The organism is Comamonas odontotermitis (assembly GCF_014207855.1).
Taxonomy (GTDB): domain Bacteria; phylum Pseudomonadota; class Gammaproteobacteria; order Burkholderiales; family Burkholderiaceae_C; genus Comamonas; species Comamonas odontotermitis_A.
Genome location: NZ_JACHKZ010000013.1, coordinates 57,672 through 112,341, shown reverse-complemented (window position 1 = coordinate 112,341; position 54,670 = coordinate 57,672). Strand labels below are relative to the sequence as shown.

The window sequence follows — 54,670 nt, the reverse complement described above, 5'->3', positions numbered from 1 at the left end:
CACCGAGCTGGGCACGCCCCAAACGGTGGCCGTGGCATAACTACGTCTGGGGTTTGGGGAGACTCAGTCTCAAACCGATTTATGCAACAAAGCCGCGCCGTACCGGAATTGCTTTGGTGATCCTTGGAGGGAGCTGGCTTGGCGCCCAGGCGGCAACCATCCAAGTCCAGCCAAACTCGAATTATTTTTCTGGCTGGCAATTCAATACTTCAACCTCTGCCGGAACAGGTTGTGGCTCAGAAAACACCCCTGCAACCACGACATTTGCAGGCACACTCGGCACTGGATCATTTCAGCTCACGGCAGATGCGTCGCCCACGCCCGAACAGTGGCAGAACTGCCCGAGCTGGACATTCGGCGGCGGAATGCCAACCGGCATCAGCGCCCCCGCGAGCGTGAGTGCGGTCAATATCCGCAGAGGGAATACCCAATACACATTTGCCCAACCGCTTCCCGTCGGCACTACATTTTTTGTGCAGGACGTCGACTCTCAGGAAACCGTCAATATTTCGTTCCTGAGTTGTTCCAATCAGGTGATCGATGCCAGCAGCTTCGATCTGCTGCGTGTATCCAACTCATCTGCAACCACGCCGCCTGTCACGCCTGGTGCTAGCTGGGTCGCAACGACTGCCAGTGTGAACGTGAACTCTCCCAATGAGCTATTTGGGATCACCATCCGCGACAGCAACGTATGTTCCGTTCGCCTCATCAGCACGGCCAACAGCAACAGCGGTGGCGAGCTTTTCTTTTTTGGCCTGCCTGCGCCAACCGTGACAGCCGTTGACGATACCGGAACAACCACCCAAGCGGCCCCAATCACCGTGGATCTGCGCGCCAACGATTCCACAAGCCAGCCTGGGTATGTGAACTTGAACACGCCCTCCATCACTGCACAGCCAACGAATGGCACTGTGTCTATCGACGGGTCGGGCCAAGCTGTGTACACGCCAAATGCCAGTTTCACAGGCACGGACACGTTCAAGTACCAGGTTTGCACCCAAACTGCAGTTCCACAATGCGCAGAGGCCACGGCCACCATCACCGTGAATGGTGTTCCGCCTGCGCCGCCCGTCATCAATGACGCAAGCTACACCACCCCCATGAACACGCCAGTCTCTGGAAATGCGGGTACCGGTGGCCAGGCACCAGCGGGGTCTGTGTTCCAGGCAGTGACACCACCGGCAAATGGTCAGTTGAGCATCGATCCAGCCACCGGTGCATTTACCTACACGCCAAACGCCGGTTACACAGGCAGCGATACCACGACCGTCAGAGTGTGCTTGCCCGCCCCCAACAGCACGCTGTGCGATGACGCCGTACTTACCTTCAACATGCAAAACAACGGCACTGGATCGTCCACAACACCAGTACCTACCCTTGGTGAATGGGGCTTGATTGGTTTGACCTCCCTGGTCGCAATGCTGGGAGTAAGCCGCCTTCGCAGGCGTCAAAGCTAAGAAAAAGCCACTTCGAGGTGGCTTTCCATTAGCAGCAATTCACCCACCGCGCCTGCAATTCAAAAGAGCCTTCCCCAATGCGTCATGCACTGGGGAAGGCTCTTTTCTTTCCCTCAAGCTTTTTTGGGCCTCGGGTGTCCAAAGTTGTACCAAAACCTTCACCGCCACTTTATCGTTGGCGTGCCACACGCCTCTAGGGCCGCTGAGAGCGGCTGGCCCGCCTAGCAAACCCGTAGTTCGGCAACAGAGGCCAGACGCCGGGACGCGCCGGTCAAGTCGCAAGAAGTCCCGTATCAAGTGAGACTTACAGGTCAAAATCAAAGAGGACAGCTTCTTGCTTCATCAGCCCATCTTCTGATTGCAACCAACTGCGCCTTAATCTCCGGGAGGAAGGGAAAGACAGGCTCCTTTACATCTTCCTCTAGAGGCTCGGATTCAAGCGCCTCCTCTGTGGATGATTGCTCATCTTGCATGGATCGACTCCAATCTACAAACATATAAATAGATTAGAGATTTATAAAAATAATCATTTGATGAGCATCAACTGACCCAGGGACAGAGCCCTGACAGAAGAGCTTTGTGCGCCATTCATACGAATCCGAACCGCCTCATCGCTCATGTGCTGGTGAATAGCCCCTTTGCTCCCCTGGCACGAGCTATCCTTGCCTATCGCAAGTCGTGTGCAATTGTTCTGCCACCCTCTGGAATACAGCAAAAGGAGTGCCTCTCTCTTGCGATCTTACATTTGTTTAAAAAACGATCTTCATAATTTCATTTACCTAATCTATGATCACACCAACTCAAAGAGGGAGCCCGAGGAAGCACATCAACACGAAACTAGGCTTGAGCCCGCACCCTGCGGGCTTTTTTTTTCTTCCAAATGGTGGCGCCAAGGCGACAAACGAATATTCAAATTCAATAGTTACAAGCTACTATTAGCACAGAGATTTGTGCCGAAGTCGTGCTCTCCTCCCTCCCCCTCTTAATTTGCATGACATCCTTGGCTATTCAAGGTCGGCTTTTTTTGGTGAATCTTTGCCACCCCACAGAGGTGGCATTTTTTTGTCTGAACCGCCGTTCGTCGGCCAGTCAACGTCTTGCGTTCTGCAGCGACTATTAAAATCTACATGGCGATTGCATGATCTGAAGTAGACAGCCATACCTACTGAAGAATCAGAATCAAATGATCAAAGCGGGCGCCCCCTTACCAACACCACTGCCTGAGAGGCTGTCCAACCGGACGCTCAACACGCTCGCCCGCAATGGCATCACCACTGCAGAGCAGGTGGCTGATGCGTATCCCATACGTCTGCTGAAAATTCCCGGGTTCGGATTAACGGCACTCAGGGAAGTAGAAATGGCACTCTTTCCTTGGCAGCAATACACACCGACCCGAAGAAAAAGGGGCAGGCAACCCAAACACAGCACCGGCCGTGCGCCTGACGGCGGCCAGCAAACATCCAGCTGAAGTTGCCGCCCTCCTCAAACTCAGCAATCCGCCCCCTCGCCTCACCTGCCGGTGAGCGCCACGCGCACAAACGTCCATGCCGTGGAAACTACGCAAGACGGGCGCCAGTCCACAAATCGCCATTGCGACCAGGGTAGCGCCCAACCACACATTCCGCGATCAACAAGCGCTTGGTTTCTGGAACGCTAGAACCGAAATCCCCCTCACGGCGTTGAAGCTGGCAGTGATCATGCCAACGGCATGCAGGCAGCGGTTGCAAAGGCACCGCAGCTGACATAACAACTCACACCAAATTAGGTATGGGCAATTCCCTTCATTTGATAATGATAATCATTCTTATTAATATTAATAAATCAATCGACACCGATGGCTGAAGCGTTCGGATCGCCGACCTTCGGCGTCGCGCAAGGCATCGCCTGGATTGATGGAGAGGAATACTGTGCTCTATCCCGAGGACGACATTGATCATGTGATGCAAGAGCATGGCGCGCTTTTGCGCTATTACGCCCAGGTTCAACAGCGCTGCTCGGCGCAGATACAGAACCAATTCAATGAAATCCAGCAATTGCAAGGCCAGATCTTGCGTATGCGCGCGCAGCTCGTCGTCCTTCAGAGTGCTCTGACCTGGGAGTGTCCACGGCCTCCGGCCTTGCATGCGTACACCGCCCAAAACCCGGCCAACCAGTCTGCGGTAGCCCATGCCGAGTTGGAATCCATTGAGAATGCGCCCGCTGGCTCCGAGCTTGAACGGCTGGGGCACAGCCTGCGCGAGGCCGACCTCGTGATCTGCCAGACCGGTTGCATCAGCCACGGAGCCTTCTGGCGCTTGGCCAACCATTGCAAACGCACTGGCAAGACCTGCGTACTGGCAGACCAGCCCGATGCATTGCGCATCGTGCGCATCCAGCCTGCCGACCTGGACAGTCCCCAGCCTGCGGAAGAGTTCCCAGCCGAGGATCTTTCATGACTTGCGTCGCCCCAGCCTGCAGCGCTGACGACGCAACGACCCGGTCACTGCTCGACGAGTGGAAGCGCCTGACCGTCGCCGGACTTCAGGCCAGTCAGGCACATTGCGCCGCACATGCGCTGACCTGGCATGTACAGGCGTTGCGCGTGGCTAACCAGCTGCTGCAGCCGTGCCATGGCGGGGCAGACGATGACCGACTGGCGGCTCTCATCGTCGCGCATCTGAACATCGCCGACTGCTATACAGACTTGGGCCAGCCCGAGGAGGCCATGCAATGCGTGAGCTGCGCACACCACAAGCTGCTCGGGCTTGTGCACGGCGAAGCCACACCAGTTCCGTTACGGCAGGCCGCCTACCGGCATCTGCACCAGACCTTTGCCGCACTGATTGAACACGGAGGCGCCTGGGCCGGCACGGCCCCCCCTTCATATCCACCGCCCCCGCCAGCATCGCGATCCCTGTTGCATTGACTGCCCCCGCCCCCTGTTTACCACTCCAAGGAACCTATCCATGCCCTACACCCTCCCCCCACTGCGCTATGCCTACGATGCACTGGAGCCCCATATTGACGCGCAGACCATGGAGATCCACTACACCCGCCATCATCAGACCTATGTAAACAACCTCAACGCCGCACTGGAAGGAACGCAGTACGCCGAGTTGCCGCTTGAAAGCTTAATCACCCAGCTTGATGCCCTTCCAGAAAAACTACGCTCGCCCGTGCGCAACAACGGCGGAGGCCACGCCAACCACAGCCTGTTCTGGCAAGTCATGTCACCCGAAGGTGGCAGAGCGCCCAGCGGCGATCTGGCACGCGCCATCGACACCGATCTTGGCGGATTTGACGCATTCAAAGCCGCATTCACCCAGGCCGCGCTCAGCCGTTTTGGCAGCGGCTGGGCCTGGCTATCGGTAAGCCCGCAGGGCAAATTGGAAGTCGAAAGCACCGCAAACCAGGACAACCCATGCATGCCGGGTATTGGTTCGGGCAACACGGCCATCCTGGGACTCGACGTCTGGGAGCATGCGTACTACCTCAAGTACCAGAACAAGCGCCCCGACTACATCGCTGCTTTTTACAACGTCGTCGCGTGGCAAGAGGTCGCGCGCCGTTACGCCGCAGCACTGGGCCGCTGATCCGCCTAACGCTCCAATACAAACCCCATGCCCAGCGAAAATCCTTCTGTACTCACCTCGCAGCTGCCACGCCTGCGGATCTGGATCGGATTGACCATATGTGCGATCGGCCTGCTGGCATTGTGCGGACAAATGTGGGCAGCGCTGCAGAGTCAACCATCCGCACAGGCTGCCCTGCTTGGAGGCAGCATTGCGGCACTGGCCACCGCCCTGGGCACGCTACCGGTTCTTCTGGCACAACGCCCATCAGGGCGGGTGCAGGACACGCTGTTCGGCTTTGGAGCAGGCGTAATGCTCGCAGCCTGCGCATTTTCGCTGGTCATACCAGGGCTCAACGCAGCGCGCTCCGCCCACCTCTTCGGAGGCAGCAATTGGGCAGCTGGTGCGATCGTGGGGATTGCCATCTTGATGGGCGGTCTGGCTTTGCTGGCGATGGACCATCTGCTGCCCCATGAGCATTTCATCAAAGGCCGAGAAGGCAGCGACGCAAAGCAGTTGAGGCGCACATGGCTGTTCGTTTTCGCCATCGTGCTGCACAACCTACCAGAAGGATTGGCCATTGGTGTTGGCTACGCAGGCAACGAAGGCTTGCGCGCCAATGCCCTGGCCATTGGCATTGCGATACAAGATGTGCCGGAGGGGTTTGTGGTTGCCGCAGCATTGATCGCCGCCGGATATGGGCGACGCCTGGCCATTGCCCTTGGCATGGCATCTGGGCTGGTCGAGCCACTTGGGGCTGTGATAGGCGCCACCGTCGTCGGCCACTCGGCCATGCTTCTGCCCTGGGGCCTGGGTTTTGCAGCAGGCGCCATGCTGTTTGTGATCAGCCATGAAATCATTCCCGAATCCCACCGCAAAGGGCATGAGGCATTCGCCACTGCTGGTTTGATGACAGGGTTCGTGCTGATGATGGTGCTGGATACGGCGCTGGCGTAAAGCCGTGTGCCTGCATTCGAGAGCCGCAGTTGCACAGGCCCCATGTCCAGGGCGCGTTCTCTCGAAAAGCACTGAAGTCGCGCAGTGCGCATCGCCCCTAAATGCGCCGCGCCGCTTCATCAATCGCAGCAATCAATCGTGCAGTCAAGCGATCTGTGGCAGCTTGCGCTCGGTGAATGTGATCGGGCTGCAGATCGCCTTCTCCTTCGTATTCGTCATCCCAATCCGCATGAATCACACCCTCCTCCATCGCCACATCCCGCATGACCCGATGGAACTCGTCCAGATTGGCGTCCTGGGCAGGGCCATAGTAGCCGTGTGGAATCTGCACCAAACCAGTAAATACGGGAACCGCGCCAGCCTCACGGATCACTGCCAGCGCCGCCAACAACTGCTGTCGGTAATCATCCGCAGACAGCAACCCATAAGAATCGTTCAAACCCAGGCCAATCACCATCACTTGCGAAGCATGTGGTGCCTCCTTGAACGCCTGCTGCGGCCCGGCTGGAAACATATCGGATGGCGCACCAGGAAACGGCTCCTGGTAACCCACCATGAAATCTGCCATGCGCAATCCACAGGCGTTCCGGTCGGTGATCGTCCATTTGGGCCTTTCGACCCTCATCTGCATGGCAGGCGTACTCTCGCAGGCCCATCCGAACAGAATGCTGTCTCCATTCAACTCCACGGATAGAGGACAGCACCGCACACAGAATTTGCGCAGCACTTTGCAGATCAGTTCTCGGATAGCCACTCCACCGCTCCTTTCAGCTCCCTGGGGACAGCCAGGCCACAGTCAGACACCAAGACAAAGTCTTCTTCAAGCAAGACAAAACCCCGGCAGGCCCTGAGAACGTGTTTACGATCTCCTCGCGCCGCGACAGTGGCTTTGCGGGGCTCCCGGCTAGGGATGGGATGCGAGGGGTGCGCCTAGCGGCGCAATACCGCAGCAATAGCCCCGCTATTGCGAGGATTTGCAACGACGCAGACCGCCCCTAGCCGGGCGCCCCTGACCGGGCGCCCGCAAACCCACTGTCCCTCCGGGTTGGAGTGAAATCGGGCGATTTCTGCGCGCTGACCCTTGCTTGCACCCCGGTGCAAGCTGCGGCCCAGCACTTCGAACTCATACCGATTGCACTCCAACGCGGCTGCGTAGAGATCGTAAACACACTCTAAGACCATCCACCCGTCAGACACGGCCGCTTCAAAGCAGGCTTCACCAAGCCCAGGAGTACAGCCTTTGCGGCTCGGAGATGTGGATTAAATTTCGACGTTTTTAAAGTTCAGGCAAAAAAGCGGTGCTAGAATAGCGGCTTCCCGGAGAGGTGGATGAGCGGTTTAAGTCGCACGCCTGGAAAGCGTGTGTAGGTTAATAGCCTACCGCGGGTTCGAATCCCGCCCTCTCCGCCAGATACAACCCTAATTGATTGATTCAATTAGGGTTTTTTCTTTGGTGGTTTACCTTCCCGCCCAAAGTCAACCCGGTAGGGCCTGCACTTGATTGCAGCGGGTTCGGGAGGGCTTCAGGGTGTTGCACTTGGCACGAATCCATAGTCGGGATCGCGTGAAAAGGCGAAACTAGACCGAATGGCCTTGCCCTTTGTCGAATGTAGGGTCACCGTCACACGTAGGCGCTTGCGGCCATCGTGAACATCCATGTCCATGGGTTCGGGCAATGTCACGTCTAGCCACAGCTCCTTGCTTACGCCTGCTGAGAGTGTCCCGGCAACGTCGATAGCTCCAATGTTTGCCTTCACGGTGGAACCGTCAACCGTGGCATGCACTTCCGTGCGGGCAATGTCTGCTACCGCGTTTCCGTGATTGGTAACGGTGGCGATGAAAAGATTTTCGCCTTCGCCAATGGACATGTACTTGAGGGCTACCCCATCAATCCGTGCATCGGGCTTTGGGGTCTGTCTCCACGCTGCCCAATAGGTGACGCCCGCCCCCAAAACCGCACCTACCACGCCAGCGGCTGCAATAGCCATGTTTGCGTAATCACAGTTCATCGTCTTCCCTCCGTTGCCGTAAGTCTAGGGTGCTTGCAATCAATTGCAGACAGCAAGAAACCGCGTAGCAGCGACTTACGTCTAGGGGACAATGAAGGGGTTGGATAACGACTTTGCCCTATACGCCGATGCGGCGTTCTACGCGCGACGATCCGACGCTAGAAGATCCGTCATACACGACTGTGACAACCTTGCGTCGTATTGGCAGGTCTTGCAGCAGGTTGCCCAGCAACCTGAGTCTGTCCTTCCAAATACAATTGGACATTGTTTTCTTATAAGAGGGGGTCTCAATGGGAGTTGCAAGAGATTACGGAAAATGCACGGTTTGTGAATTCAAATTTATTATCCGCATTGGTGTAGGCGTTGAGTCAAAATGCACTCACACCTTTGACTGCCCTAATTGTTTCACGCCAATTTCAGTCGATCTGGTGACGGGCAAACCGGGACAGGCTTGGGTTGAAGCATTAGAGAACATTGAAATAATAGATCAAGACCTAGAAATCGATACGTTTATAAACCTTCATCCTGCATTTGCCTTTCGTGCAGATGAATACCACTCTCGCTTCGCTTTTGCGTCAATGCACCATACCAAACTGACGTTTGGGAAGATGCGAATGGTACCCGGCAAGTTTCAGGATTTCGCAACTCAATTTGAAATCCCAGAGACCGCAAAATTATGGCAAACAGTCCGAAACGTAATTTCATTAGCAACAAAAAGCGATCCTGCGAATGTTTTGCAGAAGCAAATTTCCGCATACGAATCTGCTCGAAAAAAATACAACCCGCAATTTACCTGCACCACTACATTTAAATGTATTGCCTCATTTTTTGACGACATATTTTATCCAGCAATCGGCAATCTTAGGCAACCACTAAGGAGCTTCGTCCGTAGCGAGAGAGAAGCACATCCTGCGGAGATAGAAAAATTTTCCGAATATTATCGCAATGAAATTCAGGCAACTGCGCTGGACCGGTACCTTGCAATTTTTAGCGACTATTTCCGCCTCTTCGACCAATTTCGACAAGTGTTAACACATGTGCGAGTTGGCAGCGAGGACGTTGATGATTTAATAGTTGGATCGAAACGCTTTGACGAAATCAAGCTCTACTATGGTCAGGCGTATGAAACTTTGACATCAAGTTACACAACCCTAGCTTGCCTAAATAATATATCGGCGGGCCGTTCATTTGATCAATTCAAATCCATGAGTCTGACAAAATACATAAAGGATATCGAGAAAGCAAAAAAATCCAACCCTTTCTCAGATGTGCCAACCTTATTCTCTTTTGCGGCATTTGACAATAGCAGCCTTCGCAACGGATCTCACCATGCATCAATCTGGCGCGAAGGAGATTTAATTAAATTTCGAAGCGGCGGCACAGGCGCAGAAAACGACATCTCATATAGTCGATATCTGCATATATGCAACGGCATAACCATATCAATTGCTGCATTGTTTCTGGTAGAGCTTGAGATTTTCAGTACAATTGCGCTTTAACCCGATGCCATCGGGTACGTCGGCCGAATTGAAAGATTATTTTCCTATGGCACAAAAATGAGTTGGCAACCATGGCAAGCAAAGCCAGTTTTTGAAGGTCGGTTTGTATGGGGCTTCAGTACTGGAAAGCTGCCGCCATTGCAGGTCTTCCAGCGGGGATAGCTTCACCTTGTGGACAAGGCCAGCAATGGCAGTGCCGAAGCCGGGGCAAGCGTTGTTGATGATGGCGTAGGGGTCAAGCCCCGCGAGTAGGTTTGCCGTTTGCCTGCGAAGCCCCTATAGCAGTGCTACGGCTTCCCCCCATGCAATTGATTGCAGGATGCTATCCGGCAACGTGTGCAGGGTTTCGGGGTTGGCTTTGTGCGCTGCTTTCGCGCCTTCCCATAGCTGCTGATCGGCCCATGTTGCAAGCTGGCTTGCCCGCATGTGTGGCGCATTGGCAGCGATAAGCCATGCCATGGCGGCGCGTGTAGCTGGGCTATGGCCCTTGCAATCGCCCATCATGCGTGCCTGCTGCGCCTTCAGTGCGTCCAAGTTTTCTCGCCGCATGGATGCGGGCAACGATGGATGACGGGTAATGCTGGTGCCGGTGCTGGCTTCAATGGTGGTGCTTTGGCTGGCTTACATGGGTCAATCCTTGTCCGAAGTGCTTCATGAATTCTTCATAGCTTGAAGTGGCATCCTGCGCGGGTGGCGTGGCCTTGTTGATCTCGGAAATCAACCGGATGGCCTGTAGCTTGGTTGCTGGTGGTGCGGTTTCTAGGAGGCTTGCCAGCACTTCCGCTGCCCGCTGGTGAAGCCCTTGCAGGGCTGTTTGCACGCCCTCATGGGCGGGCTGTAGCAGGCCTGCACATGCCTTTGAAAGTCTTCTTTCTTTGCCCACGCGGTAAGCGTTTGGGATGACACGCCCACGGACTCCGCTGCCTGCCGCTGGGTCTTACCCGATGTAATGAGGGCGGCGGCTTCCTGCTGTTTGGGCTTTAGGTCTGCCATGTTCAAAACTCTTCAAGAAACTTCAAGGCGGGGGAATCGTCGCCCCCTGCTGGTGTTGCCTGCAATCAATTGCAGGACGCCCGTTTATCGACGGCCAAATGCAACATCAAGGGCGCTACTGCCCACGGGCTGACCTTCCCCTTTGCGGGTGGCGCTGTTCAATACGGACGCTGCCAGCTTGCCTCCGAGGTTACGCAGACCCCATGCGTTGCCGCTGCCCAGCAGTTTGCAATTGATTGCAGCGGGGCCTAAAGCTACCCGCCCAAACACCCGCCCAAAATTTTACGCCAGAGGGTAGATTTCTGTAAACTTATGGATATATGTTTTTGGCATTTTTTCCTTTATTGTCAGTAACTTACCGCAACGACAAGAGATGACAGGAAACCTTCAAAAATTCGATTCCGGCGGACACCCTCTTCGCCAAGATGTGATATAAATCAACATCTTGCAGAACACCACAGCACTATACCCTTATTGGTGCTTTCATAAGAAATAGAGAAAATAAAGGCTCGCAACTGCGAGCCTTTATTCATTTCTCGCCCACAACGCACAAAACTTTACGCCTCCGCAACTGCATATTCATTAACGAATACTGTATGCATACACAGCAAGAACCAGAGCGAGGCACCCCCTTGCCGGTGATAGCCTTCCTGCTATCGCTCATTAAAGTATCTTGAATGGGGCCCTGCTGCGCAGTTTGTTTCTTGAAGCACACGCTCGTGCCTAATCTCATCTGCAGATGTGCAGCTTGTTCCTCGTTTTACGCCCTTTGCGCATCTTGGCAGACATGCTTATTTATTAAGCAGACCAATCAGTACTTGCGTTTATGAGAGTCCCTGTCATGCGACAACGCCACCCAGATGCACTCCCACATCAGCAGCTTCTATCCAAAATATGCGCCAGGCCCCAGAGTGATTTGAAGGCCTGACGAGCCTTCATTCAATAACGTCTCCTGGCCCGCCTCATGCCTCTGCTTTGTCAATCAATGCGGACTTTGCGGGGCCGTAAAAGAGCGGAACCAGCTGGATGAGCTCCTCTGCGGCATCCCAGAACTGTTTGTCCAGCTCATCGATGCGGCCGGAGAGCTCGTCGGGAATACCGGCGTACAAATCGTCCATCGTAGTAACTTCATCGGACTCGGCAATGGGGCCGACAAGGCGCCAAAACTCAGACACTGTCCCGAAGGTATTCATCGCCTTCACCTCGATGAGAGCCTCCAGCGCTACGTTTACCTCCGCTATGCCCCAGTTACCCAGAAACTGCAGCAGACCGCCGTTGTAGCCGTCTGCGATCAGCCGCCAGAGGGCGACCAATGCACGGGCACGGGGATCGAGTCGGCCCGCGTTCCAACCGGCGTCCTTGAGCTCCGCCAGCGCCGCCTCAAACAAAGCATCCTGCTCCAGGCTCCAGACATTGATGGTCCCCTCTTCAGAGACTTGACCTGCACTTGGCCAGTTCACACCTCGTCGGTCCGCCGTATGCACCCATTTCGAGCGCTCCGATGCACTCATTGCGGCGACCCTGGGCCCAGCCCAAGTCAGCGGGGCTGCAAGCGTTCGTCCGTCCTCCAGAATAACGAGGATGCGCTCGTTCTCGAAGATCACATCGACAATGGCAGACCCAACAACCGGAGACACGTCCACTTTCATTTCACTCCCCTCTAAGACTGGCCTTGATGGAAGCAACGGTGCTTTCGCAATTACCTGCGCACAACCGCGTGCTTCCGATCCCCCTCAAAAATGCAGACCCGATTGCGGCCCTCTGCCTTGGCTGCATACAAAGCCTTGTCCGCACAGGTAAGCAGATGGTGGATGGCGCCCGTCTTTCTGACCGTGGTGGCCACACCAATGCTCACCGTCGCCGAAATGGATCCACCGCCATCCAGTTCAATCCGATGGGCTTGCACAAAGCTGCGAATGCGCTCTGCCACCTTGATGGCCTCGTTTCTTGAACATCCAGGCAGAAGGACTGCAAACTCCTCACCTCCCAAGCGCCCCACCAGATCCGGTATTCTCACCGCCGCCTGAATCTGCCCGGCCGACGCAGCCAGCACCATGTCTCCAACCGCGTGACCGTAGGTATCATTGACTGCTTTGAAGTGGTCTATATCGAGCATCAGAAGACTCAGATGCGACCGGCTACCCGGCGCCGCCTGGGCCGCCTGAATCACCTTGTCTGACTGAGCAAAAAAGGCGCGGCGTGTCAGCACGCCGGTCAGCTGGTCTTCTGCCGCAATGCGCTCAAGCTCCTGCGCCAGCCGCTCCCGCTCCTCGGTGGCCTTATAAGCCTCATGAATGTCGGTGCTGGTGCCGAACCAGCGCACGATCTTCCCGTCTTCATCCCGGATCGGCAGAGCCATTACGCGCAGCCATCGGTATTCCCCCGAAAAATGTCGGAAGCGATAGTCGATGTCATAGGCACCGCCGGTATGCAAGGCGTTCTGCCAGGTCGTCCACACGCGATTCCAGTGCTCGGGGAAAACAAGTGCCTTCCAGGTATGTTCATCGGCATCTTGCGGGTTGATGCCGGTAAATTCACTCCACCGTCGAGAGAAATAATCATGCTGCCCGGTTTCATTGCAACTCCAGACAATCTGCGGCAGGGCTTCGGTCAGCGTCTCGAAATGAAACCGGCTTGCTGCCAGCGCCGAAGCTGTTTCCATTTGCTCCGTCACTTCCACGACGACTCCCAGAAACTGGGTGACCTCGCCATCCTCTTCCCTGCCTGGGTTGCCCGAAGAAACCACCCAGCGAATCTGCCCCGCAGGGCCGGCCACCCGGTAGAGGCAACGGTATGCCTTTCGGGTTTGCACAGACTGCAGAATTGCTGTCGCCACCCTCTCCCGATCCTCTGGATGAATGGACGCATGGAAGCGACTGACCGCAATTCCTTTTTGGCAATCGTCTTCCGGCAGGCCATACATCCGCGCGACATTGGCATCGGCCTTGCTGATCTGCGTCGCCAAATCCACGGTCCAGGTTCCCACCAGGCCCGAACCCTCCAGCGCGTAGCGCAGCCTTTGCTCAGAATCTGCCAAATGATGAACGCGCTGCACCAGACCGGTGACGTCACACGGAATGCACAGAGCGGCAAGGGGCCGCCCGTCCGCACCCACGACTGGCGTAAAGTCCAGATGCAGCCACTGCCTGTGCAACTCTCCCTCTACTTGTACATGAAACGGGTGCTCGCGCAAGCTGCTCGACTCTCCCTGCATGGCCCGATTCAGCGCAGAAGAAAAGAGCGCAACATGCTGCGGCATCACATCCAGCACCGACTGCGCATTGCATGAGCCAGCACTCCGGGTAAAAAGATGCTGAGCGCTTTCATTGGCCAAAAGCACGCCCGCTGAGCCCAGCATCAACGCCATAGGCGCCTGCGCATACATCATCATGGTTGCGATGGAGACAAGGGCCCGATCCCATTGGTCAAAATCAGGCAGGCCAGCCGAGCGCCAATCCAGATTGGCTTGTGAGCGCAACCAGTCAGACATGACTGGTGCGGCATCTTTGTCCTCGGAAATCTGGCACAGATCAGGCATTTCCAGCTACTGGCAGTGTTTCGGGAATAGTACTCCTATCCTGCCCCATTCAACCCGAGTTGAACCTGTTTCACGATCCCGCAGCCTGTTCTGCAGCGCAGAGAACGTTGCAGCTGCAATCAACGTGTGCAACCAAAGCTTTTCATTCGCCGCCAAGCTTTTACCTCGCTATACAGGCATCTTCAGATGCATCCACGGTTCAAGGCGCCCCAACCTGTTCACTCAGGCAATTGCGGATCCATCACCCATGGCCTCTCCTCCTTCATAAGGCACAAATCCGCTTTCATGTTCGTTGACCCGCAGCGGTTTGCCCACGAAGGGAAAGGCGCGTTGCGGGCACGCGCTGCGTTCACAGACCTTGCAGCCCATGCCGATGGGGGTGGCGGCATGCAGGTTGCGCAGGTCCAGCCCTTTGGAATACACGAGCCGCGCCGCGTGCTGCAGGTCACAGCCCAGGCCGATGGAAAAGGTTTTGCCCGGGGCGCCCCAGCCGTGGCCCGCATGGCTGATGGTGCGGGCAATCCACAGGTAGATGCGCCCGTCGGGCATGCTGGCCAACTGCGGCACGATGCGGCCCGGCTGGGCGAAAGCCTCGTACACCCCCCACAGCGGGCAGGTGCCGCCCGTCTTGGAGAAGTGAAAATGCGTGGCCGATTGGCGTTTGCTGATATTGCCTGCGCGATCCACACGGATGAAGAAGAACGGCACACCCGGCGCATCGGCCCGCTGCAAGGTCGAGAGGCGGTGGCATACGGTCTCAAACCCTACGCCAAAGTGGCGCGCCAGCAGGTCAATGTCGTACTGCAGGCTTTCAGCCGCCTGCAAAAAATCGCCATAGGGCAGCACAAACGCCCCCGCCACATAGTTGGCCAGCCCCATACGCGCAAGGCGCCGCGTGGCGTCGTCCTGCCAGTGGCTGGAGTTCAGCACCTGCTCGATCAAGCCGTCAAACTCCAGCAGCGCCAGTTGCGTGGCCAGTTGAAACGCCTGCTGGGCAGGGCGCAGCTTGGCTGCCACATAAAGGGTACGCGTGGTGGCATCAAAGCTGCGGTGGCGATCGTGGTGCGGAGAGTGCAACACCAGTACACGGTGCCGGGCCTGCAGACGGTACTTCAGCCACTCCTGTTGGCTGCTGCCCTGCGCGCCAGCTTGCTCCCTGGCCTGCCGGGCCAGATTTTCGGCGGCGCGGTCCAGCGCATCAAAGTGGTTGCGATGGGCAAAGAAAAAGTCGCGTACCGCCTCAAACGGCATTTGCCGGTGGTGCCCGGGTGGCTGGATGGGCGCGACGCCCTCGTCCAGCTCCGCGCGCCCATCACCCAGGCGCGCAGCCAGGGCCTCCAGCCGCTCGGTATCGGCCAGATGGCGCTGGTGCATGGACAGGAGCGCCTGCGCCAGTTGCGGCAGCCGGGACGCTACCTCGCGCAGCTCCGGCAATGGCACCGCGCCTTGCGGCGACGGCAGGGCGGCCATGGCATCGCGCAACTGGGCCAGCAGGCGCGCTTCCTCATCTTCCGAGAATTGCTGGATGTCCACGCCCAGCACCTTGTGGATCTTGAGCAGCACCGGCACGGTGAGCGGGCGCTGATCCTGCTCGATCTGGTTGAGGTAGCTGGGCGATAGCTCCAGCGCCTGCGCCAGCGCGGCCTGGGTCATGCCTCGCTCGGCGCGCAGGCTGCGCAGTCGCACGCCCATGAAGGTCTTGGCCATTTCTTCCATCTCCACTCTGGTGACTCACCGAAAAATTTGCAAACTTCGCAAATTCTCCATTCCTCTTTCGCAAGAATTCGCCAATTCAGGCCTAGGCTTATCACACGTGATTGCGTAGATTGCGAAGTATGGCAGATTCATCGACACCCCAGCCTGTGTTGATCGAGCCAGCCCCCACTTCAGGAGATTTGTATGCGCATCGTGGCAGAGCCCAACATCCAGCCTGCAGCCCCAGCGGCTGGCAGTTTCAAACCCAAGAAATCCGTGGCCCTGTCGGGCGTGACGGCGGGCAATACCGCGCTGTGCACCGTTGGCAAGACCGGCAACGATCTGCACTACCGTGGCTACGATATTCTCGACATCGCCGAGGTCTGCGAATTCGAGGAAATCGCCCATCTGCTGGTGCACGGCAAGCTGCCCACCCGCGCCGAGCTCAGGGCCTACAAGACCCGGCTCAAATCATTGCGCGGCCTGCCCGGCAGCGTGAAGGCTGCACTTGAGCAATTACCTGCAGCGAGCCACCCCATGGATGTGATGCGCACCGGCGTATCCGCCCTGGGCTGCGCACTGCCCGAGAAGGACGACCACAACCTGGCAGGCAGCCGGGACATTGCGGACCGGCTGATGGCCTCGCTTGGAAGCATGCTGCTGTACTGGTACCACTTCAGCAATTCGGGCCGCCGCATTGATGTGGAAACCGACGATGAGTCCATTGGCGGCCATTTTCTGCACCTGCTGCATGGCATCACGCCATCGGACAGCTGGGTGCGCGCCATGCATACATCGCTCAATCTGTATGCCGAGCACGAATTCAATGCGTCCACCTTCACTGCCCGCGTGGTGGCAGGCACCGGCAGCGATGTGTATTCGGCCATCACGGGCGCCATCGGCGCGCTGCGCGGCCCCAAGCATGGCGGTGCCAACGAGGTGGCCTTCGAGATCCAGAAACGCTATGACAACCCGGCCGAGGCAGAGGCCGATATCCGGCGGCGCGTGGAGGCCAAGGAGGTGGTGATCGGTTTCGGCCACCCGGTCTACACCGTCAGCGACCCGCGCAACGTGGTGATCAAGGGCGTGGCCAAGCAGTTGTCCGACGAGGCAGGCAGCACCAAGATGTACGACATTGCCGAGCGCCTGGAATCAGTGATGTGGGAGGTCAAGCAGATGTTCCCCAACCTCGACTGGTTCAGCGCCGTGAGTTACCACATGATGGGCGTGCCCACAGCCATGTTCACGCCACTGTTCGTGATTGCGCGCACCAGCGGCTGGGCCGCCCACATCATCGAGCAGCGGCAGGACAACAAGATCATCCGCCCCAGCGCCCATTACACCGGGCCGGACGACCAGCAGTTTGTGCCAATTGATGAGCGTCAATAAGCACCAGGCCTCATGACTGGCTCGCCCATGCAGACCCATTCCCTGTGCATCGCCATTGCCGACAAGCTGCGCACGCGCATCTTGAACCACCAGATGCCACCGGGCAGCGATATCACGACGGTGCGCTGGCCCGGGAGTTTGGCGTGAGCCGCACGCCGGTGCGTGAAGCGATGAAGCTCCTGTGCCACGAGGGCCTGCTGACCGCACAGCCCCGGCGAGGGATGAGCGTAACGCAGCTCACGCCCGCCCAGGCAGCCGAAGCCCAGCAGCTGTGCAATCTGCTGGCAAGCCACCTGGCGCTGGTGCAAGCCCAGCCCTGCGCAACCAGCACCGGATTGACGCGCCAGCTCTATGGCGTGGCCCACGCCCGCCTGCAACTGGCGCGCGGGCCGGATGCCTGCATGTCCCTGAACTTTTCCCCCACGCCAGCCGCGCCGGCCCAACCCGCCCTGGCCGACTGATAACCACGAGAAGACCGAACCATGCGCACGCCCCCCAGCAGCAACCTCTATCGCCAGCCATTGGCAGGCACCTCGCTGCATTACTACAACGCCCAGGCCGCAGTGGATGCCATTCGCCCCGGCGCCTGGGCCACGCTGCCCTATACCAGCCGCGTTCACGCCGAAAACCTGGTGCGCCGCTGCGATCCAGCCATCCTTACCGAATGCCTGACCCAGATCGCGTTGCGCAAGCGCGAGCGCGACTTTCCGTGGTTTCCGGCCCGTGTGGTGTGCCACGACATCCTGGGCCAGACTGCGCTGGTGGATCTGGCCGGCCTGCGCGATGCCATTGCAAGCCAGGGGGGCGATCCAGCGGCGGTGAACCCGGTCGTGCCCGTGCAGCTCATCGTGGACCATTCGCTCTCCGTGGAGTGCGGTGGATTCGATCCGCAGGCCTTCGAAAAGAACCGCGCCATCGAAGACCGGCGCAACGAAGACCGCTTTCACTTCATCGACTGGTGCAAGCGCGCCTTCCAGAATGTAGACGTGATCGCACCGGGCAACGGCATCATGCACCAGATCAATCTGGAGCGCATGAGCCCCGTGATCCACGCCATCAACGGCGAAGCCTACCCTGACACGCTGGTGGGCACCGACAGCCACACGCCGCATGTCGATGCGCTCGGCGTCATCGCGGTGGGCGTGGGAGGGCTGGAAGCGGAGAGCGTGATGCTGGGGCGCGCCTCGTGGATGCGCCTGCCCGAGATCGTTGGCGTTCAGCTGCATGGCAAGCGCCAGCCGGGCATCACAGCCACGGATATCGTGCTCGCGCTGACGCAGTTTCTGCGCCAGCAGAAAGTGGTGGGCACCTATCTGGAATTTCTGGGCGACGGCGCGCGCAGCCTCACCATTGGCGACCGCGCCACCATCTCCAACATGGCGCCCGAATATGGCGCCACGGCCGCCATGTTTGCCATTGACGAGCAGACCATCGACTACCTGCGCCTGACAGGGCGTGAGCCCGCGCAGGTGCAACTGGTGGAAACCTATGCCCGCCAGGCAGGCCTGTGGGCCGACACGTTGGAGCATGCCGAATACGAGCGCACCCTGCACTTCGACCTGTCCTCCGTCGTGCGCAATATGGCGGGTCCCTCCAACCCGCATGCGCGGCTCCCCACCACCGATCTGGCCGCGCGAGGCATTGCCGGTGCATGGGTGGAGGAAGAAGGCCGCATGCCCGACGGTGCGGTCATCATCGCGGCCATCACCAGTTGCACCAACACCAGCAACCCGCGCAACGTGATCGCCGCCGGCCTGCTGGCGCGCAATGCCCGCAACCTGGGCCTGGCGCGCAAGCCCTGGGTCAAATCATCGCTGGCACCGGGCTCCAGAACGGTGCCGCTGTACCTGCAGCAGGCGGGGCTGCTTGGCGATCTGGAAGCGCTGGGCTTTGGCGTGGTCGCCTTTGCCTGCACCACCTGCAACGGCATGAGCGGCGCACTCAGCCCGGCCATTCAGCAGGAGATCATCGACCGCGACCTCTACACCACGGCCGTACTCTCGGGCAATCGCAACTTTGACGGACGCATCCACCCTTACGCCAAGCAGGCGTTTCTCGCCTCGCCGCCACTGGTGGTGGCCTATGCAATTGCAGGCACCATCCGCTTTGACATCGAAAACGACGTGCTGGGCGTGCACCAGGGGCGCGAGATCCGGCTCAAGGACATCTGGCCCAGCGATGAAGAGATAGACACCGTGGCGAAAGCGGCCGTGAGGCCCGAGCAGTTTCGCGCCGTGTACGAGCCCATGTTCGCCATTCATCAAAGCGCCAGCGCCCAGCAAGAAGCGCTCTACCCCTGGCGCCCGCAAAGCACCTACATCCGCCGCCCGCCTTACTGGGAAGGCGCCTTGGCAGGCAAGCGCACGCTGCGCGGCATGCGACCTCTGGCCATCCTGCCCGACAACATCACCACCGACCATCTCTCGCCCTCCAACGCCATCCTGATGGACTCCGCCGCAGGCGAATACCTGCATCGCATGGGTCTGCCGGAAGAAGACTTCAACTCCTACGCCACCCATCGCGGCGACCATCTCACGGCCCAGCGCGCCACCTTCGCCAACCCCAAGCTGTTCAACGAAATGGTAAGGAACGCCGATGGCAGCGTGAAACAAGGCTCTCTGGCGCGCGTGGAGCCGGAAGGCCGCGTCATGCGCATGTGGGAAGCCATAGAAACCTATATGGACCGCAGGCAGCCGCTCCTCATCATTGCCGGGGCCGACTACGGCCAGGGCTCCAGCCGTGACTGGGCCGCTAAGGGCGTGCGCCTCGCAGGTGTGGAAGCCATCGTGGCAGAGGGCTTCGAGCGCATCCATCGCACCAACCTGATCGGCATGGGCGTGCTACCACTGGAGTTCGCAGCCGGTACCACACGCCTGACGCTGGGCCTGGACGGCACCGAAACCTTTGACGTGCTTGGCACGCGCAAGCCGCGCGCCCGCCTGGTATTGGCAGTGCACCGCCGTGATGGCTCCAGTTTTGAGGTACCGGTCACCTGCCGCCTCGATACTGCAGAAGAAGTCAGCATCTACGAAGCCGGTGGCGTTCTGCAACGATTTGCGCAGGATTTTCTGGCTGAAAATGATGAAAAACTGCTGGAGCCGCAAGTGTAGAAGGCGCCAGACGCTATCAAATTTGATGCATCAGATACAAGCCAACATGCAGGATGCCGCAGCCTGCACGCAAACCACACAGAAAGACAGCATGAGAGACCAGCAACGGCCAGCACCGCAAATCAGGATTGCCGCCACCTACCTGCGCGGCGGCACCAGCAAGGGCGTGTTCTTCCTCCTGCAGGATCTACCAGCCGCCGCCCAGCAGCCAGGCCCCGTGCGCGATGCCATCTTTCTGCGCGCGCTGGGCAGCCCCGACCCGTATGGCAAGCAGATCGACGGGATGGGGAATACGTCGTCCAGCACCAGCAAAGGCGTCATCCTGAGCCGGAGCACGCGCGAAGGCCACGATGTGGATTACCTATTCGGCCAGGTCTCCATCGACAAGCCCTTGGTGGACTGGAGCGGCAACTGCGGCAACCTCAGCGCCGCCGTCGGCCCCTGTGCCATCCACATGGGACTGATCCGCCCGGAGAGAATTCCGCACAACGGCATGGTCACCGTGCGCATCTGGCAGGCCAATATCGGCAAAACCATCGTGGCGCACATTCCCATCACCGAAGGACAGGTCCAGGAAACCGGGGATTTCGAGCTCGACGGCGTCACCTTCCCCGCCGCCGAAGTGGCGCTGGAATTTTTAGACCCGGCCGATGAAGGCGAGGCGGGTGACACAGGCGCCGGAATTTTCCCCACCGGTAACCTGATCGACCAATTGGACGTACCCGGCATCGGCCGCTTTGCCGTGACCATGGTCAATGCCGGTATCCCCACCATCTTCGTGAACGCCGGTGATCTGGGCTACACCGGCACCGAGTTGCAGGACGCCATCAACAACGACGCAGACGCCCTGGCCAGGTTGGAAACCATCCGCGCCCACGGCGCGCTCCGCATGGGCTTGATCCACGATCTGGCAGAGGCGGCCACGCGCCAGCACACACCCAAGATTGCCTTTATGGCACCACCCCGGGGCTATCAGGCAGCAGGCGGCAAAAGCGTTGAGGCCAGGGACATCGACCTGCTGGTACGCGCCCTCTCCATGGGCAAGCTGCACCACGCCATGATGGGCACCGCAGCTGTTGCCATTGGCACCGCCGCAGCAGTACCCGGCACGCTGGTGAACCTGGCTGCAGGCGGGGGCAAGCGCCAGACCGTGCGCTTTGGCCACCCGAGCGGCACGATGCGGGTAGGCGCCGAGGCCCGGCTCGTCAACGGTGAATGGCAGGTTACCAAGGCCCTGATGAGCCGCAGCGCGCGGATTCTGATGGAAGGCTGGATTCGGGTGCCGGGCGAGGTGCTGCTTGCCCGGTAGCTAGCCATCAACACACCAAAACACCATTCCGCGCTTTACTCAAGCACGCCTTCCGCTATCAAAAACAGAGAAGACGAGAGAGAAACCATGAATTCCAGGCAGCAACTCCAAGCCTTGGCCGACGCACGCCGGGGCGTCATCGTGCCCGGCGCCTTCAATGCCCTGTCGGCACGGCTGATCGCCGACCTGGGCTTTGAAGCCATTTACGTGACGGGTGCCGGTGTCACCAATATGTGGTTTGGCATGCCCGACCAGGGCTTCATGGGCCTGACCGACATTGCCGACCACACGGCCCGCATCCGCGACGCGGTGGAGGTACCGCTGCTTGTCGATGCCGACACAGGCTTTGGCAATGCCCTCAACACCTACCACGCCGTGCGCACGCTGGAGCGCGCAGGCGCCGACTGCATTCAGCTCGAAGACCAGGTCAGCCCCAAGCGCTGCGGCCACTTCAATGGCAAGGCGGTGATCGAGACCAGCGAAATGCTGGGCAAGATCAAGGCTGCGGTCGACGCCCGGCGCGACGAAGGCACACTCATCATGGCCCGTACCGATGCGGCTGCCGTCCACGGTTTCGAGGCTGCCATCGAGCGCGCCCAGGCCTTTGAGGAAGCAGGCGCCGATATCCTGTTCGTCGAAGCCGTGACCGAGCAGGCACAGGTGCGTGCCCTGCCCCAGCGCGTCAAGGCGCCCCAGCTCATGAACATGGTGATCGGCGGCAAGACGCCCATCTTCAACGCCGATGAACTGGGGCAGTTGGGCTTTGGCTTTGTGCTCTACGCCAACGCGGCCCTGCAGGGCGCCGTGGCCGGCATGCAGAAGTGCCTGACACTGCTGCGCGATACCCATCAGGTGAACGAAGACCCGGCCATCGTCGCCCCGTTTCTGGAACGCCAGCGCCTGGTGAACAAGGATTTCTGGGATTCGCTGGAGCAGAAGTACAGATAGGTACAGACGAGAACGGTGGTGCAGCCAGATGGATGCAGGTAGGGGCCGAGACTGGATGACCTATTGCCCCCCAATCACCTTGGCCATGGGGTTGATGGAGCAGCAGACGGCACGGCATCCCGGGTGCAGCCACCGCCAGCTGGCTGGCCCGCTTGTATGCCCAAAGAAAAGCTGACGACCGGCAAATGGGTCTCATCCCGCTGCCAGCGGCTTGCGTGCAAGGGCAATGAAGGCCTGCAGGTAATCAATGTGCAGATCGGCTTCGCGCGCGCCCAGGTAAATCTGCTTGGCAATGCCCTTGGCGCCCAGGCGCAGCGGCACCACGGCCATCTTCTGTGCGTATTCCAGCGCCAGCCAGCGCGGCAGCGCAGCCACACCACGTCCGCTGGCCACCATTTGCATCATGATGTCAGTGGTCTCGATGGCCTTGTGGCGCCGGGGCGTAATGCCCTTGGGCAGCAGAAACTGGGTGTAGATGTCGAGCCGGTCCACCGCAACCGGGTAGGTGATGAGCACTTCGCGCGCCAGATCCGCTGGGCGCACGTAGCTGGCAGAAGCGAGCGAATGGCTGGCCGCCACCACCAGTACCTGCTCGTAATCGAACACCGGCTCAAAGTGCAGACCGGGCTTGAACAAGGGATCGGGCGTGACCAGCATGTCGATCTCGTAGCCAAAAAGCGCGCCAATGCCACCGAACTGGAATTTCTGCTTCACGTCCACGTCCACATCCGGCCATGCCGCCAGATACGGCGAGACGATCTTGAGCAGCCACTGGTAGCAGGGGTGGCATTCCATGCCGATGCGCAGGCTGCCGCGCTCGCCCTGCGCAAATTGCTGCAGGCGCGCCTCGGCCAGATCGAGCTGCGGCAGCACGCGCCCGGCCACGGCCAGCAGGTATTGCCCCGCCTGCGTCAAGCGCAGGCTGCGGCCTTCGCGCAGCCAGATGGCGGTGCCCAGCTGGCCTTCCAGCTTTTTCATGCTGTGGCTGAGCGCCGACTGGGTCACGCACAGCACGTCGGCCGCGGCGGTCAACGAGCCTTGTTTTTCAACCTCTTGAACGATGGCGAGATGAATACGCTCCAGCATAGTTGAACAAAATTCATTGATACGTGAAATAAAACCATTTTACTTCATATATCAAATCCAAGACGATGCGTGCGTCGCCCTCGGAACGTATCCACGTTCACAGACGGGGCCTGTTCATTGAATACCGGAATATCTGCATGACCACCATCCACAACCTCGGCTTTCCACGCATTGGCGCACGGCGCGAACTCAAGTTCGCGTTGGAGTCCTATTGGAAGGGCGAATCCTCGCGCAGCGAACTGAAGGCTCTGGGCGCCCAACTGCGCGCACGCCACTGGGCCAGCCAGCAAGACCTCGATCTGGTGCCCGTGGGCGATTTCTCCTTCTACGACCAGGTGCTGGACATGAGCTTCGCCCTGGGCAACCTGCCCGAGCGCGTGCAGGGTTTTCATGGCGATGCGCTGGACAACTATTTCCGCGTGGCCCGTGGTCGCTCGGCAACCACCCCAGAAGCCCCGTGCTGCGGCGCAGGCGTGGCCGCGGGCGAGATGACCAAGTGGTTCGATACCAACTACCACTACATCGTGCCCGAGTTCACGGCGGACACCCGGTTCCAGCTTGATTCCACGCGCCTCGTGGAGCAATTGACCGAAGCCCGCGCCCAGGACGTGCGCGCCAAGCCTGTGATCATCGGCCCGGTGACCTACCTCTCCATCGGCAAGGCCAAGGATGGCGCTGACAAACTGGGCCTGCTGGAGCGCCTTCTGCGCGTCTACGCCGAGCTGCTGGACACGCTTGCTGCGCAGGGCGTGGAATGGGTGCAGATCGATGAGCCGATCCTGGTGACCGAGCTGGACGCCGACTGGCAGCATGCACTCAACACCGCCTACCACCATCTCAAAGCCTGCAAGGTCAAGATCCTGCTGGCCACCTATTTTGGCGAACTGGCCGAAAACAAATACCTGGCAGCCAATCTGCCCGTTGCGGGCCTGCACATTGATGCTATCCAGGGCCAGGGCGATGTGCAGCAACTGCTGGGGCTGCTACCCGCCCACAAGGTACTGTCGCTGGGCGTGATCAACGGCCGCAATATATGGAAGACCGATCTGAACGCCGTGCTGGACTGGGTGGAACCGCTGGCCGAGCAACTGGGCGAGCGCCTGTGGATTGCCCCTACCTGCTCCCTGCTGCATGTGCCTGTAGATCTGGACAGCGAGCAAAAACTCGATGCAGAAGTCAAATCCTGGCTCGCCTACGCACTGCAAAAGCTCAATGAGCTGCGCGTGCTGGGCAAGGCGCTGTCTGATGGCCGAGCGTCGGTAGCCGCAGAGCTTGCAAGCAACGCAGCGGCGTTGAAAGCGCGGCGCAACTCGCCCCGTGTTCACAACCCGGCAGTGCGCGCCGCCGTGGCGCAGCTCACCCCAGCGCTGGGCCAGCGCCAAAACGCCTACCCCGTGCGCGCGGCCAAGCAGGCGGCCCGGCTTGGCCTGCCCGCCTTCCCCACCACCACCATCGGTTCGTTTCCGCAGACCGCAGAAATCCGGCATGCACGCAGCGAATTCAAGGCAGGCCGGTTGGATCAGAATGGCTACCAGACCGCCATGCGCGCCGAGATCGCGCGCAGCGTGCGCGAACAGGAAGCGCTGGATCTGGACGTACTGGTGCACGGCGAAGCCGAGCGCAACGACATGGTCGAGTACTTTGGCGAACAGCTCGACGGTTATGCCTTCAGCCAGTTTGGCTGGGTGCAGTCCTATGGTTCGCGCTGCGTGAAGCCGCCCATCCTGTTTGGCGACATCAGCCGACCCAAGGCGATGACGGTGGAATGGACCCGGTTCGCCCAGTCGCTCACCAGCCGTCCGATGAAGGGCATGCTGACCGGCCCGGTCACCATCCTCAACTGGTCATTCGTGCGCGACGACCAGCCACGCTGGCAGTCATGCTACCAGCTGGCCCTGGCCATCCGTGAGGAAGTGCTCGATCTGGAAAAGGCTGGTGTGCGCATCATCCAGATCGATGAGGCCGCACTGCGCGAAGGCCTGCCGCTGCGCAAATCACAATGGCAGCAGTACCTGCACTGGGCGGTGGAATCGTTCCGCATCACCGCCAATGGCGTAGGCGACGAAACACAGATCCACACCCATATGTGCTACTCGGAGTTCAACGACATCATCGCGTCGATAGCAGATATGGATGCCGATGTGATCACCATCGAAACCTCCCGCTCGGACATGGAATTGCTCGGCGCCTTCGAGAACTTTCAATACCCCAACGAGATTGGCCCGGGCGTGTACGACATCCATTCGCCCAACATCCCGACACAGGAACACATTGTGGGCTTGATGAAAAAGGCGGCAGAGCGCATTCCGGCGCAGCGCCTGTGGGTCAACCCGGACTGCGGCCTCAAGACCCGCCAATGGGCCGAGGTACTACCGGCATTGGCACAGATGGTGGCCGCAGCCAAGGTTTTGCGCAACACGGCACTGGCACAGAAGGATGTGGTGGAAGCAGCCGTTTGACGGTGTGCAGCAGGGCAGGCCGCCGCAATGGCTTGCTCGGCGCTACTACAGGCTGGCCAGAATCTGCGCCTTGCTGCGCTCCTTCAGTTCTGACAGCTTGCGCACCGTTGCGGCGTGCGGCCGCGCCTTGCCTTGCTCGTACTTGTAGATGCTTTGGCCTGTTACCCCAACCAGGGCACCATACTGCGCTGCCGACAACCCGATTTTCTGGCGGTGCACCGCCAGCCGCGACGGACTGAAGCGCCGCTGGACGCCAGCTTCGGCCGCATCACTGGCAGTTGCCGCTGCTTTGGGCGCCTGCGGGCCTTTGCTGGCCATCTTGCGCACTTCGGCGATTTCACGCTTGAGCGCGGCGATGGCCGAGCGTTGCGCGCTCACCGCCTTGCGCAGGGATTCGATCTCTGCGCGGATTTCCTTGCGGGCCACGCGTGTGATCTCGGATTTGAGGAGTGCAGCAATATTGGGCATGAGCCATTTTGCGACATCTCGCCGATTTCTGGCAAATAGTACAAGCCCCAGCCTGCCAACGCTCCCTGCAAAGCCTCGTCAAAAGTAGTTGCCGAGCAAGGAGGCAACTTCAATCAGCAGCAGCACGGCAAACATGCGCGCCAATCCGGAAAGGTCGGATTCCGGGCCCAGAACCTCTTCATCGCGCATGCCGTAGGGGCGGTACATGGCAGATGCCGTGGGTATCAAGGCCACTGCCAGGCTGAACAACAAAGTCTTGAGGGCAAACAGCCAGGTCACCATGGGACTGAACACGTTGCCGAACATGCGGGTATATAAATCCACCCCCACCAGGCTGAAGCCGTAGACACTGAAGTACACCATGACCAGCGACACCACACAGGACAGCGCTGCCAGCGTGATCGATGCATACATGCTGGCAACCACCAGCGGCAGCATCTCGCTGCGCACCGGATCAAACCCCTGTGCGCGCAGGCGGCCAAAATGCCCGCTCTCGCGCAGGCGCGCCAGCGTGGCCCCCGCCGGAATGGAGCAGCGCATGGCCACAAACAGCGCTGCGGTCAGTGGAATCAGCTCCAGCACCAGCACGCGGATCACCATCTCCACCGCCACGCGCGAGAGGCCGTAGCTCGTTGCGGTAACGAAGACAATGCGCGCCACCACCAGGCACAGCAGCGCCGCCAGCGCAGTAAACCCCAGCAGGATGGGCGCCGTATCCACATACATGCGCCGCAAAAGCCGCGCGCGGGTCACCGCGCCATAGCTGCTGGGCGTGAGCAGCATTACCAGTACTACAGCGCCCAGATACACAATGCGCCACCAGGCCACCACCCAGCGCTGCGTGGTGCGCCACAGGCGGTGAGGCCATTGGGGTTGAAGCAGGCTTGCCAACATAGGAAGAATCATAGGCCATGGTGAGGCTGGCCAATCCCGGCACCGTCCTCGCCTGAAGGCATGCAGAATCAACGCCTCATGACTGCAATGCTGAAATTTCGTACCTAAAAGGATAGGTAGCGCTCGTCCACATTAGGCCATCTGCTATAAATTTTATTGCTTGCAAAACAACCCAGCCATTGAACGGCAACGATTTTCCGCGTCAAACATGGCGCTTTACAGCAGAGCCCACGGCCGCCACCAGGTCCTGCATGTCGGCGCGCCGGTGCAGCGCCTCAATGGTGCGGCAGACGCCAGAGTGCCCATCGCAGCAGTCCCGCAGTGCCACCAGCTCCTTTTCCAGCGTCTGCAACTCCTGCAGACGCTCGCGCACATGGCGCAGGTGCGTGTCCACCGTCGTACGGGCAGCGGCGCAGTCCTCTGCACTGTGCCAGTCGAGGGCAAGCAAAGAACGCACTTCGTCCAGGGACATGTCCATGGCGCGGCACAGGCGGATAAAACGCAGCTGGTGAATTTCAGCATCGCTATATAAACGATAGCTACTCTCGCTTCTGGCACCGGCGCTGAGCAGGCCTTCCTTCTCGTAATAGCGGATGTTGGCAGCCGATACGCCAGAGCGTGCCGCCGCTTCGCCGATTTTGTAGAGTGCGCTGGTTGCAACCATGGCTTGACTTTAAAGTGACTTCAAGGTTTCCAATCTTCGCATGAGCGATAAAAACCTGACAGCTTCCATCCATCCGGATCTTCATTCGGATTCCCATTCGCACCCCCACTCACACGCCCACACGCATACCGGTGAACATGGTCATGCCCGCAGGCATGATCACCAGGCACACGGGCACCATGGCCCCGCTACCGCCAGCACCGAATCTGGCGGTGGCGGCTCTACCCAAGGGGCCGCCGGGTGCTGCGACTGCGGCACCATCGATCTGAGCTTCGGCAAACGCAAGGCGGCCCCGGCTGGCGCGCACAGCCACGATGGACATGACCACGCCAGCGAAAGTGGTGATGACCATGGCCACGACCATGGCGCCCTGCCCGGCTGGGGCCGCATCGGCGCAGCCCTGGTGGCAGCCGTGGCCGCGGAAGCCTTTCACTGGGCGAGTGGCGAACCCGGCAGCGCCAACTACAACGTGCTGCACTACGGCGGCATGGCGCTGGCCCTGGTGGCCATTGCGTTGTCGGGCCTGGGTGTCTACAAGGCGGGCATCAAGGGCCTGCTGCAGCTCAAGCTGGGCATCCATGCGCTGATGGCGGTTGCCGTCACCGGCGCCTTCATCATTGGCCAGTGGCCCGAAGCAGCCATGGTGATGGCGCTGTATGCCGCCGCCGAGCGCATTGAAGACATGGCCATGGACCGCGCACGCAATGCCATACGCGACCTGCTGAATCTCGCTCCGCAAGAAGCCGATGTAGTGCAGCCCGATGGCAGCACGCAGCGCATGCTGGCCGCCGATGTGCGCATGGGCTCGGTGGTGCGCATTGCGCCGGGTGCACGTGTTCCGCTGGACGGCACAGTCACCCAGGGCCAGAGCGCGGTCGATCAGGCGCCCATCACCGGCGAAAGTACGCTGGCCGAAAAATCCGTAGGTGACCCTTTGTATGCCGGCAGCGTCAACCAGCAAGGCGAGCTGCAGATGCGTGTGGACGCCGCCCCCGAGCAAAGTCTGATCAGCCGCATCGTGCGCGCGGTGGAAGAAGCCCAGGCCTCCAAGGCGCCCACACAACGCTTTGTGGATCGCTTTGCCGCCATCTACACCCCCATCGTGCTGCTGCTGGGCATCGCGCTGGCCGTGATCGCCCCGTTCGCCATGGGCTGGACCTGGACCCAGTCCATCTACCAGGCCCTCGCCCTCCTCGTGATTGCCTGCCCTTGCGCATTGGTCATCTCCACGCCGGTCACGGTAGTGAGCGCGCTCACCGCTGCAGCCAGGAATGGCGTGCTGATCAAGGGTGGCAGTGCACTGGAAGGCGCCCGCAACCTGCGCGCCATTGCGCTGGACAAAACCGGCACACTGACCACCGGTCAACCCCAACTGATGGGAGTTCAGGTATGGGGCAACCTGCCCTCGGGCGAAGAAGAGCGCATCGCATGGCAACTGGCAAGCCGCTCTGACCACCCGGTCTCTCGCGCCATTGCAAAAGGGCTGGAATCTTTCGCTGCCCACCTCTCCAGCCACACTACGCAGGATGTAGAGGCGCTGCCAGGCCGGGGAATGGCGGCTACCGTTGATGGATCGCGCTATGTGCTGGGCAATCTCCGCCTGATGCGCGAAATGGGCATTGCCAGTGAAACCCTGGAAGAAGCGCTGCAGCGCCACGAGCAGCAGGGCCATACGGTCACACTGCTCGCCGATGAGCGCTCGGTCCACGCCATTTTCGCCGTCGCCGACCCGCTGCGTGCGCAGGCACCCGAGGCCGTGCGCCAATTGCAGATGGTGGGCGTGCAGCCCGTGGTGCTCAGCGGCGACAACAGCACCACCGTAGCCACCATCGCGTTGCAGGCTGGCATCTCGCAGGCCCAGGGCAATCTGCTGCCGGAAGACAAATTGCGCATCCTCGGCGAGATGCAAACCGGCACCGGCCCCACCGCCATGGTGGGCGATGGCATCAACGATGCCCCAGCCCTTGCCAAGGCGGACCTGGCCTTTGCCATGGGTGGCACCCACGCCACCGACATGGCGATGGAAACCGCCGATGTGGTGCTGATGAACGATGACCTGCGCCGCATTCCACAGACCGTCGCACTCTCACGCCACGCCCATGATGTACTGTGGCAGAACATCACACTGGCATTGGGAGTGAAGGTGGTGTTCTTTGTACTGGCGTTGACGGGCAATGCCAGCATGTGGATGGCCGTGGTAGCTGACATGGGGGTGAGCCTGCTGGTCGTGGCCAATGGACTGCGCCTGCGGCTGTGGAAGGGCTTTGCCCAGTAAGCCCCCGGCCGCACCCTGTGAAAAAGCGCGGAAGCATCCGCGCTTTTGCTTTTTTGGCGTGCTCACATTCAACGGGCCTGACTGGCGCAATTGGCACAATTGGCGCAGTTGGCGCAATTGACTCAGCCGGCACGAGCGCTGGTCAGTACCTCGATACCAACTCTGTTTCTCAAGGCTGCTTGTGCGCAGCCTTCCACTGCTGCACGGCTTTGAGGGTCTGCTGCACATGCTCGATCGGGTCGCTGCCTTCGTGCATGAACAGCACCTTGCCGTTGGGCGCGATCACATACGAAATGCGCGATGCCGTGCCAGGGCGTGCGGCCGATCCGGCATCGTAGGCCTGAATGGCCTTTGCCTCGGGATCGGATGCAACGACAAATTGGTCTCGGCAAGCCTCGGTCGAGAATTTCTGCAAGGTGGCGATATCGTCATGCGATATGCCCACCACCCGCGCCCCAAGGGCTGCAAATTGCGGCGTGGCCTCGGCAAATGCATGGGCCTCCAGGGTGCAGCCCTGTGTGTATGCCTTGGGAAAAAAGTACAGCACTACCGGCCCGCCCTTGAGGGCAGCCGCCATATCAAACGGCTGCGCCTTGCCCGCCAGCGCAGACTGCGTCGTGAATACAGGCGCCGTCGCCCCTACCGCCAAGGCGGCTTGCGCGGGTGCAGCCAACCACAGCATGCCGGCAGTGGCAAGCACCGCTGAAATCATCTTGAAAGCCATTGCCTATCCTTTCAGTACTGTTTGCGCCAGGCCGCAGCCTTCGTATACGGTCTTCGTATTTAGGCAGCACGGCCAGCGCGCTTTTCGCGCGCTCCTCGTGGTCATTGCATCACAGGTCTGCAACAGCGAAGTCATCCAACGGCCACAACCCCATAGAATACGCAACTTGGCGTGATGGCATACATCATCACCGCATTGGCCGTATATACACCCTCCCACACCCTGCAATTCGCCTGAGACATGCGATGGTGTGATTCCTACAGGAGACAAATTCGATGATCCAACAAGTTCTGCGTTTTGGCGTCATGGCTGTGGCCCTGGGCGCCGCAGCCGGGGCCCAGGCCCAAGCCCCCGCCAGCGACTACCCTGGCAGTAAGCCCGTTCGCATGATCGTGCCCTTCCCGCCAGGCGGAGGCACCGACATCCTCTCGCGCATCATTGCGCAGAAGCTGACCGAACACAACCACTGGACCGTGGTGGCCGACAACCGCGCAGGCGCGGGCGGCACCATTGGCATCACCGAAGCCACCAAGGCCCAGCCCACCGGCTATGACATCGTGATGGGCCAGAAGGACAACGTGGTGCTGGGCTACTACCTGTACAAGGGCCTGCCCTGGAACCCAGCCAAGGATCTGACACCGATTGCCCATGTGGCCTACTCGCCCGTCATCATCGCCACCGCAGAGACCAGCAAGTTCAAGACCTTGAATGATGTGATCGCCGCAGCCAAGGCCGACCCGGGCAAGATCACCTACGGCTCGCCCGGCAACGGCACCAGCATTCACATTGCGGGCGTGCTGTTCGAGAAGGCTGCGGGCGTGAAGCTGACCCACGTGCCATACAAGGGCTCCAACCCTGCCCTGGTCGACACCCTGTCAGGCAATGTCGATCTGCTGGTGTCGTCCGTGCCATCGGCCATTGGCCAGATCAAGGCCGGAAAACTGCGCCCACTCGCCGTTACCTCTGCCAAGCGCAGCTCGTCGCTGCCTGATGTGCCTACCGTGGCCGAGCTGGGCATGAAAGGTTTTGATGTGAGTACCTGGTACGGTCTGTTCGGCCCCAAGAACCTGCCAGCACCCATCGTTACCAAGCTGAACACCGAAGTGAACAAGCTCCTGGCCGACAAGGGCGTGCAGGAAGCCATCCAGGCCCAGGGCGCCGAGCCTCAGGCCATGTCAGTGGCCGATTTCGACAAGTTCTTCCACCAGGACTTCAAGGATTCCAAGGCCATCGTCGAATCGTCGGGTGCAGCGATCCAGTAAAGCTGATCGCCTCCAAATAGAAAGCTGCCCGCGCTTGGTATACAAGCGCGGGCAGCTTTTTTTCAAGAAACAAAAAGTGCGTAGGCGAGATCAGGCGTCGTCGCCCTGAAAGGCCCGACGCCGCAAGGTCACCACCAGCGTGTCGCGGTGGCCACCCGATTCATCCAGTGGCTGGATGGGCGTGCTCTCGTGGATCATGCGGGCATCATCGAGCAGCATCAGCGACCAGGGCTCGGTCAACGTAAAGCGCAGCCCTTGCGGGCCTGCCGCATCGAAAACACGGGTCTCGCCGCCTTTGATATTGGTGCGCCCCACCAGAAAAACCGCCACCAGATCGACCCCATCGCGGTGCGCGCCCTCTGGCGTAGGACGACCGATACCATCGGTAGTATCGATACGGAACTGGTGCGCTTCGGTGTACCAGGCCTCATCGGCACCAGAGTCGAACAGCGCACTGGAGGTGCGCCCCAGCGCCAGCAGCAGCTGCATCCAGGCGGGGTTGTCATTGGTGGCAGGCAATACCGGCTCGAACCAGCGCTGCATGCCTCCATGCAAGGCGTTGTACTGCACCGGCTGCCAGTGCGCCCGGTGCGCCACGGCCCGCACAGCGCCCGATTGCACCACGTAGCAGGAATGGCGGCGCTTGCGGTACCGGCCGCCATCCTTCAGATAGGCGTCATCGGGCATATCGTTCCAGCTGCCAGCCAGCTGGGGCAACAGTTCACCATCACACTGGGCCCAGTGCGCCACGGTTGCAGGGCTGAGCACTGCATAACCGTATGCACGCAAGGTGCTGTCCACGTTTTGGGCATCGCAATAGGGAGGAGGAAAGGCTTGCATGTTGATTCGTCTTCAGAATGCGGGGAGATTAGACCTCATGCAATGGCATTGCATCGCCATGGTGTTTTCGGCCTGCACATAAAAATGTGGGGCTGCGTACACACGCAGCCCCACGCGGAGCCCTCCCTCCGCTGAAGTGTTTGGCAGCCTGGCAAGACACATCGCTTGCATTTCATCTTTGCAGCCGTGCTGCCTTGAATACAGGCCTGCAGAAGTCCAAAAAAACGTACGCACTTCCGCCTTGTTGCCCCCAACGGTATGGATTCTATGAAAATTCGAAGGCTTGATTAACAATTATTAATAATTGACACCGATTTTTATTAACTGAAATCAATAATGCAACCGAGCAGGCACAAAAAAGGCCCCGCAACGGGGCCTTTTTGTGGCTGCGCGGCCCATTGGTCATGGAAGCCACCGCTTACTGACGCACCACAAGCACAGGGATGAGACTGTCGCCAAGTACCCGCTGCGTGACACTGCCGAGCACCAGCTTTTCCAGGCCCCGGCGGCCGTGAGAGCCCATCACGATCAGATCGGCACCGGTGGTCTTGGCCGCTTCCATGATGCCGTCATGCACCGAATGGCCTTCGCCCATTACCGTATCGACCGGAATGCCTGCCTGCTCCATGGCGGATTTGACGCTGTCGAGCGCCGCATGGGCATCCGCCGTCGCAGCGGACAGATACTGTGCCTGGCCATATGCAAAATCGGCGCCCACGCCCGTGAATGGATAGGGATCGATCACATACACGGCGGTGACCTGGCTGCCGAACACCTTGGCAAGCCCTGCAGCCTGGTTGACTGCCAGCATCGATGTGGGTGAACCATCGACCGGAACCAGAATGTGTTTGAACATGGTCTCTACTCCTTCCAGTTGTTGCGCTTGTCATTGGTTGTACCGCAATTCAGATAGCAGGGCAAACCCAAAACGCAGGAATCAATGGATGGATGCATGGAGATTGGGCCAGGAGGCGCAGCACTCCATGCAAGCAACACCCAATGCCAGAGCGACTTACCGGGCATTTTTGGTGGGACAGCCGCGCTCTGCAACGCCGCCATTCGCAACCTTGCTGTGGCGCTGTCATGCACTTGATAGCAAGCGCCGCACGCGCCTCCATAATGACCAGATTCTGGTCGCTGACGCTGCACGGCGTCTGCTCCCATCCTTCATGCAAAAGGCCGATCATGCCCACCACCCTGCGCCCTCTGGGCCGCTCTCCTCTTCAAGTCTCGCCACTGTGTTTTGGCGGCAATGTGTTTGGCTGGACAGCGGATGAATCCACCAGCTTCAGCCTGCTGGATGCCTGGCTCGATGGGGGCATGAACTTTGTCGATACCGCCGATGTCTATTCGCGCTGGGCGCCGGGCCACCAGGGCGGTGAATCCGAGACCATGATCGGCAAGTGGCTGCGCAAATCGGGAAAGCGTCACCAGCTCGTGCTGGCCACCAAGGTGGGCAAGGAGATGGGTGAAGGCAAGGTCGGCCTGCGCCCCGACTACATTCGCCAGGCGGTTGATGCGTCGCTCAAGCGCCTGCAGACCGATTACATCGATCTGTACCAAACGCATGATGACGATCCCAATGTACCGATCGAAGATGTGATGGGAACCTTTTGCGAGCTCATCCAGCAAGGCAAGGTTCGCGCAGTCGGTGCCAGCAATTACAGCGCCGCGCGCTTCGCCCAGGCCCTGCAGACCAGTGAAAAGCACCGCCTGCCACGCTATGAAAGCCTGCAGCCCCTCTACAACCTGTATGACCGTGCCGTGTTCGAGAAAGAGTTGCAACCGCTGTGCCTGCAAAACGGTGTGGGAGTGATCAATTTCTACTCTCTGGCCGCGGGTTTTCTGACCGGCAAATACCGCACGGCAGCAGACGCTGGCAAGAGCCCGCGCGGTGCCAAAACCACCAGCCTGTACCTCAATGAACGCGGCCTGCGCATTCTGGCCGCCATGGAGGAAGTTGCCGCGCGCATTGGTGCCGAGCTGGGAGAAATCGCAGTCGCCTGGGTGATGCGCCAGCCCGCCATTGCATCGCCCATTGCCAGCGCCTCCAACATGCAGCAGATGCAATCGCTCATCAAGGCGAGCCAGCTGCAACTCGATGATGACGCCATGGCCCGCTTGAACGCTGCCAGCGCGCAAGCCTGATTGCCACCAGAACAGGATGGCGAGCGTGCGCCAGCTGTGGGCTGGCGGCCGGTTTTTCTACATTTTCAGCAGTTGCGGCAGCAGATCGGCCGATGTACCTTGCAGCCGCATATCGGCCACCTGGTCCAGCCCCGTGGCCTGGGGGTTGATGATGACTACACGGGCCCCTCCGCGCGCCGCGATGTGCGCCAGCCCGGCGGCTGGGTAGACGTTGCCGGAGGTGCCCACCACCAGCATCACATCGCAGCCCTTGGCGGCGTCCTGCGCCTGCTGCAGCTCGGCATGCGGCAGGTTCTCGCCAAACCAGACCACCGCAGGGCGCAGGTAGTTGCCGCAGCCCGGGCACTGGGGCGGGCCATCGTCTTCGGTAAAGCGCATGTCGCAGCAGGGCTTGGGCGGCAGCAGCCAGCGGTTTTCCATCAGGTTGCCGTGCAGGCACAGCACCGTGCTGCTGCCTGCGCGCTGGTGCAGGCCATCGACATTCTGCGTGACCAGGGTGAGCCGCTCGGGATGCTGAGCCTGCCACTGCGCCAGTGCGAAGTGGCCCGCATTGGGCGCCACCTCGGACACCAGCCGGCGGCGGTACTGGTACCAGTCCCAGACCCGCTGTGGATGGGCCAGATACCCGGCTTCGCTCGCCATGTCTTCCGGGCTGAATTGCGCCCAGAAACCCGTCTGCGCATCACGAAAGGTTGGTACGCCCGACTCGGCGCTCACGCCAGCGCCTGTGAGCACCAGCAGGTGGCGCGCATCGGCAATCCATTGCGCCACCAGGGCGATGTCAAAGGCAGAAGCGTGCGAAGGGTTGTGGCTGGGAGCGGCGGGCATGCAGAATGGCGATAAAAACAGGGGAGCCAGCATACGGCAAGCGCAATGCACTACAGCAGCGCTGCGGCATCGCGGAATGCAGCGCCACTGCCTCCAACCTGCCCTGAGCTTCTGAGATTCCCTCAAATGCCCTTAGAACCTGTTCAAAGTCTCCTCGCGCCGCGACAGTACCTTGGCGCGACGAGATGCGAGGGGTGCGCCTAGCGGCGCAGTACCGCAGCAATAGCACTGCTATTGCGAGGATCTGCTACGACGTAGATCGTCCCTGCGGGTTGGGGCGAAATCGGGCGATTTCTGCGCACTACATCTCGCTTGGGCATGAGCCCAAGCTTCGCTACATCGCTTGAACCCATCCCCATTGGGCTCCAACGCGGTTGCGTAGAGACTTTGAACAGGGTCTTAGATCCCCTTTTCCACCATGGCCAAAAGCCGCAGCCCCAAGGCCTTGCGCTGCTCTGGCGTAGCGCTGCGCAACGGCCCATCGATGCTGAGCATGGCCATGCCGTGCACTGTGGACCATGCGAGAAACTCGGCCCCCGGCCTGCGCTCTGGCGGAAGCACGCCCGCTGCGGCCATGGCATCCAGCGCGTAGCTCAGCAGCTCGTATGGGTTGAGGCCTTTGTCCGCCGTGCGGCTGGGGTCTGGTGGTACCTTCACATCAAAGGCGCCAGCAGCAAATGCCGTGCGAAACCAGCCAGTCTCTGCCTCTGCAAAACGCAGATAGCCGCGCCCAACCGCCGCCAGCAGGCCCCGCGCACGCGCAACCGCATCAGGCAATTGCTCGGCAGCCTTCATCTCCTGCTCTATCGCCTGTGCCAAGGCTCCCAGCGCCGCGGCGCGTACCGCTTCAAACAATGCCAGATGGTTGGCAAAGTGCCGGTAAGCCGCATTGGGTGCCACGCCAGTGAGCCTGCTCACTTCACGCAGAACAACGGCTTGGGGCCCTCCTTCGCGGGCCAGCGCCAGCCCTGCCGCCACCATCGCCTGGCGTAGATCTCCGTGGTGGTATCGGTCTCTCGAACTCATTCGCAATCAATCACTCATCAATGGCGCCGTAGCGGGGAAGCGTCAGCCAGACGCCTGCTTACACCCGGAAACGCGCACCTCTAAAAAAAATGTGGACACTGTTCATTTTAAGCAGCAGAATGTGTGAACAGCGTCCACATCAACCTTTGTTTGCAGTCTTTGCGAGCAGAATTCCCACCTAGGAGAGAGACCGTGCAATTCACCCCCTACCTCAATTTCGACGGTAACTGTGCAGAAGCCATGGCCTTCTATGCCAAGCTGTTTGGCGGCCAGATCGTGCACCAGTCCACCTTTGGCGAAATGCCACCCCATGAAGGCATGCCCCCGCTGCCCGAGTCTGCCAAGAACCGCGTGATGCACGCCATGCTGCAGGTGGGCCCGCAGGCCATCATGGCATCCGACACCATGCCAGCCATGCCCGGCCAGGGCGCCGAAGGCTGCGGCGGCGGCTATCAGAAGCCCCAAGGCCTGTGGGTTTCGATCGGCGTCGAATCGGTAGCCGAAGGCAAGCGCGTATTCGATGGCCTGACCCAGGGAGGCCAGGTGACGATGCCTTTTGAGGCGACGTTCTGGTCGCCCGGCTTTGGCATGGTGACCGATCGCTTCGGCACCCCCTGGATGGTGAACGTGGCGGCCTGAACGGCCCTGCCCCTACCGCCTGGAGGCCCCAACATGACCCCGCACCGCACTGCATCGCGTGAGCAATGGCTGAGCGAAAGACTGTCCTTGCTTGCAGAAGAGAAGGCATTGACCCGCCAATCTGACGAACTGGCCCGCAAGCGCTCCGCGCTGCCCTGGGTTCGCATCGACAAGGATTACCGTTTTGACACCGAGCAAGGGCCTGTATCGCTGGTCGATCTGTTTGGCGGGCGCTCGCAGCTGCTGGTCTACCACTTCATGTTCGGGCCCAGCTACCAGGCCGGCTGCCCCTCCTGCTCGGCCATCGCCGATGGCTTCAACGGCACGCAGGTACACCTGCAGAACCATGATGTGGCGTTCTGGGCGGTGTCGCGCGCGCCGCTGGCTGCGCTGCTGGGCTACCGCGAGCGCATGGGCTGGCATTTTCCGTGGGCCTCATCGTCGGGCAGCGATTTCAATTTCGACTTCGGCGCGTCGTTCACCCCCGAGCAGCAGGAATCGGGCATCGTCTACAACTACCAGGCCGAGCCCCCCGTGCCGCGCGCGGCGATTGACGATGCATCCATTCCCAGTCGCGCCACGCCGGATGGCGCCTCGCGCGGTGCCTCATCGGCGAACACGGACGTGGCATCCTATGCGCGCGAGCGGCCAGGCATGAGCGCGTTTGCCATGCAGGATGGTGAGGTGTTCCACACCTATTCTGCCTATTCCCGCGGGCTGGATGCGCTCTGGAACACCTATGCCTGGCTGGATCGGGCGCCCTTGGGGCGCAACGAGCAGGAGTACTGGTGGCGCCGCCATGACGACTATGACGCCCCGCGGGCTGCGGCATGCTGCTCCTGCGCGAAAGGCTGACGCCCTCATTCAGATGACACGGTACCGCCTTGATACCGCCTTGGTACTGCTTTACCGTGCCAGATTCTTCATCAATTCAGGAGTTCACGATGAAACCCAATCCCGTTGTCTGGTTCGAGATCTATGTCAGCGACATGGCGCGCGCCAAGGCCTTTTACGAAGCAGTATTTCAGACCAAGCTGGAGCCATTGCCAGCCCCCTCGGGCGGTGCCAATGGCATGCAGATGCTGGTGTTTCCCAATGACATGAATACCAACGGAGCTACCGGCACTCTGGTCAAGATGGACGGTGTCTCGCCTGGCGGCGGCGGCACCATGGTGTATTTTGGGTGTGAGGACTGCGCAGTAGAGCAGGCCCGGGTCGAGAAAGCGGGCGGAAAGGTGCACCAGGGCAAGTTTCCGATTGGCGAATACGGCCACTGCGCCATCATCCTCGATACCGAGGGCAACATGATTGGCATGCATTCCATGAAGTAGGCGATTGCAGGGCTGCACCATCGTCATCTGACCGCGGGCAGCCCTTGTCTCGCCATACCCACTTTCATCCCACTTACCCATCGGCTCTCTCATGCCTTACACCGCCAGTTGTCACTGCGGCCAGACCGCGTTTGAATTCGAAGGCGATATCCAGCAGGCTCTGGCCTGCAATTGCTCCATCTGTCAGCGGCGCGGCTCGCTGTTGTGGTTCGCGCCTCGTAGTTCGCTCAAGCTGCTCAAGCCCTTGCAGGATGCCACCTACCAATTCCACAAGCACCAGATCACCCACCATTTCTGCCCGACCTGCGGGATCCACACGTTTGGCGAAGGCAAGGCACCCGATGGCACAGCCATGGCAGCCATTAATCTGCGCTGCGTCGAGAACATCGATCTGAACGCCATTCCCGTGCGCCACCACGATGGTCGGGCCATGTAATTTCCAGGAAGCAACCATGACTCAACGCAACGGCAATACCTTTATCAGTACCCGCCACATTGCGGCCACGCCGAACGAGGTGTTCGCCGCCATCCAGTCACCCGAACGGCTGGCCCGCTGGTGGGGCCCCGCGGGCTTTACCAACACCGTGCAGCGCTGCGATATGCGGCCCGGTGGGCACTGGGTGTTTGACATGCACGGCCCGGATGGCAAAACCTATCCGAATGAAAACGTGTTCGATACCATTGATCCGCCTCAAGGCAGCCAACCCGGGCTCTTTGTGCTGCACCATATCGCGCAACCCTTGTTTCGCCTGACCCTGCGGGTACAGGCCGACGGTGCGGGTACCAAGGTAGATTTCGTCCAGGTGCTGGACAGCGTTGAAATGGCGCAGCAGTTGGCGCACATTGTGGAGCCTGCCAATGAACAAAATCTGGACCGTCTGACGGCAGAAGTCCTGGGGCGCTAGCCTCACCTATGAGTTCCTGCCCATGACTGATACGCTCGCTCCTTCATCACGCCACCGTTGGCTGGCTCTTGTTGTGCTATGCCTGGGCGAGCTGATGATCGTGCTGGATTCCACCATTGTGAATGTGGCCCTACCCTCCATCCGCACCGACCTGGGTTTTGGCGAGACCGAACTGGTCTGGGTCGTGAACGCCTACATGCTCACTTTCGGCGGCTGCCTGCTGCTGGGCGGGCGGTTGGGCGATCTGTACGGGCACCGACGGGTTTTCCTGGCCGGTTTGGCGTTTTTCACGCTGGCCTCGCTGGTATGCGGCCTTGCGCAGAGCAGGGGCGTGCTGGTGGCAGCACGCGCCATTCAGGGCCTGGGCGGCGCCGTGGTTTCTGCCGTGGCGCTGTCGCTTATCATGAATCTGTTCAGCGAAACCAACGAGCGCGCCCGCGCCATGGGCGTGTATGGCTTTGTCTGCGCAGGCGGTGGCAGCATTGGCGTGCTGCTGGGCGGCCTGCTGACCAGCCTGAGCTGGCATTGGATCTTTCTGGTCAACCTTCCCATTGGCGTGGCAGTGTATGTGGCCAGCCTGCGCCTGCTCGCGCCCTCGCCTGCCTCGGCCACTCGCCAGCGGCTCGATGTGGCGGGAGCCGTGACCGTCACGCTCTCTCTCATGCTGGCCGTCTACGGCGTGGTCGGTGGTAATGAGGCTGGTTGGTCGTCGCCGCAGACCGTCGTCACACTGGGGCTGTCGGTCGTGCTGATGGCTGCGTTTTTGACCATTGAATCGCGCACGGCGCACCCGCTGGTACCACTGGGCTTGTTCAGGCGGCGCAACATCGTGGTCTCCAATGTCTGCGCCATCCTATGGTCGGCTGGCATGTTTGCCTGGTTCTTCCTGTCGGCGCTGTACCTGCAGCAGGTGCTGGGCTACACCCCCATGCAGGTAGGCTTGGCCTTTCTGCCCGCCAATCTGGTGATGGCAGTGCTGTCGCTGGGCTGGTCGGCCAAGTTGGTGATGCGTTTTGGCATCCGCACGCCGCTGGTGGCAGGCCTCGCGCTGGCGGCCCTGGGCCTGCTGCTGTTTGCCCGGGCGCCGGTGGCTGGCGACTTCTGGGCGCATGTGCTTCCTGGCATGGTGCTGCTGGGCGTGGGCGCAGGCGTTGCCTTCAATCCCATGCTAATGGCTGCCATGCACGATGTCTCTCCGGATGACGCAGGCCTGGCCTCGGGCCTCGTCAATACCGCCTTCATGCTGGGCGGGGCACTGGGCCTGGCAGTGTTGGCCAGCATTGCGGCTGCACACAGCCAGTCATTGCTGGCAACCGGGCATGATGCCATCGCTGCATTGAATGGCGGCTACCAGATCGCGTTTGCGGTAGGCGCCTTGTTTGCTCTGGTAGCAGCGGTATTGGGCGGCTGGCTGCTGCGCGCAGAGGTGCGTGCCGACGCCGACACGCCCGCCATCGCCCACCATTGAATGAACCACCCCTCCATCCATCACTCTGCAACAAGGAAACCTCTGATGTCTACATCCACCTCACATCCCCAAGATCTGGTTCTGACGCGCCTGATCGACGCCCCTGCTGCCACGCTGTACCGCTGCTGGACCGACCCGGAACTGATGAAGCAATGGTTTGTTCCCAAGCCATGGACCATTGCACGGGTCGATCTTGACCTTCGCCCAGGTGGCGGCAGCCTGGTGGTCATGCGCGACCCGGAAGGCAAGGAGTACCCCAACGCCGGGGTGTACCTGGAAGTCGTTCCCGAGCGCAAACTGGTGTTCACCGATGCCTACACCGCCGGCTGGGTGCCCACCGAAAAGCCATTCATGACCGCCATCGTCACCTTCGAGCCCGAGGGCGAAGGCGGGCGCCAGACCCGCTATACCGCCATTGCCCGCCACTGGACCGAAGAGACCCGCAAGCAGCACGAAGCCATGGGCTTTCACACCGGCTGGGGCATCTGCGCCGACCAGTTGGCCGCGCTGGCTGCCACGCTGTAATTTCAAGCGCAGCAAATAGACAGGAGACCACCATGCCCTACGTTGATGGATTTGTTCTACCCGTGCCCCGCGCCAACCTGGATGCTTACCGGGCCCTTGCCGAAAAGGCAGGCCGTGTCTGGCTGGAGCATGGTGCCCTGCAATACTGGGAATGCGTGGGCGACGATGTGCCGCCCGGCGAAATCACTTCGTTTGCCAAAGCCGTTCTGCTCAAAGACGACGAAGTGGCCTGCTTCTCGTGGATCGTCTACACATCGCGTGCAGAACGCGACCGGATCAACGCCGCCGTAATGGCCGATCCGCGACTGGCAGAGGTGACGCCCGAGAACATGCCGTTTGATGCCAAACGCATGTTCTTTGGCGGCTTTGCACCCATTGTGCAAATGGATGCGCCCCGCTGAAAAGCGGGCAGGCGGACAAACGGCTGGAGTTACTGACCGCCGCGCTGGCGTAGCGCTTCGTACAGGCACACGCCGCTGGCTACCGACACATTCAGGCTCGATACCGCACCCATCATCGGAATGCCGATCAGCTCGTCACAGGTCTTGCGCGTCAACTGGCGCATGCCATCGCCTTCGGCGCCCAATACCAGGGCCACGGGGCCCTTCAGATCGACCTGGTACAAGGTCTTGGGTGCGTCGTCGCTGGTTCCGATGATCCAGACGTTGCGCTCCTTCAACTCCTTGAGGGTGCGCGCCAGGTTCGTCACCATGAAATAAGGAACGGTCTCTGCCGCTCCGCTGGCCACCTTGGCCACGGTGGCATTGATGCCGACCGCATGGTCCTTGGGGGCAATCACGGCATGCGCGCCGGCGCCATCGGCCACACGCAGGCAGGCGCCCAGGTTGTGCGGATCGGTCACGCCATCGAGCACCAGCAGCAGGGGCGATGCCACGCCTGCTTCTTCCAGATCGTCCAGCAATTCATCAAGCGTGCGGGTGTCCTTGATTTCCTCGACGCGCGCGGCCACCCCCTGGTGTCCGTGGCTACCTGCCAGCTTGGCAATGCGCACGGCATCTGCCTCGATCAGGCGTACCCCCGCTTCCTTGGCACGTTCGATGAACTGGCGCATGCGTGCATCGCGGCGCGTGGACTCGAAATAGACTTCAATGATGGATTTGGGCGCAGTCTTCATGCGCACGCCCACGGCATGGAAGCCGAACAAGACTTTGGGGGATGACATAGGCCGCCATTATCCCTGCAGCGGCGATGCCGGGCGCAGGAAGGGGACAAGCCGCTTCGGGTCATCTCCCTTTGGATCCAGCACTTCAGTGCGCCCACACCCCACCACCTCCACCAGCTTGCATCCATGCAAGGACAGGGAGACATGCAGGATTGGAGAGAGTCAGCCGGTAGCGCGCGCCTAATAAGCGCGTCAACTCCTCATTTTGTAGCAAAAGGCCACAAAAAAGCGGCCCGAAAGCCGCCTTTTGCATTCCCGCGCTCAGCGGCCAAAGCGCCCTCGGCAACCGCGCGTCACCCAGATACGGCCAGCCCGGCTGTCGTAACCCCAGGTGTAGCCTTCGCGGCAGGCATCATCGGAGAGCTGCTCCAGCAGTTGCGGGCGGCCCCAACGGGCGTTCCAGCTGCAGCTGTTGTCGCGGCGGTCGTTGCTTTCGCAGGTGATATCGCGGCCAGAGTCATAGCCACCGCCCTGCCCATAACCACCCTGTCCATAGCCGCCTGCTACGACGAATTCCGCGCGACATCCATCCGTCACCCATAGGCTGCCACCGCGCACACCCCAATTGCGGCCTTCGACGCAGCGCGTGTCGGACAGCTGGCGGGCGATTTCCATGCGCGCGCCACGGGGCACCGCGCATTCACGCGTGCGCCCATCCTGGCTTTCGCAGCGCACTGTTCCCTGGCCTCCCATGGGCGGCTGAGGCTGCCAGCCGCCGCGCCCATCGACAAAGCGCGCACGGCAGCCATCGGTCACCCAGATTCTGCCTCCGCCTCCATTGCCCCAGGTACGTCCTTCGATGCATGGGGCGCTGGAGAGGGTCTCGCTCACCACCGGATTGCGGAATGGCGTGCGGCACTCCCGCGTGCGGCCGTCCTGGCTTTCGCAGGTCACCTCGTCATTGCGGCCGTATTGTGCTTGTGCTGCGGGCGCCAGCGTCAGCAGGGCCAGGGCAAGGCCCGCCAGAATGCGTTGATGAATCATGGACTCTCCTCTCTTGAAATGTGTGGTGTATTCCGGTGATGCACAGGCTAGCGCAGGCACAGCACCGGTTTTGTCAGCGCGGGCCGATAGTCGATCGTACATAGCTCGGCTTTCAGACGTCGCTAGTGTAATCAAGCAAATCACTCACTTTTCAGCAGCTGTTAGCGCCTGTTACAAAGGCCTTTCTCCATGATTTGGAGCTTCAACGATGGCCGCCATGTTCAGCTACAAGCGGTATTCAGGCGTCGCGCACCAGCAGATCGCCGGTGATTTCAGCCACGTTCTTGACACTGGTGAGCGTCATGGCCACGCGCATTTCCTTCTCGAGCAGATTCAGCAAATGGGTCACGCCCGCCTCGCCGTCGGCGGCCAGCGCGTACACAAAGGCGCGGCCGATCATCGTGCAGTCGGCGCCCAGGGCCAGCAGACGCACGATATCCAGCCCGTTGCGGATTCCCGAATCGGCCAGAATCTTGATCTGTCCCTTGACCGCATCGGCAATGGCTGGCAGCGCGCGGGCCGATGAGAGGACCCCGTCGAGCTGTCGGCCGCCATGGTTGGAGACGATGATGCCGTCGGCACCGAAACGCACCGCGTCCTTGGCATCCTCCGGGTCGAGGATGCCTTTGATGAGCATCGGCCCTTTCCAGAAATCACGGATCCACTCCAGATCGCTCCATGAAATCGACGGGTCGAAATTGGCCCCCAGGTAACCCATGTAGTCTTCCAGGCTGACGTTCTGGCCCTTGTAGGTGGAGATATTGCCCAGCGTGTGCGGGCGGCCCAGCAGACCCACATCCAGCGCCCACTGCGGGTGCGTGATCGCCTGCAGGTAGCGGCGCATGGCCGCGTTGGGCCCGCTCATGCCCGAATGTGCATCGCGGTAACGTGCGCCAGGCACCGGCATGTCCACGGTAAACACCAGGGTGGAGACGCCAGCCGCCTGCGCACGCTCCAGCGCGTTCTTCATGAAACCCCGGTCCTTGAGCACATAGAGCTGAAACCACATCGGGCGGCCCAGCTTCGGGGCTACCTCCTCGATCGGGCAGACGGAGACACTCGACATGGTGAAGGGAATACCCTTCCTGTCGGCAGCCTGGGCGGCCTGCACTTCGCCGCGCCGGGCAAACATGCCGGTCAGGCCCACGGGCGCCAGTGCCACTGGAATGGAGAATTTCTCGCCAAACAGCTCGATGCTGGTGTCGAGCTGGCTCATGTCCTTGAGCACGCGCTGGCGCAGCGCCACATCGGCCAGGTCGCCCACATTGCGGGCGAGCGTCTTCTCGGCATAGGCGCCGCCGTCAAGGTAGTGAAACAGAAACGGCGGCAGGCGCTTTTGCGCAGCCGCGCGGTAATCCGTGGTGGAGGAGATGATCATGAGAATGTCAATCCTGTCGTGGTGAGCCGGCCTTGCCGCTGCACGCGCGCGGCATCGGCATCGGCCTGGGTTAGTTTTTCGTGAACGTAGGCGAGGTGCTCGCCGATGATGGCTCTGGCCTGCTCGGGCTCTCCACTGATGACCGCCTGCATCAGATCGTGGTGCTGCAGGGTCAGGCGCTCCAGCACCTTGGGGTCGTCGTGCACGAACATCACGCGGCGGTTCTGGGCCACGGTGCCCAGCACCATCTCAAACAGGCTGCGCATCACCTGCACCACCACCACATTGTGCGAAGCCTCTGCAATCGCCAGATGGAACTGCGCATCGGCCCGTGCCGAGTTGGCGGCATCCTGGCTTTGCTGATGGCGCAGCATCTCGTCGAAACAGCGGCGGATGTGATCCTTGTCCTTCTCCGTCGCACGCTGCGCGGCGTGCCATGCGCTGCCAATTTCGATCATCTGCCGCGCTTCCAGCACGTCGTAGCGGTACTGCGGGTCGTCGCGCATCAGCGGCACCAGCGGCGCAATAGCCTGCTCATGCCACTGCTGCACGGGTGCCAGGACAAACGTGCCCGCACCCACCCGGCTCTCCAGCACGCCCCGGCTGCCAAGCTTCTGGATCGCTTCGCGCAGCGCCGTGCGCGAAACACCCAGCTGCTCAGCCAGAACGCGCTCGGTCGGCAGCTTGGAGCCCGGCTGCAGCGAGGTGGACTGGATCAGATCCAGCACCTGCTGGGCAACACGGTCGGACAGTCGCAAGGCAGGCATCGGCTTTCAGAAAAGTTAAGGATGGGGAATCATCCCAGGGAATACATACGCCTGCAACGTGCAGATGATTCCGATGATGACCAGAAACGCCAGGCTGTGCTTGACGGTGAAACGGAACAGATCAGACTCCCGACCCGCCAGCCCCACCGCGGCGCAGGCAATGGCGATGGACTGGGGCGAGATCATCTTGCCCGTCACGCCACCCGTGGTATTGGCAGTGACCGCCAGCACTTCCGGCAAACCCAGTTGCGCAGCCGTGGTGGCCTGCAGCGCGCCGAACAAGGCATTGGCCGACGTATCCGAGCCCGTCAGGAACACGCCCAGCCACCCCAGGAAGGGCGAGAAGAACGCAAAGGCCTTGCCGGTATGCGCCAGCGCCAGGGCCAGGGTGGTGGACAGGCCCGAATAGTTGGCGATGAATGCAAAGGCCAGCACCATGCCGATGGAATAGATGGGCAGGGCCAGCTCCTTGAAGGTCTCCGCCAGGGTTTTGGCGGCTACGGAAGGCTTGAGGCGCAGGAACAGAATGCTCAGCACGGCAGCAATCAGAATGGCCGTACCGGTGGCCGAGAGCCAATTGAAGGAATACACCGCGCCATAAGGGCTGGAGGCTGCCACCACGGGCGGCACCTTCTGCACGACATTGTGCAGCAGCGGCACAGGAAGGTTCAGCACCGTGCCTGCCAATGCAGAGCCCTGGGCAAACAAAGCCTTGAAGGGCTTGATGCTCCAGACGGTGACCATTGCCGTGAGGATGATGAAAGGCGACCAGGCCTTGAGTACCATACCCGCGGTCAACGTGGTCGGTACGGATGCTGTCGGCTTCACATCAGCCTCGGCGGCTGCACCTGGTTCCGGCGCAAAGCGGAAGATGCGCTTGGGTTGCCAGAACCGGAGGAAGGCGGTGAGCACCACCAGCGCCAGAATGGCCGAGGTGATGTCCGGCAGTTCCGGCCCGATGTAGTTGGCAGTGAGAAACTGGCCCAATGCGAAGCTGCCGCCCCCGACCAGCACGGCGGGCCAGGTTTCCTTGATGCCGCGCCAGCCGTCCATGATGGCCATCAGCCAGAACAGCACGATGATGGTCATGAATGGCAACTGGCGCCCGGCCATCTGGCTGATGGCCATGGCATCCACACCCGACACCTGCCCTGCCACGATGATGGGAATGCCCATGGCGCCAAAGGCAACCGGAGCGGTATTGCCGATCAAGCACAGGCCAGCGGCATACAGCGGCTTGAAGCCCAGGCCCACCAGCAGCGCCGCCGTGATCGCCACAGGAGCACCAAAGCCGGCAGCGCCCTCCAGAAAGGCGCCAAAACAGAAGCCCACCAGAATGAGCTGCAGGCGCTGGTCTTCGGTCACCGACAAGATCGAGGCGCGGATGATGTCGAACTGCCCGGTCTTGACCGACACCTTGTACAGAAACACGGCTGCCACAATGATCCAGGCAATGGGCCACAGACCGTAGAAGAAGCCATAGACCCCCGACGCCAGGGCGTTGACCACAGGCATCCTGTAGAACAGCAATGCCACCGCGAGGGCCAGCACCACTGTGATGGTTCCCGCCACGTAGCCCTTGAGGCGCAGCTTCGTCAGTGCGATGAAGAAAAAGATGATGGGTATCAGCGCCACCAGCGCGGACACCCAGATATTGCCCGCAGGGTCGTAGTTCTGCGACCAGATTTCTTGCATTGTTTCCATCTCCTGATGTGCGCGGGCCCACCCCTTCACTTGGCCGGAGCTCGTGCACTCTTCTAAAGGTTCTATAGGCAGTACGCCCCCGGCGCCAGCCACAGGAGTACCGCTGATTCATTCCTCAATTGGTATTACCAATAACATTCAATTGAAAGAAAAATGGATTATATGAACCAAAAAATTTCAAACTAACAGGGTTTACCCTTTAATTCATAATTTATTGGTAATACCAATTAGACGATACATTCTGAACGCATACCCATCAGCGCTGCCCCAGAACCGAGCGTACGGAGTGGAGTGCGCGGGGGGGGGCGTACACATTGCATGCCCGGGATTTGAGAAGGTTTTCTGCTCCACCACTTTTGGGATGGGCAGGGGCCGCTATGCTTTTTGAGCCCTATGCAAGGCCCTTGCATGAGGTGAGGGGCCCCTCTTCCCGGGCATAAAAAAACCTCCTGCAGGGCAGGAGGTTTTCAGGCGGAAAAACCGCAGACTCAGGCGCGTTCTGCCACCCAGGCTTGCACGCCAGCCAGCGCCTTGGGCAGGGCCGAGGCGTCGGTGCCGCCTGCCATGGCCATGTCAGGCTTGCCGCCACCCTTGCCACCCACTTGCTGGGCCACAAAGTTCACCAGCTCGCCGGCCTTGATCTTGCCAATGCTGTCCTTGGTCACACCCGCAGCCAGTTGCACCTTGTCGCCATCCACGGCGGCCAGCACGATGGCAGCAGAGCCCAGCTTGTCCTTGAGCTTGTCCATGGTGTCGCGCAGGGTCTTGGCGTCTGCGCCTTCCAGCGTGGCAGCCAGCACCTTGATGCCTTTGACATCTACCGCCTGGCCAGCCAACTCATCACCCTGGCTGGAAGCGAGCTTGCCCTTGAGCTGGGCCAATTCCTTCTCCAGCGCCTTGATCTGGTCAAGCGCGCCGCCAATGCGGTGGTTCAGCTCGGCCACAGGCGCCTTCAAGGTTGCTGCCGCTTCGTCCACCGTCGATTCAAGCGACTGCAGGTAGGCCAATGCGTTCTCGCCAGTCACGGCTTCGATACGGCGCACACCGGCAGCCACACCGCCTTCGGCCACGACCTTGAAGAGACCGATGTCGCCGGTGCGGTGCACGTGGGTACCACCGCACAGTTCGCGGCTGGTACCGATGTCGAGCACGCGCACGGTTTCGCCGTACTTTTCACCAAACAGCATCATGGCGCCGGTCTTCTGCGCGCTCTCAATGTCCATCACACGCGCATCGGTAGCCGTGTTGGCCAGGATTTCGGCATTCACGCGCTTTTCGATCTCGCGCTTCTGTGCATCGGTGACCGGGCTGTTGTGGGCAAAGTCAAAGCGGGTGCGCTCGGCATTCACCAGACTGCCCTTTTGCTGCACGTGGTCGCCCAGCACTTCGCGCAAGGCCTTGTGCATGATGTGGGTGACCGAGTGGTTGCGCATGGTGGCAGCACGCACGGCGGTATTCACCTGCGCCTCGACTACATCGCCCACCTTGAGGCTGCCGGATTCGAGCACGCCATGGTGGCCGAAGACATCGGCCTTGATCTTGAGTGTGTCTTCCACGGCAAAACGGTTGCCACCTGCAACGATCACGCCCTGGTCTCCGACCTGGCCGCCAGATTCGGCATAGAACGGGGTCGTGTCCAGAACAACCACCCCACTCTGGCCCGCCTTCAGCTCAGCAGCGCTCGTGCCGTCAACATACAGCGCTACGATTTTTGCGGATTCGGCGAGTTTGTCGTAGCCGGTGAAGGAGTTGGCAGCGCCGGTGTATTCCAGCGCACGGTCCATCTTGAACTTGCCTGCAGCGCGGGCTTGGTTCTTTTGCTGCTCCATGGCGGCGTTGAAGCCTGCTTCATCCACCGTCACGCCGCGCTCGCGCGCCACGTCGTTGGACAGGTCGAGCGGGAAGCCATAGGTGTCGTGCAGCTTGAAGGCCACATCACCAGGCAGCACCTTGGCGCCACCGGCCAGCGCGCTGTCCAGGATTTCCATGCCGTTGGCGAGCGTCTCGAAGAAACGCTCTTCTTCCACCTTCAGCACATCGGTGATGCGCGCTTCCTGCTCGCGGATCTTGGGGTAGGCATCGCCCATCACGGCGACCAGATCCTTGACCAGCTTGTGGAAGAACGGCGTCTTCTGGCCCAGCTTGTAGCCATGGCGGATCGCGCGGCGCACAATGCGGCGCTGCACATAGCCGCGGCCTTCGTTCGATGGAATCACGCCGTCGGCCACCAAAAAGGCCGTGGCGCGGATGTGGTCGGCAATCACCTTCAGCGAAGGGTTGTCCAGATCGGCAGTGTGCGTTTCGCGGGCTGCAGCCTTGATGAGCGCCTGGAACAGGTCGATCTCGTAGTTGCTGTGCACGTGCTGCAAAATGGCAGCCAGGCGCTCCAGGCCCATGCCGGTATCGACGCAAGGCGCAGGCAGCGGCTTGACCGAGCCGTCTTCTGCCATGTCGAACTGCATGAACACGTTGTTCCAGATTTCGATGAAGCGGTCGCCGTCTTCATCGGGCGAGCCTGGAGGGCCGCCAGCAATATGCGGGCCATGGTCATAGAAGATCTCGGAGCAAGGGCCGCAAGGGCCGGTGTCGGCCATCATCCAGAAGTTGTCGCTCTTGTAGCGGCCCCCCTTGTTGTCGCCAATGCGGATCACGCGCTCGGGCGGCAGACCGATTTCCTTGGTCCAGATGTCATAGGCCTCGTCATCTTCTTCGTAAACGGTGGCCAGCAGCTTTTCCGGCGGCAGCTTGTAGACCGTGGTCAACAGTTCCCAGGCCCATTTGAGCGATTCGCGCTTGAAGTAATCACCGAACGACCAGTTGCCCAGCATCTCGAAAAAAGTGTGGTGGCGCGCGGTATAGCCCACGTTTTCCAGGTCATTGTGTTTGCCGCCTGCACGCAGGCAGGTCTGTACGCTGGTGGCGCGGTTGTAGGGGCGCTTGTCCGTGCCCAAAAACACGTCCTTGAACTGCACCATGCCAGAGTTGGTGAACATCAGCGTGGGATCATTGCCTGGCACCAGCGGGCTCGACGGAACAATGGTGTGCCCCTTGGATGCGAAGAAGTCCAGGAAGGTCTTGCGGATTTCCGCGACGGAAAAAGTGGGTGTACTCATGTTTTGCAGCGGTGGTGGCACCCGCCTTGCAGCCACACTGGCCGCGCTGCGGGCGCGAATCTTTCATTATAGGGTTTGGGGCTATTCCACATCATGGGGCTCGGCAGAATGGAAGCAGCGGCCTTTTAGGAACCTCTGCAGAACCCTCGCCAGATGGGATGGACGCGGATCGGGATGAGCCGCAAGGCGTCTTTTGAAGGCGAGCCGTAGCTATTGCCGAGGAAGACAACGCAGCGGATCGCCCGAGACCGCGTTCAGACCACGGCAGCGAGTTTTGCAGGGGATCCTTTACCGCTCGCCCCAGCCTCGTGCAGGCATGCCTTGGACGTGGCGCCGCAGCCGCACGGGGCAGAAGATGCTCATTCCGGCACTGGCAATGGCGCTGCCTTGCGCGATTTGCTCTGCTCCTGCATGCGGCGGGCGTGCTCTGCCTGGCGTTTGGCCGCGTCCTGCTGCTTGGCATCGTATTCCTGGCGCGCCTGCTCCACATTGTCGCCCTCCTCTGCGGCCCGGCGCTGCTGGGCCCGCTGCTTGCTGCCGAGCTTTTGCTCGTGCTGCGTGGCGCGCTGCGCGGCGTCATGCTGGCGGCGTTGCTGCTCCGCTTCAATTTCCTGCGGACTGCGGGCTGGCTTCTTGCTGCGGCTAGCCGCCTGGGCTTCGTGTTCGCGCTGGCGCTGCTCCAGGTCTTCCTTGTTCAAGGCGCCGCTGTCGGCACCGTCGTTGCGGTGCTTGGCATCGAACTCGGCCTGCTTCTTTTCGCGGGCTCCGCGCTGTTTGGCGGTTCGCTCGGCCCGTTCATCTGCGTTGATGGCCAGCTCACGCTGACGCAGTTCGCGGTCGCGGTGATTGGCCTCGCTCCGTACCTTTTTCAGGCAGTCCGTGACTGCAAAGTGCTGGTAGCAGATCTTTTCATTGTCTGCGAGCTGTTTGTCGTTGGCTGCGCGCTCCCTGGATATTTCCGCACGCGCAGCCTGGCGCTCGGCCGCATCCATTTCTGCGGCCTGGGCAGATCCCACAGCGCAGGCAACCAGCAATACAGCACCGAGCAGTTTCAAGCTTGCGTTCATCGTTTACACTTTCAGGTCAGGGCCGTGTCCACCACGCGCCGCTCCAGCGTCAGGTATTCCTGCGACTGCATTTCATTGAGGCGTGAGACAGTACGCGGAAACTCATGTACCAACGGCCCTTCGGTGTACAGCTGTTCGGGCGGCACCGCAGCAGACAGGATGAGCTTGACCCGGCGGTCATACAGCACGTCCACCAGCCATGTAAAGCGCCGCGCGGGCGATGCCATGTTGACGGGCATATAGGGCACATTGGACAGCAAAACCGTGTGGAACTGGCTCGCCAGTTCCAGATAGTCGTTTTGCGAGCGCGGGTTCACGCACAGCTCATGAAAATCGAACCAGATCACCCCTCCCGCACGGCGCAGCGGGCGCAACTCGCGCGATTCGATCTTGAACACGGGCTTTTCGTCCGGCACTTCGGCCAGCTGGTTGAACGCCTCCTGCATGGCCTGGTCTGCCTCCGGGCCCAATGGACAGTGGTAGAGGGTGACCTTCTCCAGGGTACGGCGGCGGTAGTCAGTGCCGTTGTCCACATTGACGATTTCCATGCGCGCATTGAGCAGTTCAATTGCGGGCAGGATGCGGTCGCGGTGCAGCCCATCGGGGTACAGATCGTCAGGCTTGAAGTTGGAGGTGGTGACAAAGCCCACGCCATTGTCGAACAGCGCCAGCAGCAGGCGGTAGAGGATCATCGCATCGGTGATGTCCGCCACGTGAAACTCGTCAAAACAAATCAGCTTGTACTTCTTGGCAATCTGCGCGCCCAGAACATCCAGCGGATCCTGCGTACCTTTGAGCAGGGTGAGCTCGCGCTGCACTTCGCGCATGAACTCATGAAAGTGCAGCCGCACCTTGCGCCGGATGGGCACAGCGTTGAAGAAGCAATCCATCAGAAAGCTCTTGCCCCGGCCCACGCCGCCATACATGTAGACGCCCTTGGGAATATCGGGGTGGTTGATCAGCTTTTTGAGTGCGTTGGAGCGCTTGCTTTTGTACTGTTCCCATTCATCGGCACAGCGCTGCAAGGCATCGACCGCGCGCAGCTGCGCCGGATCGCTGTGAAAACCTTTGGCCGCAATCTCGGCCTCGTATGCATCTCTTACCGCGGTGCCCATGGATGTCTCAGTCTCTATTGCTATAAATTACATAGCCCCTACCGCGCATTGAGCAAGCGGTAGAGGCTATTTTTCGTCAAACTTCTGATGCTTCCATCTCTCAACCGGGCGACGCTCGAAAAGTCATCGCAGGGCTGAGGGTCTGGATCAGAAGTTCAAGGTGCGCTTGTCCACAGCCAGAGCCGCTTCCTTGGTCGATTCCGACAGCGATGGGTGGGCGTGGCAGATACGAGCGATATCTTCGCTCGATGCCTTGAACTCCATCGCCACCACGGCTTCGGAGATCAGCTCCGACACCATCGGGCCTACCATATGCACGCCCAGGATTTCGTCGGTTGTGGCATCGGCCAGGAACTTGACCATGCCGGTCGTGTCGCCCAGAGCGCGGGCGCGGCCATTGGCCAGGAACGGGAAGGTGCCGGCCTTGTACGCCACGCCGTCGGCCTTGAGCTGCTGCTCGGTGCGCCCCACCCATGCCACTTCAGGGCTGGTGTAGATCACCGAAGGCAGCGTAGCAAAGTTCACATGGCCGTGCTGGCCAGCGATACGCTCGGCCACGGCAACGCCCTCTTCTTCGGCCTTGTGCGCCAGCATCGGGCCGCGCACCACATCGCCCACCGCCCACACGCCTGGCAGGTTGGTCTTGCAGTCGTCATCGACCACAATCGCACCTCGCTCGTCGAGCTTGATGCCCACGGCTTCGGGGTTGAGGCCAATGGTGTTGGCCACGCGGCCGATCGACACGATCAGCTTGTCCACTTCCAGCTGCTGGGCCTCGCCCTTGGCGTTGGTGTAGCTGATGTTCACGCCCTTCTTGTCGGTCTTGACCTCGCCAACCTTCACGCCCAGCTCGATCTTGAGGCCCTGCTTGTCGAAAGCCTTCTTTGCTTCCTTGGCGATTTGCTCGTCCACGGTGGGCAGGAACTTGTCCATGCCTTCGAGCACCGTCACTTCGGTGCCCAGACGGCGCCAGACCGAGCCCATTTCCAGGCCGATCACGCCAGCGCCGATCAGGCCCAGCTTCTTGGGCGTAGCGCCCAGGCGCAGCGCGCCATCGTTCGACAGGATCTTGTCTTCATCAAAAGGCACGCCAGGCAGCGCGCGGGCGTTGGAGCCCGTGGCAACAATGATCTGCTTGCCGGTGATGGATTCTTCTTCCTTGCCAGCCACCTTGATTTCGTAGCCACCATCGACCGCCTTCACAAAGGAGCCGCGGCCATGGAAGAAGGTGACCTTGTTCTTCTTGAACAGGTACTGGATACCGTCGTTGTTCTGCTTCACGACGCCGTCCTTGCGGGCGATCATCTTGGCCACGTCCATGGCCACCTTGCCGGTGGAGATGCCGTGGTCGGCAAAGCTGTG

General features: G+C 60.4%; 50 protein-coding genes and 1 tRNA gene (1 of these 51 running past the window's edge). 25 read left to right on the top strand and 26 right to left on the bottom strand.

The window, feature by feature from the left end:
- Positions 1-1,457, top strand: a 1,457-nt coding sequence (locus HNP33_RS11970; RefSeq protein WP_221452058.1) for an IPTL-CTERM sorting domain-containing protein, incomplete at its 5' end; no start/stop codon positions are given.
- 317 nt (positions 1,458-1,774) lie between these two features.
- On the opposite strand, the gene HNP33_RS11965 is transcribed toward HNP33_RS11970, so the two are convergent.
- Positions 1,775-1,930 carry a hypothetical protein gene (locus HNP33_RS11965; protein WP_184708526.1) on the bottom strand — a complete coding sequence of 52 codons (156 nt, stop codon included), beginning with the start codon at positions 1,928-1,930 and terminating at the stop codon, positions 1,775-1,777.
- A 710-nt stretch (positions 1,931-2,640) separates the two neighbouring features.
- Here HNP33_RS11965 and HNP33_RS11960 point away from each other — a divergent pair.
- The 5 genes from HNP33_RS11960 (at position 2,641) to HNP33_RS11940 (ending at position 5,965) form a co-directional block, all read left to right on the top strand.
- Positions 2,641-2,925, top strand: coding sequence for a DNA-directed RNA polymerase subunit alpha C-terminal domain-containing protein (locus HNP33_RS11960; RefSeq protein WP_184708528.1), 285 nt, complete (start codon positions 2,641-2,643; stop codon positions 2,923-2,925).
- A 439-nt stretch (positions 2,926-3,364) separates the two neighbouring features.
- Positions 3,365-3,892, top strand: coding sequence for a DUF2325 domain-containing protein (locus HNP33_RS11955; protein WP_325064935.1), 528 nt, complete (start codon positions 3,365-3,367; stop codon positions 3,890-3,892).
- On the top strand, positions 3,889-4,362 hold the full coding sequence (locus tag HNP33_RS11950) for a hypothetical protein (protein ID WP_184708530.1): 474 nt from the start codon (positions 3,889-3,891) through the stop codon (positions 4,360-4,362). Before HNP33_RS11955 ends, HNP33_RS11950 begins: the two co-directional genes overlap by 4 nt.
- 40 nt (positions 4,363-4,402) lie before the next feature.
- Entirely contained in the window at positions 4,403-5,029 is a 627-nt protein-coding gene (locus HNP33_RS11945) for a superoxide dismutase (protein WP_184708532.1), read from the top strand.
- Positions 5,030-5,056: 27 nt separating this feature from the next.
- Complete coding sequence (locus HNP33_RS11940) at positions 5,057-5,965, top strand: ZIP family metal transporter (RefSeq protein WP_184708534.1); 909 nt, start codon at positions 5,057-5,059, stop codon at positions 5,963-5,965.
- 97 nt (positions 5,966-6,062) lie between these two features.
- Here the strand turns inward: HNP33_RS11940 and HNP33_RS11935 are convergent, their stop codons facing one another.
- A complete protein-coding gene (locus HNP33_RS11935; protein WP_325064936.1) occupies positions 6,063-6,653 on the bottom strand; it encodes a GDSL-type esterase/lipase family protein in 591 nt (196 codons plus the stop codon).
- A gap of 631 nt (positions 6,654-7,284) precedes the next feature.
- Between HNP33_RS11935 and HNP33_RS11930 the strand changes: the two genes are divergently transcribed.
- A tRNA-Ser gene (locus HNP33_RS11930) sits at positions 7,285-7,375 on the top strand.
- Positions 7,376-7,488: 113 nt separating this feature from the next.
- On the opposite strand, the gene HNP33_RS11925 is transcribed toward HNP33_RS11930, so the two are convergent.
- Positions 7,489-7,974 carry a hypothetical protein gene (locus HNP33_RS11925; protein ID WP_184708538.1) on the bottom strand — a complete coding sequence of 162 codons (486 nt, stop codon included), beginning with the start codon at positions 7,972-7,974 and terminating at the stop codon, positions 7,489-7,491.
- Between the two features lie 290 nt (positions 7,975-8,264).
- Between HNP33_RS11925 and HNP33_RS11920 the strand changes: the two genes are divergently transcribed.
- A complete protein-coding gene (locus HNP33_RS11920; protein WP_184708540.1) occupies positions 8,265-9,473 on the top strand; it encodes a hypothetical protein in 1,209 nt (402 codons plus the stop codon).
- Between the two features lie 598 nt (positions 9,474-10,071).
- Here the strand turns inward: HNP33_RS11920 and HNP33_RS11915 are convergent.
- From HNP33_RS11915 to HNP33_RS11900, 4 genes are all read right to left on the bottom strand, one after another.
- Entirely contained in the window at positions 10,072-10,293 is a 222-nt protein-coding gene (locus HNP33_RS11915) for a hypothetical protein (RefSeq protein WP_184708542.1), read from the bottom strand.
- 1,135 nt (positions 10,294-11,428) lie between these two features.
- Entirely contained in the window at positions 11,429-12,115 is a 687-nt protein-coding gene (locus HNP33_RS11910; RefSeq protein ID WP_184708544.1) for a DMP19 family protein, read from the bottom strand.
- 50 nt (positions 12,116-12,165) lie between these two features.
- On the bottom strand, positions 12,166-13,956 hold the full coding sequence (locus tag HNP33_RS11905; RefSeq protein ID WP_184708546.1) for a diguanylate cyclase: 1,791 nt from the start codon (positions 13,954-13,956) through the stop codon (positions 12,166-12,168).
- 270 nt (positions 13,957-14,226) lie between these two features.
- The gene (locus HNP33_RS11900; protein WP_184708548.1) at positions 14,227-15,711 is read right to left on the bottom strand and encodes a short-chain fatty acyl-CoA regulator family protein; all 1,485 of its coding nucleotides are present in this window, start codon (positions 15,709-15,711) and stop codon (positions 14,227-14,229) included.
- A gap of 192 nt (positions 15,712-15,903) precedes the next feature.
- Between HNP33_RS11900 and prpC the strand changes: the two genes are divergently transcribed.
- The 5 genes from prpC to HNP33_RS11875 all read left to right on the top strand — a co-directional run bounded on the left by prpC (position 15,904) and on the right by HNP33_RS11875 (position 22,455).
- Positions 15,904-17,088, top strand: a complete 1,185-nt coding sequence (gene prpC / locus HNP33_RS11895; RefSeq protein ID WP_184708550.1) for a bifunctional 2-methylcitrate synthase/citrate synthase — start codon at positions 15,904-15,906, stop codon at positions 17,086-17,088.
- Between the two features lie 143 nt (positions 17,089-17,231).
- Complete coding sequence (locus HNP33_RS21050) at positions 17,232-17,549, top strand: hypothetical protein (RefSeq protein ID WP_325064934.1); 318 nt, start codon at positions 17,232-17,234, stop codon at positions 17,547-17,549.
- A gap of 21 nt (positions 17,550-17,570) precedes the next feature.
- A complete protein-coding gene (gene acnD / locus HNP33_RS11885; RefSeq protein WP_184708552.1) occupies positions 17,571-20,198 on the top strand; it encodes a Fe/S-dependent 2-methylisocitrate dehydratase AcnD in 2,628 nt (875 codons plus the stop codon).
- Between the two features lie 91 nt (positions 20,199-20,289).
- The gene (prpF, locus tag HNP33_RS11880; protein ID WP_184708699.1) at positions 20,290-21,507 is read left to right on the top strand and encodes a 2-methylaconitate cis-trans isomerase PrpF; all 1,218 of its coding nucleotides are present in this window, start codon (positions 20,290-20,292) and stop codon (positions 21,505-21,507) included.
- Positions 21,508-21,594: 87 nt separating this feature from the next.
- On the top strand, positions 21,595-22,455 hold the full coding sequence (locus HNP33_RS11875; protein WP_184708555.1) for an isocitrate lyase/PEP mutase family protein: 861 nt from the start codon (positions 21,595-21,597) through the stop codon (positions 22,453-22,455).
- Positions 22,456-22,647: 192 nt separating this feature from the next.
- Here the strand turns inward: HNP33_RS11875 and HNP33_RS11870 are convergent, their stop codons facing one another.
- Complete coding sequence (locus HNP33_RS11870) at positions 22,648-23,541, bottom strand: LysR family transcriptional regulator (protein WP_184708557.1); 894 nt, start codon at positions 23,539-23,541, stop codon at positions 22,648-22,650.
- Positions 23,542-23,678: 137 nt separating this feature from the next.
- Between HNP33_RS11870 and metE the strand changes: the two genes are divergently transcribed.
- A complete protein-coding gene (metE, locus tag HNP33_RS11865; RefSeq protein WP_184708559.1) occupies positions 23,679-26,000 on the top strand; it encodes a 5-methyltetrahydropteroyltriglutamate--homocysteine S-methyltransferase in 2,322 nt (773 codons plus the stop codon).
- Between the two features lie 45 nt (positions 26,001-26,045).
- On the opposite strand, the gene HNP33_RS11860 is transcribed toward metE, so the two are convergent.
- The 4 genes from HNP33_RS11860 to HNP33_RS21045 form a co-directional block, all read right to left on the bottom strand.
- A complete protein-coding gene (locus HNP33_RS11860; RefSeq protein ID WP_184708561.1) occupies positions 26,046-26,468 on the bottom strand; it encodes a helix-turn-helix domain-containing protein in 423 nt (140 codons plus the stop codon).
- 78 nt (positions 26,469-26,546) lie between these two features.
- Positions 26,547-27,362: an MlaE family ABC transporter permease gene (locus HNP33_RS11855; protein ID WP_184708563.1), complete on the bottom strand. Its 816-nt coding sequence runs from the start codon at positions 27,360-27,362 to the stop codon at positions 26,547-26,549.
- Between the two features lie 202 nt (positions 27,363-27,564).
- A complete protein-coding gene (locus tag HNP33_RS11850; protein ID WP_184708565.1) occupies positions 27,565-28,026 on the bottom strand; it encodes a Cd(II)/Pb(II)-responsive transcriptional regulator in 462 nt (153 codons plus the stop codon).
- Between the two features lie 109 nt (positions 28,027-28,135).
- Entirely contained in the window at positions 28,136-28,459 is a 324-nt protein-coding gene (locus HNP33_RS21045; RefSeq protein ID WP_233464503.1) for a hypothetical protein, read from the bottom strand.
- On the opposite strand from HNP33_RS21045, the gene HNP33_RS11845 reads away from it, so the two are divergent.
- Positions 28,439-30,301: a heavy metal translocating P-type ATPase gene (locus HNP33_RS11845; RefSeq protein WP_418903840.1), complete on the top strand. Its 1,863-nt coding sequence runs from the start codon at positions 28,439-28,441 to the stop codon at positions 30,299-30,301. The genes HNP33_RS21045 and HNP33_RS11845 overlap by 21 nt on opposite strands.
- 169 nt (positions 30,302-30,470) lie before the next feature.
- On the opposite strand, the gene HNP33_RS11840 is transcribed toward HNP33_RS11845, so the two are convergent.
- Positions 30,471-31,025, bottom strand: coding sequence for a peroxiredoxin (locus tag HNP33_RS11840; protein ID WP_184708570.1), 555 nt, complete (start codon positions 31,023-31,025; stop codon positions 30,471-30,473).
- Between the two features lie 275 nt (positions 31,026-31,300).
- On the opposite strand from HNP33_RS11840, the gene HNP33_RS11835 reads away from it, so the two are divergent.
- Positions 31,301-32,287 carry a Bug family tripartite tricarboxylate transporter substrate binding protein gene (locus tag HNP33_RS11835; RefSeq protein WP_184708572.1) on the top strand — a complete coding sequence of 329 codons (987 nt, stop codon included), beginning with the start codon at positions 31,301-31,303 and terminating at the stop codon, positions 32,285-32,287.
- Positions 32,288-32,377: 90 nt separating this feature from the next.
- Here HNP33_RS11835 and HNP33_RS11830 read toward each other — a convergent pair whose 3' ends face one another.
- Both HNP33_RS11830 and HNP33_RS11825 read right to left on the bottom strand, forming a co-directional pair.
- On the bottom strand, positions 32,378-33,133 hold the full coding sequence (locus tag HNP33_RS11830) for a 2OG-Fe dioxygenase family protein (RefSeq protein WP_418903841.1): 756 nt from the start codon (positions 33,131-33,133) through the stop codon (positions 32,378-32,380).
- Between the two features lie 412 nt (positions 33,134-33,545).
- Positions 33,546-33,983 (bottom strand): universal stress protein, encoded by a 438-nt coding sequence (locus HNP33_RS11825; protein ID WP_184708576.1) that lies wholly within the window; start codon positions 33,981-33,983, stop codon positions 33,546-33,548.
- Between the two features lie 329 nt (positions 33,984-34,312).
- Here HNP33_RS11825 and HNP33_RS11820 point away from each other — a divergent pair, with 329 nt between their 5' ends.
- On the top strand, positions 34,313-35,275 hold the full coding sequence (locus tag HNP33_RS11820) for an aldo/keto reductase (RefSeq protein WP_184708578.1): 963 nt from the start codon (positions 34,313-34,315) through the stop codon (positions 35,273-35,275).
- 57 nt (positions 35,276-35,332) lie between these two features.
- Here HNP33_RS11820 and HNP33_RS11815 read toward each other — a convergent pair whose 3' ends face one another.
- The gene (locus HNP33_RS11815; RefSeq protein WP_184708579.1) at positions 35,333-36,103 is read right to left on the bottom strand and encodes an SIR2 family NAD-dependent protein deacylase; all 771 of its coding nucleotides are present in this window, start codon (positions 36,101-36,103) and stop codon (positions 35,333-35,335) included.
- A gap of 399 nt (positions 36,104-36,502) precedes the next feature.
- Positions 36,503-37,129: a TetR/AcrR family transcriptional regulator gene (locus HNP33_RS11810; RefSeq protein WP_184708581.1), complete on the bottom strand. Its 627-nt coding sequence runs from the start codon at positions 37,127-37,129 to the stop codon at positions 36,503-36,505.
- A gap of 192 nt (positions 37,130-37,321) precedes the next feature.
- Here HNP33_RS11810 and HNP33_RS11805 point away from each other — a divergent pair, with 192 nt between their 5' ends.
- The 8 genes from HNP33_RS11805 to HNP33_RS11770 all read left to right on the top strand — a co-directional run bounded on the left by HNP33_RS11805 (position 37,322) and on the right by HNP33_RS11770 (position 42,398).
- On the top strand, positions 37,322-37,768 hold the full coding sequence (locus tag HNP33_RS11805) for a VOC family protein (protein ID WP_184708582.1): 447 nt from the start codon (positions 37,322-37,324) through the stop codon (positions 37,766-37,768).
- A gap of 33 nt (positions 37,769-37,801) precedes the next feature.
- Positions 37,802-38,623: a DUF899 domain-containing protein gene (locus HNP33_RS11800; protein WP_184708584.1), complete on the top strand. Its 822-nt coding sequence runs from the start codon at positions 37,802-37,804 to the stop codon at positions 38,621-38,623.
- Between the two features lie 89 nt (positions 38,624-38,712).
- Entirely contained in the window at positions 38,713-39,099 is a 387-nt protein-coding gene (locus HNP33_RS11795) for a VOC family protein (RefSeq protein WP_184708586.1), read from the top strand.
- A gap of 91 nt (positions 39,100-39,190) precedes the next feature.
- Complete coding sequence (locus HNP33_RS11790; protein WP_184708587.1) at positions 39,191-39,535, top strand: GFA family protein; 345 nt, start codon at positions 39,191-39,193, stop codon at positions 39,533-39,535.
- Positions 39,536-39,551: 16 nt separating this feature from the next.
- Positions 39,552-40,004 carry an SRPBCC domain-containing protein gene (locus HNP33_RS11785; protein ID WP_184708589.1) on the top strand — a complete coding sequence of 151 codons (453 nt, stop codon included), beginning with the start codon at positions 39,552-39,554 and terminating at the stop codon, positions 40,002-40,004.
- Between the two features lie 22 nt (positions 40,005-40,026).
- Positions 40,027-41,472 carry a DHA2 family efflux MFS transporter permease subunit gene (locus HNP33_RS11780; RefSeq protein ID WP_184708591.1) on the top strand — a complete coding sequence of 482 codons (1,446 nt, stop codon included), beginning with the start codon at positions 40,027-40,029 and terminating at the stop codon, positions 41,470-41,472.
- Positions 41,473-41,517: 45 nt separating this feature from the next.
- Entirely contained in the window at positions 41,518-41,997 is a 480-nt protein-coding gene (locus tag HNP33_RS11775) for an SRPBCC family protein (protein WP_184708593.1), read from the top strand.
- 32 nt (positions 41,998-42,029) lie between these two features.
- On the top strand, positions 42,030-42,398 hold the full coding sequence (locus HNP33_RS11770; protein ID WP_184708595.1) for a DUF1428 domain-containing protein: 369 nt from the start codon (positions 42,030-42,032) through the stop codon (positions 42,396-42,398).
- A 29-nt stretch (positions 42,399-42,427) separates the two neighbouring features.
- Here HNP33_RS11770 and rlmB read toward each other — a convergent pair whose 3' ends face one another.
- The 9 genes from rlmB to lpdA all read right to left on the bottom strand — a co-directional run.
- Positions 42,428-43,180 (bottom strand): 23S rRNA (guanosine(2251)-2'-O)-methyltransferase RlmB, encoded by a 753-nt coding sequence (rlmB, locus tag HNP33_RS11765; RefSeq protein WP_184708597.1) that lies wholly within the window; start codon positions 43,178-43,180, stop codon positions 42,428-42,430.
- Positions 43,181-43,441: 261 nt separating this feature from the next.
- Positions 43,442-44,164 (bottom strand): DUF3011 domain-containing protein, encoded by a 723-nt coding sequence (locus HNP33_RS11760; RefSeq protein ID WP_184708599.1) that lies wholly within the window; start codon positions 44,162-44,164, stop codon positions 43,442-43,444.
- Between the two features lie 238 nt (positions 44,165-44,402).
- Entirely contained in the window at positions 44,403-45,542 is a 1,140-nt protein-coding gene (gene lldD / locus HNP33_RS11755; protein WP_184708601.1) for an FMN-dependent L-lactate dehydrogenase LldD, read from the bottom strand.
- Positions 45,539-46,309 (bottom strand): transcriptional regulator LldR, encoded by a 771-nt coding sequence (lldR, locus tag HNP33_RS11750; RefSeq protein ID WP_184708603.1) that lies wholly within the window; start codon positions 46,307-46,309, stop codon positions 45,539-45,541. Before lldR ends, lldD begins: the two co-directional genes overlap by 4 nt.
- Before the next feature lie 15 nt (positions 46,310-46,324).
- Entirely contained in the window at positions 46,325-48,004 is a 1,680-nt protein-coding gene (gene lldP, locus HNP33_RS11745) for an L-lactate permease (protein ID WP_184708605.1), read from the bottom strand.
- A 497-nt stretch (positions 48,005-48,501) separates the two neighbouring features.
- On the bottom strand, positions 48,502-51,126 hold the full coding sequence (alaS, locus tag HNP33_RS11740; RefSeq protein ID WP_184708607.1) for an alanine--tRNA ligase: 2,625 nt from the start codon (positions 51,124-51,126) through the stop codon (positions 48,502-48,504).
- 359 nt (positions 51,127-51,485) lie between these two features.
- Positions 51,486-52,193 (bottom strand): hypothetical protein, encoded by a 708-nt coding sequence (locus tag HNP33_RS11735; RefSeq protein WP_184708609.1) that lies wholly within the window; start codon positions 52,191-52,193, stop codon positions 51,486-51,488.
- Positions 52,194-52,204: 11 nt separating this feature from the next.
- Positions 52,205-53,308 (bottom strand): cell division protein ZapE, encoded by a 1,104-nt coding sequence (zapE, locus tag HNP33_RS11730; RefSeq protein ID WP_184708611.1) that lies wholly within the window; start codon positions 53,306-53,308, stop codon positions 52,205-52,207.
- Positions 53,309-53,455: 147 nt separating this feature from the next.
- Positions 53,456-54,670 carry the 3' portion of a dihydrolipoyl dehydrogenase gene (lpdA, locus tag HNP33_RS11725; RefSeq protein ID WP_184708613.1) on the bottom strand. 213 nt of this gene lie beyond the right edge of the window, so 1,215 of the gene's 1,428 nt are visible here — the last part of the coding sequence; its start codon lies beyond the right edge, outside the window — the gene reads right to left on this strand; the stop codon is at positions 53,456-53,458.

Bases quoted from the DNA above. Each gene is read 5' to 3' on its own strand.
- HNP33_RS11785 (WP_184708589.1), top strand. From the start codon at position 39,552: ATGACTCAACGCAACGGCAATACCTTTATCAGTACCCGCCACATTGCG.
- HNP33_RS11920 (WP_184708540.1), top strand. From the start codon at position 8,265: ATGGGAGTTGCAAGAGATTACGGAAAATGCACGGTTTGTGAATTCAAA.
- HNP33_RS11795 (WP_184708586.1), top strand. From the start codon at position 38,713: ATGAAACCCAATCCCGTTGTCTGGTTCGAGATCTATGTCAGCGACATG.
- lldR (WP_184708603.1), bottom strand. From the start codon at position 46,309: ATGCCTGCCTTGCGACTGTCCGACCGTGTTGCCCAGCAGGTGCTGGAT.
- alaS (WP_184708607.1), bottom strand. From the start codon at position 51,126: ATGAGTACACCCACTTTTTCCGTCGCGGAAATCCGCAAGACCTTCCTG.
- lldD (WP_184708601.1), bottom strand. From the start codon at position 45,542: ATGATCATCTCCTCCACCACGGATTACCGCGCGGCTGCGCAAAAGCGC.
- HNP33_RS11850 (WP_184708565.1), bottom strand. From the start codon at position 28,026: ATGGTTGCAACCAGCGCACTCTACAAAATCGGCGAAGCGGCGGCACGC.
- HNP33_RS11735 (WP_184708609.1), bottom strand. From the start codon at position 52,193: ATGAACGCAAGCTTGAAACTGCTCGGTGCTGTATTGCTGGTTGCCTGC.
- HNP33_RS11925 (WP_184708538.1), bottom strand. From the start codon at position 7,974: ATGAACTGTGATTACGCAAACATGGCTATTGCAGCCGCTGGCGTGGTA.
- HNP33_RS11965 (WP_184708526.1), bottom strand. From the start codon at position 1,930: ATGCAAGATGAGCAATCATCCACAGAGGAGGCGCTTGAATCCGAGCCT.
- HNP33_RS11910 (WP_184708544.1), bottom strand. From the start codon at position 12,115: ATGAAAGTGGACGTGTCTCCGGTTGTTGGGTCTGCCATTGTCGATGTG.
- HNP33_RS11835 (WP_184708572.1), top strand. From the start codon at position 31,301: ATGATCCAACAAGTTCTGCGTTTTGGCGTCATGGCTGTGGCCCTGGGC.
- prpC (WP_184708550.1), top strand. From the start codon at position 15,904: ATGCGCATCGTGGCAGAGCCCAACATCCAGCCTGCAGCCCCAGCGGCT.
- HNP33_RS11860 (WP_184708561.1), bottom strand. From the start codon at position 26,468: ATGCCCAATATTGCTGCACTCCTCAAATCCGAGATCACACGCGTGGCC.
- HNP33_RS11840 (WP_184708570.1), bottom strand. From the start codon at position 31,025: ATGGCTTTCAAGATGATTTCAGCGGTGCTTGCCACTGCCGGCATGCTG.
- HNP33_RS11905 (WP_184708546.1), bottom strand. From the start codon at position 13,956: ATGTCTGACTGGTTGCGCTCACAAGCCAATCTGGATTGGCGCTCGGCT.
- HNP33_RS11950 (WP_184708530.1), top strand. From the start codon at position 3,889: ATGACTTGCGTCGCCCCAGCCTGCAGCGCTGACGACGCAACGACCCGG.
- HNP33_RS11800 (WP_184708584.1), top strand. From the start codon at position 37,802: ATGACCCCGCACCGCACTGCATCGCGTGAGCAATGGCTGAGCGAAAGA.
- HNP33_RS11855 (WP_184708563.1), bottom strand. From the start codon at position 27,362: ATGTTGGCAAGCCTGCTTCAACCCCAATGGCCTCACCGCCTGTGGCGC.
- HNP33_RS11790 (WP_184708587.1), top strand. From the start codon at position 39,191: ATGCCTTACACCGCCAGTTGTCACTGCGGCCAGACCGCGTTTGAATTC.
- HNP33_RS11875 (WP_184708555.1), top strand. From the start codon at position 21,595: ATGAATTCCAGGCAGCAACTCCAAGCCTTGGCCGACGCACGCCGGGGC.
- HNP33_RS11775 (WP_184708593.1), top strand. From the start codon at position 41,518: ATGTCTACATCCACCTCACATCCCCAAGATCTGGTTCTGACGCGCCTG.
- zapE (WP_184708611.1), bottom strand. From the start codon at position 53,308: ATGGGCACCGCGGTAAGAGATGCATACGAGGCCGAGATTGCGGCCAAA.
- HNP33_RS11945 (WP_184708532.1), top strand. From the start codon at position 4,403: ATGCCCTACACCCTCCCCCCACTGCGCTATGCCTACGATGCACTGGAG.
- prpF (WP_184708699.1), top strand. From the start codon at position 20,290: ATGAGAGACCAGCAACGGCCAGCACCGCAAATCAGGATTGCCGCCACC.
- rlmB (WP_184708597.1), bottom strand. From the start codon at position 43,180: ATGTCATCCCCCAAAGTCTTGTTCGGCTTCCATGCCGTGGGCGTGCGC.
- HNP33_RS11825 (WP_184708576.1), bottom strand. From the start codon at position 33,983: ATGTTCAAACACATTCTGGTTCCGGTCGATGGTTCACCCACATCGATG.
- HNP33_RS11940 (WP_184708534.1), top strand. From the start codon at position 5,057: ATGCCCAGCGAAAATCCTTCTGTACTCACCTCGCAGCTGCCACGCCTG.
- HNP33_RS11780 (WP_184708591.1), top strand. From the start codon at position 40,027: ATGACTGATACGCTCGCTCCTTCATCACGCCACCGTTGGCTGGCTCTT.
- lldP (WP_184708605.1), bottom strand. From the start codon at position 48,004: ATGCAAGAAATCTGGTCGCAGAACTACGACCCTGCGGGCAATATCTGG.
- HNP33_RS11770 (WP_184708595.1), top strand. From the start codon at position 42,030: ATGCCCTACGTTGATGGATTTGTTCTACCCGTGCCCCGCGCCAACCTG.
- HNP33_RS11870 (WP_184708557.1), bottom strand. From the start codon at position 23,541: ATGCTGGAGCGTATTCATCTCGCCATCGTTCAAGAGGTTGAAAAACAA.
- HNP33_RS11760 (WP_184708599.1), bottom strand. From the start codon at position 44,164: ATGATTCATCAACGCATTCTGGCGGGCCTTGCCCTGGCCCTGCTGACG.
- HNP33_RS11810 (WP_184708581.1), bottom strand. From the start codon at position 37,129: ATGAGTTCGAGAGACCGATACCACCACGGAGATCTACGCCAGGCGATG.
- HNP33_RS11820 (WP_184708578.1), top strand. From the start codon at position 34,313: ATGCCCACCACCCTGCGCCCTCTGGGCCGCTCTCCTCTTCAAGTCTCG.
- HNP33_RS11815 (WP_184708579.1), bottom strand. From the start codon at position 36,103: ATGCCCGCCGCTCCCAGCCACAACCCTTCGCACGCTTCTGCCTTTGAC.
- metE (WP_184708559.1), top strand. From the start codon at position 23,679: ATGACCACCATCCACAACCTCGGCTTTCCACGCATTGGCGCACGGCGC.
- HNP33_RS11960 (WP_184708528.1), top strand. From the start codon at position 2,641: ATGATCAAAGCGGGCGCCCCCTTACCAACACCACTGCCTGAGAGGCTG.
- HNP33_RS11900 (WP_184708548.1), bottom strand. From the start codon at position 15,711: ATGGCCAAGACCTTCATGGGCGTGCGACTGCGCAGCCTGCGCGCCGAG.
- acnD (WP_184708552.1), top strand. From the start codon at position 17,571: ATGCGCACGCCCCCCAGCAGCAACCTCTATCGCCAGCCATTGGCAGGC.